Source organism: uncultured Methanobrevibacter sp. (assembly GCF_902769175.1).
In the GTDB taxonomy this organism is placed as follows: Archaea; Methanobacteriota; Methanobacteria; order Methanobacteriales; family Methanobacteriaceae; genus Methanobrevibacter.
Window position 1 is genome coordinate 1 of sequence record NZ_CACXNW010000024.1, and the last position, 57,671, is coordinate 57,671.

The following is a 57,671-nucleotide window of genomic DNA, read 5'->3' on the forward strand; positions in this document are numbered from 1 at the left end:
TCGTGTAATTTCATGATGTAAGCACCTAACTTACCGTCGAAGTTACCTGCACTAATTTCAAGTACACCATCAACAGTACAAGCTGCCATAATACCAGCTTTCATAGCTGCTTTTACAGATTCTTCATCTACACCGTCAATAACGATTTCAAATACACCATCTGCATCTGGTCTGATGTCAGAGTCTACTTGGTCTTTTAAGGTTACACACATTTTTTCGTTAGTGGATGCGTTTAAGAATTTGGAGTATTTGTTGGATCCTACTTTGGAACCGGAAGCAACCATACCACCAGGGAATGGAGTAATAGTACCAGGTACGTGGGAAATTGCTTTTACAGCTAATTGAGCTGCTTTTACTCCAGCCATTACATCTTTAGCTAAAATGAAGAAGTTTCCTCCAGCTACACCATCTTTGAAACCAAATTCGGATTCTACTAAGAAGTCACCAGACATGATTGGGATTGAGTGTACTTTTCTTCCGTCAATGCAGCATTCTTTTTCGAAACCGTCACCGAAGAATTTGAGTTTGTTACCTGTTTTTAAGGTTTCTTCAGATTCGAGTAAGTTGAATGCAGCTGCAGTAGGAGCGGTTAAAACACACATACCGATTCTTTCCATTAATTCATGGTCGAGTGCTTTTTTACCACCTTGACAGATCATGATTGCGTAACCATGTCTGCCATCAGGAGTACATTCAGCTGGTACAAAACAGTCAATACCTGCTTCAGCAGGACATCCAATTACAGAAGTTCCGTAACCAGTTGCTTCAGTTGCTGCAATTTTTGCGAGTCTTGGGGTTGCTGCAGTTACTAAAATTCTAGTTACTTTAATTCCGAAACCTTCTGCGTAAGTATCTTTAATTTCTACACCGTTAATTTCCATTTTTTCACCATTTAAATATTGAAATTAGAATAAATTAAAAATTTAAATTTTTATAATTATAAAAATTATCCAATTTTTGATAAATATCTAATTTATACTAATAATTAATTATATATTTATTCATTAAAATAAAGTTTCCTATTTAATCGTAAAAATTATTATTAAAATGATAATGATTAATCCAATAAAAATAAATAAAGATTAGTAAAACTATTATAAAATAATTAAAAAGTTAAATTTATTAAAATAGCATTATAAAATATTATTAAAGTTTTATTAAAGTAATTATTAAAGTTTTATAAAACTATTTATTATTAAGGTGTTTAAATGGAAAGAGAAAGCTATTATTTTTTACTTCTGCTAATTGGTCTTGCAGTTTGCATAGGAGTATTCTGGTTCCAATTCAACAATGATGTTACTACATTTATGATAGTTAATGCTACTGAAGTTGAAGGGGGAGGATCATTTAAAGGGCAATTGCTGGATGCTTATGGCCAAGGAGTTGCAAACAAGACAATCACATATCATAAGCCAGGATATCAAATGGGAACAATAGTGGATACCCAGACGGATGAAAACGGTGAATTCTTCATTGAAGATGCACAATATCTGCCAAATGCTGGCAAAGACAACTATTATGGTAATATTACTTATGCAGGTGATGGCAAATATAAAGGCTGTGTATATGAAGGAAACATTACTGTAGTGGCAAAATAAAAAAAATGATTAAATCATCAAAATAGTTTATTAAAAATCTAAGCATTCAAAAATGGAATACTAAATAGATTTAAAAAATAGATTATTTAATAGATTTAAAAAAAATGATTATTAAAATAAATTTATTAAAATTGATATAAAAAATAGACAAAATATAATTATAAGAGCCTATAAATTTAGCTCTTAAACACTTTTTTTAAAACTTAATTATTCTTAATTCTTAATCTCTTCGGTTAAGACTTCTTTTTCTTCTTAATCCAAGACTTCAACAACCAAGTCTTCAGAATCTTTGACAGCATCATCATTTTCAGGAATATCTTTAGCTAATTCCTCTTCTTTTTCTATTTGCTCCAAAGCCTTTTACCCTCATCGGAAAGCTCATTATCCTTATCCGACTCCGATTTAGCCATAGAAAATGACTTGTCCAATATAGAAGTTCCGTAAAAGGAAAGGCAAATCAAACCAATGAATGTTGTCATCCAAAATGAGATCAATCTTTCAACAACTGTTGCAGCTGCACTTATGGATGAGGTAATTCCTGCCCGTGAATAGAACAATATCATCATACCATCGATAGCTCCAAGACCTCCAGGAAGCAGTGGAACCATACCAACAAGTGATGCTAAAATAAACACTTCACCAATTAGTATTGGAGAGACTCTAGCTCCAAATGCTAAAAATACCACATATACCCTTAAAATTTCAATTACCCAAATTATAAATGATAAAGGCAATGCATAATAAAGAATGGTCTTATCTCTAAGCAATGAATTCATTCGGGATTGGAAAGTAATAACCGCATCAACAATCCTCTCATCTGTATTTTCATTGTAACCCTTATAGAATCTGCGAGCTAGCTTAATGATCCATGAAGATAATCTAACACCAAAAGATTCATTAATGCATAGATAAATCAATAGGCAAACCAAAGCACAGATTCCAACAACACAAATAATCAAGAAAGCTAACAAACCAGGGTTTAATGAAAAACTGAAGATTATTGCAATGATTGTCAAAATAGCAAGTATAATAAATGGGAATGTATCTAGAGCCCTATCTGCAATAACAGTAGCAAAAGTATCTTCAAATTTGAAATTACCTTCTTTTGCTAAAATATAAGCCCTTACAGGCTCTCCACCACCACGACCACTTGGAGTGATATTGTTTACAGCTAAACTTACCAATACCATTGGAAGGGATTTTCTTATCCCCATATCCAAGTTAGCGGTTTTGTTGATGATGTTCCATCTCCATGTGTATAAAATATAAGTAAAGGTTTGCATGACAATAGCTAATAAAACATACCATAAGTTAGATACTTTAAGGGCATCAATGACTTCATCTATACCAATGTAATATAGCATTACACCCATTATTGCCAAACCAACTATCAAAAAGAAAGCAACTTTTTTATCCATTTTATCAACTATTCCCTTATATATAATTTTAAAAAATGAAAAAATAATCTATGAAAATTTCCACTATTAAATATTTAATGAACCTTTTATATAAAAGTATATATTTTAGTAATAAGTTCGTATTACCACAAATAAAAATAAAAAAAATCATAAAAGCACATATTTCACCTAATCAGTTCGCAACACCACAAATAAAAATAAAAAAATTAATCATCCATGTGGTAAGTTTGTAAAACTAAAAACAAAACCATAATAAATTTTAAATATATAAAAAATCAATGGATATTTATATGAAAAGGAAATATATCACTAAAGCAGATTTGTTCGTAGTACTCCATTATATAGGATATATAATGCAAGGATTAGGAGTTGTTTTATTGGCACCTATCTTAATTGCATTAATCTATGGAGAGTACATCAACATTAGCGCTTTTTTAATTCCTTGTTTTACATCATTTGTTTTAGGAACCATATTCAGTAAAAAATTTAGCAAATATGACAAGCTTAGATTAAAGCATGGAATGCTGATATCATCCTTTGCATGGCTATGGGCTTCATTGATGGGAGCTGCAATCATGGCCATATCCTTAGATATCCACTTTATCGATGCACTTTTTGAAAATATGTCTGCATGGACGGGAAGTGGAATGACTTTTTTTGTAAATGTTGAAATCTTACCTAAATCCATCTTATTCCTTAGAAGCTTAGAGCAGTGGATAGGAGGATTAGGAATTGTAATCATATTTATTGGAATTTTAATTAGATCAGGTACCGCTGCCTCCAGATTATATAAGTCAGAAGCAAGGGAAGAAAAAATCAAGCCAAACATTGCAAATACCTTAAGAAAGGCTTTGGAAATTTATCTGATTTATACTGCAATTGGAGTGGCTCTTTTTATTCTTGTAGGACTGCCTATCTTTGATTCAGTGAACCTTACATTCACAAGCATTTCCACTGGAGGAATGTCCATTAAGAATGCAAATATAGGTTTCTATCAAAATAGCTTAGTCTATATAATTAGCATGTTCTTAATGATTGTAGGTGCAACAAGCTTCACTATTCATTATAGAATTGTCAAGACAAAAGGAAAATCCGTTTTGAAGGATGTCCAATTCCAATTCATGATAATCTTAATTTTAATAGCTAGCGCAATAATATTCATTACAAATACTGGAGTGCCTATAGAAGAGCTATACACCATCATTTCTGCAGTTACAACTACTGGTGCAAATGTAATTCCTCCTCAAGAGCTTGCAACATGGAAAGGATCATCATTAATCATTATAATGGTCTTGATGTTGATTGGAGGTTCATCAGGATCAACTGTAGGTGGTTTAAAGCTCATTAGGGTCATTACAGTTTTAAAAGGAATGAATTTAACTGTTACCAACTTGGTTTCACCTGAAGGAAGAGTGTTGAATACAAGAATTGGCGGTAAAAAAATCAATGAAAGAGAAATAAAAGAAGCATCAGCATATATAGTATTATTCATTTTGTTCCTGATTTTTGGCTGGATAGTAATGACATTATATGGATATGACCCATTTACTGCATTATTCGATGTTATTTCCTTACAAAGCAATAATGGATTAAGTACAGGAATCGTATGGGGAGGATTGCCAATACCTGCAAAACTTACATTGATTTTCTTAATGTGGATTGGAAGATTAGAGATTATTCCTATTCTAGTGGTATTCAGAACATTTGGTGCATTCGCTAATCCAAAAAGAATATACAAAAAAGGAAAAGCACCCATGTAAATGAATAAAAAAAGAGACTGAACATACCTACAAAAATAAGCAATATAAGTAAATCCTGAACAAAACTAGAAAAACAAACTCAAATATCAATAAATATTAAATAATGCACATTCCAAATCAGCAAAAAATTATTTTTTCTTATTGTTTTAATAAATAAAAACTAACTTTACGAAAGATTTATAAGTGTAAATTTAAATAATAAAACAATATAATAATTTTATATGGGATTTGACAAATTTCAAACTTAAAATTCAATAAGTTTTTAAGGAATGAAATGACTTTACTATACTTATAATTATATTTTATTTTAAAAGAATTATTAGGTGTTTGTTATGTATATTGTGATTATGGGAGGAGGTCGTGTAGGTCTTTCACTTGCAGACCGTTTAATTATTCATGGTTATGATGTAACAATTATTGAAAATGAGGAGGGATTATGCGATCATGCGACTGAAGAATTAGATGCGATGATTATTTGTGGAAGTGGAACTGATACAAAAACTTTAGAGGAAGCGAATATTGAAGAGGCAGATGTTTTTGTAGCAACCACTGGAAACGATGAATCCAACTTATTGTCCTGCATTTTAGTTAAGGAATATACTGATGGAAAGATTATTGCAAGAGTAAGTAATCCAGACCACGAAGAAGCCTTTAAAAAGGTTGGAATCGATAAGGTAATCAGCCCTGAAAGAACAGCTGCAGGATTCCTTGAAAAAGTCATTACAAGACCAAATGTAGCAGACTTAATGGCATTTGGTGCAGGAAACGCAGAAATTTTAGATATGACAATTAAAAACCCAAAGATATTTGGCAAAAAAGTATCTGAATTCTCACCAACAAAAGATTATATCATTATTTCTAAAAATAATGACAATCACGAATTGGAAATTCCTCAACCTGATGATATCTTAAGCAATGGCGATAAGATTTCAATCCTTGTAAAAAGGAATGCATTTGAAAAAGCTGAAAAGAAATTTATGGGTGCTGGAGGATTATTCGGATTTTAAATCCTTACATCCCAATTTTTAATTTTTTAATGCTTGAAAAAACTATTTTTAAGATAAATACCCTTATAATCTAACTTACTTTTTTTATAAATTAATTATTTTTTAACTTATTAAAATGCTATTTTAATATACGATTGAAAAAACTTTTTTTAAAATAAATATTAATAAAATTAAATTAAAAAAATCTATTTTTAAAAATATAAAAAATAATAATAAAATAATAAAATAAAAAAAATGAAAAAAATAATAATAAAATAATAATAAAAATATAATAAAATAATAATAAAATAATTTAATAATTATAAACTATTTTTAAAAAAAAAAAAAAATAAAAAAAGAAGGAATATTAAAAAAATTTATCTTATTCCCATCATCATACAAGACATTTTAATATGTTCATTTCCATTTTTTACCCATGGCCCATGTCCAGGAAGCAAATATTCAACATCCAAATCCTTTAAACGCATTAAGGATGCTTTCATGTCATTAGGGTCTCCACCTATATCCATACGACCTACACCGCCATTTGCAAAAATGGTATCTCCGCAGATAAGAACTTCACCATCATATAAGCAAATTCCACCATGTGTATGGCCAGGAGTGTTCAATACTTTTAATCCAGCAATTTCATCTCCTTCTTCAAGTTCAATATCTACATCACATCTTCTAATCTTAGAATCAAACAATGCAGAAACATTATATGCACTATCAGGATCCATCAATGATTTTGCATCATCCTTATGAACAGCTACCTTTGCATTAGGGAAAAAGTCATTTCCGCCAACATGGTCATAATGGCAATGGGTATTCACTACCAAATCTATATCATCTTTCTTGATTCCGATTTCTTCCAATTGGGCATACAAATATCCTTTTGATTCACCAGTTCCAGTATCCACTAAAATATAATTATATTCAGAATCAGAATCTGTGTTATCAATTAAATAAGAATTAGAGTCAGCCATAAGCCCTTCAATACAGTAAATATTCTTAATTTGTTCCATAATATCACTTGAATTTTATATATTAATAATATTCTTTAAAAAATAGTAAATAAATCTACCTAAAATATGCCAATTAAATAAATTAACGAACAAGTGAAATTGAAAAAATCAAAATAAAAGAAGATCAAACATAGTTAAAATAGGCTAATAAAATAAATTTACTAACAAGTGAAATTGAAAAAGTCAATAAAAATAGCAATAAACATACCTAAAATAGACTATAAACGAATGAAATTGATAAAAACATGATAAAAATAGTAAGTATAAAAAATGGGGTCACAGGGATTTGAACCCCGATCCTGGGATTTCTCTTGCCTCAGTACTCCAATTGGTCATCACATAACCAATTTATACTGATCATCAGACTACGCGTTTTTCTTCAAAGACAACTGGAGTCCCAGATGATGCCAGGTTACACCATAACCCCATACTTATTAAAGATTAACATATGCAATATGTTAACCTAAAGCCAAGAGAGAGATTTGAACTCCCGTGTAATTGGTCTGCAGCCAACCGCTTCGCCTCTAAGCTATCTTGGCATATAATAATAATACAGTACTATAAAATATGTTTTAATAATATATAAATCTATTGTTTAGAATAAGAAAATAAATTTGTATAGAAAATAGTTATTTTTAGTTATTTTAAGAATATGAAGATTAAAAAGAATTAATAAATAAAAATAATAAAAATTTAAAGGCAAAATAGATAATAAATATTAAAATTTGACTTGTTTATCAAAACCACAGATTTCATCAATTTCATATGCTTTTTCTAAACAGTAATCTTTTTCAACCTTATAATTCCCATTCCTTGTTTTTTCTATTAAATCTGGAGATAAGAAAAACCATTTAGTGTATTTGAATTTAACACCAAGATATGGATTTGCACCAAATGTGTCTGAGAACTCAACTAAATCATCAATTTGAGGATGATCAATATATATCTTATCTTTAGTAGTAGTCTTTACTTCAATAGCCAAGTAAATTTTGCCGTTTCCTGCGATAACATCAGGTAATGGTTTTTTAGTAGCCCCTCCAGACGCTGGAGATCTCATGGCAGCAAAATTCCTATCCCATAATTTATGAACTAAATCTCTTTCTTCCGCTGAACCTTTTTTAGCCATATTAAAACCCACTTAAATGTAACCTTAATACTTTTATTTTATTTTTTTATATATAAATAAAAGTAGTTAGAGCATTTGAAAAGTAATATCTAAAAGAAAATTGAAAAAATTGCACCAAAAATTCATTAAAAATCAATATCTAAAAAAATATTTGAAAAATAGGCACCGAAAATAATGCATAAAAAAACAATATCTAAAAAAATATTTGAAAAGAAATGCACCAAAAAATAAATGCATAAAAAAGCAATACCTAAAAAAATATTTGAAAAAAGCATGCATCACAAATAAATGCATAAAACCTAATGTTTGAAAGAAAACTCAAAAATCAACGATAAAATAGCCATTAATAAATGTTGAAATAATAAAAAAAAGTTTAAAAATGGGGCCGGGGCCGAGATTTGAACCCGAGTCACAGGATCCACAGTCCCGTAGGATGACCGCCTACCCTACCCCGGCAGTAAAATACCTTTAAAAGGATAAAAAACAAAAATAAAAGATTATGCGGGAGCAGGGATTCGAACCCTGGTAGACCTGCGTCAACAGGTCCTAAGCCTGTCTCCTTTGGCCGCTCGGACACCCCCGCTACTAGAGAGGAAAGGAGATTCCCAAAAAATCTTTCAAATATAAAAAATGCTCCGACCGGGATTCGAACCCGAGTCTTCGGCTCGAAAGGCCGAAATGATTGGCCGGACTACACCATCGGAGCAAAAAATGGGCCCAAAAGCGCCGTCGACAGGGCTCGAACCTGTGACCAATCGGTTAACAGCCGAACGCTCTACCTACTGAGCTACGACGGCATAACAACCCATGCTTGCAAATCAAGTTTTATAAAAAAAATTTTGCTGTAATTAATACAGTAATAATAGGTTGATTAACATAGTATATAAATGTTTCTATTATATCAGTATTTTTTAAGAATTTTTGGATTTTCCTAATCCAATATTAATTATGTCATACATCATTTATAAATCCTACTGAAAAATTTTCTTATGAAAAAAAACCAACCAACACTTCATATTGTTATAAATCATATTACAAATTCATAGTGCATATAGATTTATTACCTCTTCATAAATATTAGATTTATTTTTAGAAAAATAAAGGACCTAAGCAAAAAGATTGCAGAACATTTATTCATGGCCATTATCCCATATTTAAAAAATTTAATATATAAGAATATGATATACAATAATAAAGAAAAAGGAAAAAGGCAAAACCATGAACAATATAGACAGTATAGAAACACTTGAATTAATTGCAAAAGCCAACAGCCTTAGTTTAAAAAAGGGATACAATGAAATAAGCTTAGAAAGAGCTGTTTTTTTATCATGGTGGTGCGATAAGGGAGACTGCAAGTTCTGCTATATGAGCACTCAGAAAAACAAAATCAAAGATCCAACCAAAGCAAAACGTAGAGTAAACAATATATTGGCAGAAGCTGAGATGTGCAGCAGACTTGGATGGAATATAGAATTCCTCTCTGGAGGATACAAGTCATTCACAACACAGGAAATAAAGTCAATAGCTGAAAACATACACTCAATCACTGGAGATGGAGTTTGGCTAAATACAGGAATCACATCAGAACTTGAGGAATACGGCTCTGAAATAAAAGGAATTACAGGTGCTGTTGAAGCAGCTAATCCCGAGTTTCAAAAGATTGTCTGCCCATCAAAGCCATTGGACCAGATAAGTGATATGCTTGATACAGCTGGAGAATTAGGATTCAAAAAGGCTATCACAATAATCTTAGGCCTTGGAGAAAGCTTTGAAGATGTGGAATACTTAAAAGATTACATTAGAGATCATAAGATTGACAGAGTCATTTTCTATTCAGTGAATCCCCATCCAGAAACAGAATATGTAAACAGTTCCCAACCTGCTTCATTATATTATGCCAAAGTGGTTTCCACAATAAGATTGGAGTTTCCTGATTTGGAGATTATCTGTGGAACATGGACTGACAACTTAGCAAATATAGGAATACTTATTTTAAGCGGAGCCAATGGAATCACAAAATTTCCACTCTTTAAAATGTTTGGTACCAAATATGGTAAAAGAGTTGAAGAGGAAGTTAAATGGACTGGAAGAACTCTTAAAGGAACATTTACAGATAAAAGCAAATTAGGAGCGGAAAAAAGTGAAGTCAGTCCTGAATTAGACCAATACATCAAAAGATACATCAAAGACTCCTTGAAAAACAAATACAAATAATTATTTCAAAAAATCCATTCACCAAACATCACTATAAAAAAAATCCTATTAAAGATAATCTTTATAAATATAATAGTACATAAATTAACATAATATGAATTTATAGTTAATTACATTATCTATTATTTATAATGATTTCATTAATAATCCACATAATATTGAATTACATTGGATTATATATGAATGAATTATATATGATTGAATTGTATATGATTTATACCTCATAAAATTCTGAATTATAATAGCATTATAATAAAGAAGAATAAACAATATTTTTAAATTAACTACCTATTCTTATTTAATCTAAATAAATAAAAAATGATTTAAAATTCCTTGGAGGGATTAACATAGACGTAAATATGATGTGTGGACTTGAAATTCACGTACAACTTGAAACTGATTCAAAATTATTTTGTAACTGTCCTACAAACTATCAAGAAGCACCAGCAAACACAAATGTATGTCCAGTTTGCTTAAACCAACCAGGTGCTAAACCATTTCCTACAAATGAAAAGGCAATTGAAAACGCTTTAATGATTTCATTAATGCTTAACTGTAAAATCGATAAAAACTTTACTTATTTCATGAGAAAACACTATGATTATCCAGATTTACCTTGCGGATATCAGAAAACCTCTGTGCCAATAGGTTATGAAGGAGAATTGAATGGTGTAAGAATCAGAGAAATTCACATGGAAGAGGACCCTGGACAATACAAACCGGACAGAGGTATTGTAGACTTTAACCGTTCTGGAATCCCACTTATTGAGATTGTTACTGAACCTGATATGCACTCACCTGAAGAAGCACGTAACTTCTTGAAAGAACTTATCAGAGTATTGGAATACAGTGGAGGAGCTCGTGGAGAAGGTACCATGAGAGCAGATGTAAACGTTTCCATCAATGGTGGAAACAGAGTGGAAATGAAAAACATCAACTCCATCAAAGGTGCATACAAAGCATTGAACTTTGAAGTAATCAGACAAAAAAATCTCTTGAAAAGAGGACATGAAGTCAAACAAGAAACCAGAGCTTACTTAGAATCACAAATGATCACCGTTTCAATGAGGGATAAGGAAAATGCAGATGACTACAGATTCATCCCAGATCCTGACTTGCCTCCAATGAAAATCAGCGATGACCAAATCAATAATGTTCTTGAAGTTATGCCTGAAGCGCCACACAACAAGGTTAAAAGATTTGTTGATGACTATGGCATAGATGAGGAATCTGCAAAAGTCCTCACCTCTGAACTTGACTTAGCTCAATGCTATGAAGAAGTTGCTAAAGAAGTAGACCCTAAATTTGCAGCAAAATGGATGAGAGATGAACTTAAAAGGGTATTGACCTACAATAAGCTTGACTTTGCAGACAGTGGAATTGTAGCAGAAGACTTGATTGAACTCTTCACTATGCTTGAAAATAAGGAAATCACCACTAAAGCAGGTCAAAGAATCATTGAACAAATGCCAAACAACAAGCAAACTCCAAAGCAAATTGCTGAAGAGCTTGGCTTAATTGGTGTTGTTAAAGATGATGAAGTTAAAGCTGCAGCAAAACAAGCAGTTGAAGAAAACCCTAAAGCTGTAGAAGATTATCACAATGGTGAAAAGGCTTCATTAAACTTCTTAATGGGTCAAGTAATGAGATTGACTAAAGAAAAAGCTGATCCAAGAGAAACTGTAAAAATATTAAAAGAATTGCTTGAAGAATAATCAATTCATCTTCAAAAGCAAAAAGATTAGAAAACTTAAGAATAATTGAATATTAAATATTCGATTATTCAAATTACTTTTAAACTTATTATTTTAAAATCATTGTATGGGAGGAATAATATGGAAGAGGCAAAAGCAACTGTAAGAGATTACATGACTAAAAATGTATTCACTGTACAGTATTATACTCTCAACAAAGATGTTATCGCTTTAATGAAAAAAACAAAGCACGACGGTTATCCTGTAGTAGATGAAGAAGGAAAAATTGTTGGGATTGTTACTGCTTACGACTTATTGCTAAAGGAATGGGAAACTGAAATTGTAAGCGGAATAATGTCAAAAGATGTAATCGTTGCAAGAGAAGACATGCACATTAGCGATGCTGCAAGAGTAATGTTTAGACATGGAATTTCAAGACTTCCAGTTGTAAATAAGGAAAAGCATGTAAAAGGAATTATGACCAATACTGATATTGTTCGTTCACACATAGAAAGGTCAACCCCAACTAAAGTCAATGCATTTAAGGAAACTATGGAAAAACTCTATGACGTTAAAACCACTTTAACAAGGGAAGAAGTTCCTGTAGAAAAAATCAGACCTACACAAGACAGAGTTTATGCTGATGAATTGCAAGGAAGAACTTACGAACTTGAAAAAGGATTGGCAGAACCTACCATCGTTGTTAAAACTGGAGAAAGATATATTTTAGTAGATGGACATCATAGAGCAGTCGCTTCTGTAAAATTAGGATTGGAAAAAATTGATTCCTATGTTGTCGACTTCAATAAGGACATTAAATTAGGTATGGAAAAAACCGCTGAAAGACAAGGATTAAAATCATTTAATGACATTACCATTATTGATGATGATCAACATCCTTTAATCGCCATCACTGAAACCATTAAAAATGCACAGCGAAACAATCATTAAATCCAATTATCCTAATTGAATGAAAGAAATATTTAAGCAAAACTGATGGAAGTGAACTAATGGCAAATGATAATATTATAAGAGAGGTTTATGAAGTATTAGAAAGCCGTAGAGACTCACCAATAGACTCATACACTTCTAAAATCATGCAAGACAGCGATAAAAAAGCAGAGGATAAAATCCTTGAAAAAATAGCTGAAGAATGTGGAGAAACCCTTATCGCTTCTAAGAATGATGAAAACTTAGTATATGAATCTGTTGATTTAATATTTCATACATTGCTCCTTTTAGTATATAAAGGAGTTGAATTCGATGAAATCCTCGAAGAATTTGAAAGAAGAAGAAAATAGCTTCTTCTTTTTTTTATTGAATGAATAATTAGTTTTATTAGTTACGAATAAAATTTTAAAATGAAATCCATGAATAAGAAATGAAAAAATAAGAAAAGATATAGGAATAAAAATTTAAAAAATAATAAAAAATAATTAAAATAAATAATCTAATTAAAATAATTAATATTTATAAAAATAATTAAAATAAATAATCTAATTAAAATAATTAATATTTATAAAAATAATTAAAATTTATAAAAATAATTAAAATTTATTAAAATAATTAAAATAATAAAAAAATAGAAATTAAAAAATTAAAAGAATACTACTATTTTAACAGCAATTCCATATTGCGCATTCCTCTTTTCTTACCTGGAAGACCAAAGGCCTTTTTATTAAAGACTTTAAATCCTTTAGAACTGTACAACCTATATGCACCATCATTTCTAAAGTCAGCATCCAAAACCACTCTTTTACAATCCAACTCCCTTGCTAATTGAATTAATTGATCTAAAGCCTCATTTCCATACCCTTTTCCTCTTTGATTAGAGTAAATAGCCAGTTCAGCGATGTAAAAATCATCCTCTTGAACATCCACCAATACAAAATTATCCATAAAGGAAACTTTTGAAAGCCCTAAGGCATCAGAGAACTTGAGATTTCTAAACTGTTTTTTAATATCTTCAAAATTGGAATGGCGCACTCCTTTCCCACCATTGAACATTCCAATTATTTCTTTTTCATCTTTATCTTCATCATCAAAGAAAACATAGAACAATTCATTTTCATGCACTTCATTATCCTCATCGAAGTCAATTAAGACTAATCTATTTTTAATAGCTTCAACACCCTCTTTCTTTGATTTAAAAACATGCTTAAATGTCCTAAAATCAACATCATAAATCAGTTCAGCTACCTTATAGACATCATGAATTTCCGGATTGAAATCTCTAAAAATCAATATAAACACCAAAATATAACTAAAAATCAATTAAAAAAAAAGTTATTCCTTAGAAAGTCTTACTCTCTTTGCAATGTTTTTAGCAATGGTTAAGGCATAGACACCTGCACCAAATCCATTATCAATATTGACTACAGACAATCCAGGAGCACAAGACTGTAACATTGAATACAATGCTACCTTGCCATCTGCACCAACGCCATAACCTACAGATGTTGGAACCGCAATCACAGGAACATCCACCAAACCTGCTACAACAGAAGGCAATGCCCCTTCCATTCCTGCACATACAATAAATGCACAAACATCCTCTTCAACCATATATGCAATTTGTGGGAATAATCTATGAATTCCAGCAACGCCGATATCATAGGAAGTGATGGCTTCACAACCTCCCTGTTCAACAATGATTTTTGCCTCTTCAGCAATTGCAATATCTGAAGTGCCTGCAGTTAAAATCCCCACTTTAGCATATTCCTGATTATAATCAACTAAAGAATCCTTATAGATTATTAAGATCTTAGCCCTTTTATTGTAATCAAATTTAATTCCATCATCCTTTAAATAAGCCAAATCTTTTTCTAATAATTCATGCCTTTCTTTAGACAGCCTTGTAATTATAATATTGTTTTTCAATTCAATAGAACCATTAGATTCTGCCTTTTCAAAAAATCTTTTTAAAATTGTCAATAAATCATCATAGTCCTTGCTGTCTGCCAAAATAGCTTCTGGAAATCCAGTCCTATCCTTTCGAGAAGTGTCAATTTGAGCCACATCATCTAACTTGCGAATATTTTCAGCTTTTAAAAGAGTTTCACATTCATCAATTGAAATTTTGCCTTCAGCAAGACATTTAAGAATTTCCTTCATTTTATCACAAACATTATAAAATTTAATTGGAATCCAATAATAATTTTTTATCACATAAAACAAAACATTATATTATAAAAGATTTATATTTACTATAATATATAATTATTATATTGATTATGAAATATTAATTATTGCTTATTTAAAAGAGATATCAACAAATAAAAGCAATGATATAAAAGAGCATAACAAATTACAATCAATGATTAAATAAGAGCATAATAAATTATAAGCAATGATTAAATAAGCATAACAAATTACAATCAATGATTAAATAAAAAAATATTATTTATTTTAGATGGTGGCACTGTGGAAACAAAAAAAGTATTGGTAGAAGGGATTGTACAAGGAGTAGGATTCAGACCCTTCGTGTATAGAATAGCTACTGAATTGGAATTGGTAGGTTATGTCAGAAACTTGGGAAATGTAGTTGAAATTATAATCCAAGGTTCATCTGACCAGATAAGCAATTTCATAAATAAACTCCAAAATGAGCTTCCCCCAATAGCTAAAATAAACAATTTGGAAACTGAAGAACTTGAAGATGAAGAAAAATATGTTGATTTTACAATTAAGGAAAGTTCAGACAGCTTCTCTGGAACTTCAGTAATTCCACCAGACCTTGCCATCTGTGATAAGTGCTTGGAAGAGATAAACGATCCAAACAATAGAAGATACAACTATCCATTCAATGCATGTACAGATTGTGGACCACGTTTTACAGTTATTGAAAATGTTCCATATGACAGAGACAAAACCACTATGGATGACTTTCCATTATGCCCAGAATGTGAAATAGAATATAAAAATCCATTGGATAGACGTTATCATGCAGAAGCAAGCTGTTGTGAAGTCTGCGGACCATCCTTGGAATTATATAGAAATGACAATAAAACTCCTGTGAAAATAGACTCTGAAGACCCATTGGCAGATACTGCAAAGCTTATTGATGAAGGAAAGATATTTGCAATAAAGGGAATCGGAGGAACACACCTTGTTGCCAATGTTATGCTTGAAGATAGTGTAAATCTCCTAAGAGAACGTTTAGGTAGAAAAAATCAGGCATTTGCTGTAATGAGCCCAGACATTGAAACAGTGAAGGAATATGCAATGGTTTCAGAAATGGAGGAGAAAACACTATTATCAAAAGAAAGACCTATTGTCATCTTAAAAAAGAGTGAAAGCTATGATTTTGCAAAATCAGTTTCACCAGGACTTCATAATATTGGAGTGATGTTGCCATATGCTCCATTGCATCATCTATTATTCAATCATACAGAGACTCCTGCCTACATCATGACTTCTGCTAACGTTCCAGGAGAGCCTATGATGATTACAAATGAGGAAATACTCAAGAACCTCGATACAATAGCTGACTATTACCTTATCCACAACAGAAGAATATTGAACAGGTGTGATGATTCTGTAGCAAGATTCAGAAACAACGAACTTGCATTCATAAGAAGGTCAAGAGGATACACTCCAGAGCCTTATGACTTGAAAGGAAAATATACCCACCTAAATCCTGAATTTGACAATCTCAATATTCTTGCACTTGGACCTGAACTTGATGTTACATTTACAATCCTAAAGAACTCTAAGGCATATGTATCACAGCATATTGGAAATACAAACAAGTATAGAACATATGAATTCCTGCAGGAAGCAATCGAGCTTATGATGAGGATTACAAAAACAGAGGATTTCGATGCAATTGCATGCGATTTGCACCCACAGTTCTTTACTACAAAGCTTGCAAAGGAATATGCTGAAAAATATGACTGTCCACTAATTCCAGTTCAACATCATCATGCCCATGGAATTTCCCTTTTGAATGACCATATTGAAAATAATGAAAACAATGAAATGATCATTATAGCAACTGATGGAGTTGGATACGGCGGTGACGGCAACTCTTGGGGCGGAGAAATATTATTCACAGACATTAAGGATTATGAAAGAATAGCCTCATTAATGCCTCAAAAAATGCCTGGAGGAGACTTATGCACAAAATTCCCCGTTAGAATGATGGCATCCATACTTGCTAATCCAAACAGCGAATATGAACAAGAAAAATACAGCGAAGACTACATAAAGGAACTGCTTAATAATGGTTACATCGATTCATTCCAACATGTTGAAATTGAAATAAGAAGCCTATTTAAGCAAATGGAAACCAATCTCAATGTTGGCATAAACACCAGTACTGGAAGAGTTCTTGATTCTGTTTCAACAGCTTTGCACATCTGTGATAAAAGGACTTATGAAGGAGAAGCATCCATGAAATTGGAATCCTATGCCTTTGATTATAAGGGAGATGACAGCTTAGATGATTTCCCAATAATCATTAAGGAATATGAAGACGAAAAGGGAATAAGGAAGGTCCTTGATACAACAGCAATACTAAGATACATCGTTGATAAGATTCAAGAGGGAGAAGACCTTCATAAGATTGCAGTTGCAGGGCAAAAGGCAGTTAGCATTGGACTTGCAAAGCTTGCAGTGGAATCTGCAAAGGAAAAGGGAATCAAAACCATTGGTGCAACTGGCGGAGTGTTCTATAACGAAGCAATAACATCACATATTAAAGAATATGTGGAAAAAGAAGGATTTGAATTTGTACAACATATCAACTCATGTCCAGGAGATGGATCAGTATCCTTAGGACAGGCTATTGTTGCTGGAATCAATTTAAAAAATTTATAAAATCCTCCTATAATATTAAATAAAACTTCTAATATTGGTAAAAAACAAAGAACAAAAACAATTTCTAAAAAGAAAAAAAAACAAAGAACAAAAACAAATCCTAAAAAAGATAAAAAATAAGAATACAAACACTAAAAAAAAGAAAAAAGTCAAAAAGGAAAGAACAAAAAAATTTCAAAAAAAGAAAAAATTATAGAAAAATTAAAAATTATTTTTAAAGCTCTTTAACAAAATGTTCAATAGGATATTTCCTTGAATGAAGAGGGGCAGGCCTTGCTTTTTCTGAAAGGTATCCTATAGGAAGAAGAGCTACTGATTCTAAATTGGAAGGCAAATCAAATACCTCATCTAATACTCTTTTATCATAGCCCCTTACCCATACAGAGCCAATACCTAATCCCATGCTTCAAGCATCATTTGAGTTGTAGCTATGCTTGCATCAACTATACCAGAATCATGTCCGTCAACTGCTTTCCATGAAACATCCTTATCATAGCAAATAAGTAAAACTACAGGTGCATTGAAGCAATATGGAGTGACTGATTTAGCTTTTTCCAATACTTCATCACTTTTCAAGACAAAAATCCTTTGAGGTTGGAAATTAGCAGCAGTTGGTGCAATTTGAGCAGCTCTCAATATCTTATCTAGTTTTTCACTTTCAATTTCCTTTGAAGAGAAATGTCTGACTGAATATCTCTCTTCTGCCAATTGTAAAAAATCTTCCATAATTACCTACTCCGAAAAAATATATAAAAAAATAATTGCTTTTAAAAAATGATAAGTAAAAATTAAAAAAAATAATAAAAAAAGAAAAGAGAACATAATAAAAAATATTTAATATATTATATAATATATACTAATAATTTTATCTAAGAATTTTATCTAAGAATTAATAGATATAAATTAATTAAATTAATTCATAGAAATATTAAATGTTTAATATTTATTATAAGTTCTTTCCAAAATATATTCTGCTCTTTCCTTTAAGTTGTCATATAAACGTATTTGAGCCTTTAATTCTTCAATAGCTTCTGTATGTCCTTGATCTATTCTCTTTTCAATAACCAATAACTTAGACCATTCATCACCAGAAGGCAATTGCAAAATATCATTTTGCGGATTTAGCATATCTTTAGAAATAGCCACATTAAATGATTGTTTGGTAATTGTAATATGCACATTCACATCATTAGGCATATCATAATACTTACGTGGACGGCCTCTAACCACTTTTTTTGTTGAAGATTTTAAAATTCCTACATCTTCCATAGCTCTTAAATGTTCAATGATAGCTTTTTGGCCGATTTGGAGCTCTTGAGATATTTCACTGACAAACCTTGGCTCTTCTCTTAAAAGATCCATGATGTCACGTCTTGTCTTGCATCCCATCACATCAAGGATTGCTTCCATATCAACACCATCATGCTGATTTTGGTTTTGTTCCATATTTTTGACCTCCATAATTTTTGTAAATAGAATATAATTATAATAATATAAATGTTTATTATTATTGTTTTTATTATTATTTTGTTACTAATTCAGTATTTTATTGCAATTTTTCATCATGAAAATGAAAAATTTCATAAAATTCTCTACAATAGAATATAAGTCATAAGTATTATATTAACTTTTTGTTACTAAAAACCGAAATCTTTATATAACATTTTGTTACTATAATAATTATAGAGAAAGATAACATTTTGTTACTTTAATAAAATTGACAAAATAAAATCTCAATCCCAAGGTTATTTATTTAAAAAAGACTTGAAACAAATCAAAAAATCAAATCAATCTTAATAAATGACCTAAATCAAAAAGTTATTGATGGAAACCTATAAAATTCTAAAACAATAACTAATTGGATAAACACAATCAAAGAAATTCAAATCCTCTTTAAAAATCACACTATAAACAAAATTTTTAGATTTAATAATGCCCTAATCTAAAAAAACATAAAACACTGTTTTCTATTAACCCATATAATAGAATTCCTAAAATCTAAACTTCTTTGATTAAAGTCAATACATTAAAGAGCTTATCGCTCTCTTTCTCTTTCATTATAATACTTTATGATAATTCATAAAAGGTGAATAGATGGCTAAGAAAGATAAAAAAGAAAAAGGAGAAGACTTGGATATCAAAGAAGAAGATCAATCCAAAGTCGAAGAAAATGAAAATCCTTCTGAATCTGAAGAAGAGACTTCACAGGAAGAAGAATCTGAAGATGATGAATTAGCTAAATTAAACAAAGACCTTGAGAGGAAAGATGAAGAAATCATAGAGCTTAAATCACATATCCAAAGACTTCAAGCAGACTTTGATAATTTCAGAAAACAAAACGACAAGCAAAAGCAAGACTTGATAAAATTTGCAAATGAAGGTCTTATCGTTAAATTCTTAGATGTTTACGAGGATATGGAAAGGGCTCTTGAAAACTCTACCAATGAAGAAGAACTTAGAGAAGGTTTAGAACTAATTTATCAAAAGATGAAAAACACTTTAGAAAAAGAAGGTGTGGAAGAAATTCCTGCAGTTGGGGAAAAGTTCGACCCATTCAAGCATGAAGCTTTGCTTACTGTAGACAGTCCGGATCATGAAAACAACGAAATCGTTGATGAACTCATGAAAGGATACACATTAAAGGATAAAGTTATCAAATACTCTAAAGTTAGAGTTTGCAAAAAAGCTAAAAAAGAATAAATCATATTCATAAAATTATTAAAATTAAATTATTGAATAAAATAATTTTTTAAAATATCTTTTCAAATATTTAAAAAAAAAAACAAATGTTTGAAAATAATAAAAAAATCAAAATAAATTTTATAAATAAAAAAAACTTGTAAAGGTGAAAATTATGTCTGATACTAAAAAAGAAAAAATTATTGGAATTGACTTAGGTACTAGTAACTCTGCAGCATCTGTACTTGTCGGTGGTAAACCTACCGTAATCCCTAGTGCAGAAGGTGCAAGCCAATATGGTAAAGCATTTCCAAGTTATGTAGCATTTACTGAAGATGGTCAACAATTAGTCGGTGAACCAGCAAGAAGACAAGCTGTAACAAACCCTGAAAACACCATTAGTGCAATCAAAAGAAAAATGGGTACTGATTACAAAGTAACTATCCAAGGAAAACAATACACTCCACAAGAGATCTCTGCAAAAATCTTGCAAAAAATTAAAAAAGATGCAGAATCATTTTTAGGAGAACCTATTGAAAAAGCAGTTATTACTGTACCTGCTTACTTTGACGACAACCAAAGAACTGCAACCAAAGATGCAGGAACCATTGCTGGTCTTGATGTAGTAAGACTTGTAAACGAACCTACTGCAGCAAGTTTAGCTTACGGTATCGACAAACAAGATGACGAAGATGACGTAAACATTTTAGTATTCGATTTAGGTGGAGGTACATTAGACGTAACCATTATGGAATTTGGTGGAGGAGTATTTGAAGTACAATCCACCAGCGGTGACACCCAACTTGGTGGTACCGACATGGACAATGCAATCATGAATTACTTAGCATCTGAATTCAAAGCTGAAACCGGCATTGACTTAATGAATGATGACCAAGCAGTTCAAAGATTAAGAGAAGCTGCTGAAAAGGCAAAAATCGAATTATCCACCACCTTAACAAGTGAAGTAAACTTACCATTCATTTGCATGGGTTCAGATGGCAAACCTCACAACCTCATTAACAACTTAACCAGAGCAAAATTAGAGGAATTAGTAGATCCTATCGTAAACAAATGTGGTCAACCTATTAAACAAGCATTAGACGATGCAAAAATGACCAAAAATGACATTAACAAAATCATCCTTGTTGGTGGACCTACCAGAATGCCAATCGTACAAAAATTCGTAGAAAACTTCATTGGAAAACCTGTAGAAAGAGGAATTGACCCAATGGAATGTGTAGCAATGGGTGCAGCTATCCAAGGAGGAGTACTCGCTGGAGAAATCAAAGACTTAGTTCTCTTAGACGTTACCCCATTATCCTTAGGTATTGAAACATTAGGTGGAGTATCCACTACCCTTATTGAAAGAAACACTACAATTCCAGCTAAAAAATCTCAAATCTTCTCAACTGCAGCTGACAACCAACCTTCCGTAGACATTCACGTAGTTCAAGGTGAAAGAAAAATGGCAGCAGACAACACCACTCTTGGAAGATTCCAATTAGTGGGAATACCTCCTGCACCAAGAGGAATGCCTCAAATTGAAGTAACCTTCGATATTGACGCAAATGGTATTATCAACGTAACTGCACAAGACAAAGGAACCGGCAAAGAACAATCAATCACTATCACTTCTTCAACCAAATTAACTGATGAAGAAATTGAAAAAGCTGTTAAGGAAGCAGAAATGAATGCTGAAGCAGACAAGAAGAAACAAGAAGAGATTGAAGTAAGAAACAATGCAGATTCCATGATCTACACTGCAGAAAAAACCATCAATGAAGATGAAATCAAAGACAAAGTCTCTGATGACGAAAGAGCTAACATTGAAAAATTAGTGGCTGAACTCCGTGAATTAATCAGCGGTGAAGACATTCCAGCAATCAAGGAAAAGACCGATGAACTTACTAAAGTGGTTCAAGACATCGGTGCTAGAATCTACCAAGAAGCTGCAGCAGCTCAACAAGCAGCACAAGGTGCAGCTGGAGGAGCAGGTGCTGACCCTAATGCTGGAGCAGGCCAACAAGATGACGATGACGGCACCATTGATGCTGAATTCGAAGAGAAAAAATAAATTTAGATTAAAAATAGATTAATTATTTTAATCTATTTTATACTTTTATTATTTTCTATCGAATATAATAAAAATTATAAAAAACAAATAAAATTCAAATCACGGTTATTTAGAAGATATAAATAATCAAAATCTTGATTATATTTATTTGATAACCTCTCAAAAATAATAAATTGAATTCTTTTAGACATTCCTCCTTAAATATTCTTAGCCACTTAAAACCATTTCAATGTCTAAAGGATTCAGTTTATTATATAAAATTTAATAAAAATAAAAATAAAGATTCAGTTTATTATATAAAATTTAATAAAAATAAAAATAAAAATAAAAATTAAAAATTGAAATTAATAGCAATAAATAAATTAACTATAAATACTAATAAAAACTAATAATAAGTTTAGTAACAACTAATTTATTTAATGATTATTGGCTAAAATTTAATTAAATTATTTTTTATCAAGAAAATTTGGATAATTTGATTAAATTTTAATTAATAGTTAAAAAAACTATTTTTAAAATTTAATATTTAAATTAAATATGTAATTCATTTAAAAATTCCAAAAAATATTTGAAAAAAAAACTGGAATTATTTAAAAAATCAATTTAAAGAAAATCATACTAAATAATATTAAATAATCAATTATCAATTAATTTTTATAGGTGACAAAATGGCAGAGAAGCGTGACTATTATGAAGTTCTCGGAGTGGACAAAACCGCTGATGAGAAAGAAATCAAAAAGGCTTATCGTAAATTAGCTAGAAAATACCATCCTGACGTAGTGGAAGAGGATAAAAAGGAAGAAGCTACTGAAAAATTCAAGGAAATCAGTGAAGCTTATGCTGTTTTATCTGATGAAGAGAAAAGGCAAAGATATGATCAATTTGGTCATGCAGGTATGGAAGGCTTCTCTAACGAAGACATCTTTAGAAATGTAAACTTTGAAGACATCTTCCAAGGATTCGGCGGAGGCGGAATAGAAGACATCTTCGACTTGTTTGGATTTGGAAGCGGAAGAACCAGATCCAGAGGAGGTCCAAGAAGAGGCAGCGACATTTACACCGAAGTTCAAATCACTTTAGAGGAAGCTGCAAATGGTGCTGACAAGGAAATTACAATTAGACACGATGTATTCTGCCCAGTCTGTAACGGTTCTAAAGCAGAACCTGGAAGTGATGTGGAAACCTGTCCAGTTTGTGGCGGTACCGGTCAAAGAAAGCAAATCAGACAAAGCCTATTTGGACAAGTCATGAATGTTGTCCAATGTGGAGAATGTAATGGTACCGGTAAAATCATCAAAGAGTCATGTCACAACTGTAGAGGCAGAGGAACAGTTAAGGAAAGCAAAACCCTTAACATTAAAATCCCCGCAGGTGTTGAAAGCGGAAACCGTTTAAGAGTATCTGGCGAAGGAAACGTTGGAGATGTTGGCGGAGGAACTGGAGACATCTATGTAGAAGTCCACATCAAAAGACACGATTACTTTGAAAGAGATGGGGCTAACCTCTACTACGAAAAGCAAATAAGCTTTGTCCAAGCAAGTTTAGGAGATACTGTAGACATTCCAACCATCAATGGAGAAGTTGAACTTAAAATCCCTGCAGGAACTCAAAGCGGAACCACATTCAGATTAAGAGACCAAGGTATGCCATATATGAGACGTGCAGGAAAAGGAAACCTTTATGTAAACGTTACAGTTGTTGTTCCACAAAAACTCTCTAAAGAACAGAAAAAACTCTTGATCCAATTTGGAGAAATAAGTGGAGACGAAATAAAAGTCTACAAAAAGGGAATATTTGACAAGGTAAAAGATGCTATAAACAATCCTTAGTCAATAATATTTAACTATACATTTTAGATGTTTATTGCTTAAACATCTTATTCTATTTTTTTACTTTTTAATTCAATTTTATTTATTCCAATTTCTTAATTAAAATTTCTTAATTCATCTTATCCTATTTTTTTAATTTTTAATTCAATTTTATATTTTCCAATTTATTTAATAAAAATTTCTTAATTCAATTTTTTCAAATTTTTAAACTTTTAAATGAAAAACTATTTTTATAAAATTTCACTAAAATTATAAATTTATATCTTCCTATGTAGATACTGTTGGTTTAAAAGACATAAGTTAAAAATTAATTCTATTTAATAATAGTTATATATAATTAAAATATAGTTTACTAAGGAAAACATCATTTTAAATATATCTTAAATCAATTAAGTTAAACGAAAATTTTTAGTGAAAAATCATCTTGACAAAATTGAAAATTTCCATGTCAGATTTCAATAATTATAAAATTGAAAATTCCCGAAAAATACCAATAATTATCAAATTGAAATTTCCATGTCAAATATTAATAATTATAAAAAACAAATAAAGTATAGTAAAAATTAAATAGGCAAGATTATATGATGTACAGTATAAAAATGCGATGTTCAAAAGGAGGACCTCATGAAGAAGGAGGAAAACATATCTCAGGAGCAGAACGTATTTTAAGGGAAGATGAAATTGAAGAGGAATTGATAAATGTCTATAGAAGGGCAATCACTCATGAGCGAGGAAAGCCAGACTTTCTAAACTTTAAGATAGAGAAAATAGATGAAGATGACATCATCTACAGAAAAAGATTAAACATAAAACAGCATCAAGTCAATTCAAAAGAGGAAGGATTAGATCTTGCCAAAAAAATATTAGAGGAAAACTCAGTCAGTGAAAAATCTGCCAATAAGGCCATTCAAACCCTATTGGACCTTGATGACAGCATACATGGAGCAATGCTTTTTGACAAGGACAATGGAGAAAGAATCGACAAGAGAGGAATTAGAGGAGTCAGAGTCACTGGAATAGCTAGTGCAGACATTGCAAAATATAAGGAATCATTGAAAAAGGATGGAAGGGAAGGACTGCATCTTGAAGAGGCTTTGATTCTTGCATCAAAAATAGCCAGCTGCAAGGGAATTGTAGCAGAACTATGCTGGTCAGATGATCCCAGTTATGTCATTGGATATGTAGGAACAAAAGATAATTATGAACGTATTCCAATCCTAAAGGATAAGGGAAATCCTATAGGAGGGAGAGTTTTCTTCGTTGACAGAAACCAATTGAATGATGATTACACATTAAATGATTTGATAGATTATTTAGAAAAGCAAATTGTGCTAATCGAATAGGGCAATAGAAACTAAAATCATAAAATAACAGAAAAGAAGAAATAAAAAAATAAGAAAATAAGAAACTAATAAAGTAAAAAAAGTTAATATCAAAGAGAGATAAAATGAACCTAAATCTTGAAAATAAGTTAAAAGAGGAACTAGAGGAACTTAAAAATAATAATCTAAACAGAACAATAGATGATTTAAGATTCATTAGCTCCACTAAAGCCATAGATAAGAATGGCAAAGAGTTTCTTGTTTTTGGAACCAATAACTATTTAGGACTTACTCACCACCCAGAGGTTATAAAAGCATCTAAAGAGGCTAATGATTTCGGAACAAGTTCAACAGGTTCAAGACTGACTACAGGTGCTTCTTTTGAAGCAAGAGAACTTGAAAATAATCTCTCTGAGTTTAAAAACACAGAATCAACACTTATTTTTAATACTGGATATATGGCTAACTTAGGAGTCATTTATGCTATTACAAAAGAAAATGATGTAATATTCTCAGACCAATTAAATCATGCAAGCATAATCGATGGAACTAAAATATCAAAAGCAAGTGTTAGAATCTATAAGCATAAAGACACTTCTGATTTAGAGAATCTTATAAAAAAAGAGCTTAAAGCAAATCCAGAATCCAATTTCTTCATAGTTACAGATGGAGTCTTCAGCATGGATGGGGATATTGCTCCACTTCCAGAACTTGTAGAAATAGCCAATAAATACAACTGTTGCCTCATAATTGATGATGCACATGCAACTGGAGTCATTGGAAAAACTGGAAAGGGAACAGTGGAATACTTTAAGGATAAAACCGGAAAAGACTTAAGTGAATTCGTAGATCTGCAAATAGGCACACTAAGCAAAGCACTTGCATCTGAAGGCGGTTTTGTATGTGGAAAGAAAGTCTATATAGATTACCTTATAAACAAATCCCGACCATTTATTTTCTCTACAGCACTTTCTCCAGCTACCATAGCTAGTGCAAATAAGGCTTTAATCCTATTAAAAGACAACAACGAAGAATATCTTAACAATTTAAATGAGAATACAAAACTTATGAGAAAGCTTCTTAGCAATGCAGGATTAAATATTGTGGAAGGGGAAACACCAATTATCCCTATAATCATAGGTTCAGCAGATTTAGCTAACAGATTTTCTAAGGAATTGGAAAAAGAAGGAATTTTAGTTTCAGCTATAAGACCACCATCAGTTCCAAAAGGCCAAAGCAGATTAAGACTAACAATAATGGCCACCCATACAAAAGAAGAAATAGAATACACTGCAGATAAGATAATTAACATTTGGAACAATTTGAATACTGAATAGACTTATCACACATGTCAAAAATTAGGCAAATGAGTATAATAAATAAAAAAATGAAAAAATAGCTCTAACAAAATTAGGTAAATGAGTATAATAAATAAAAAAATGAAAAAATAGCTCTAACAAAATTAGGTAAATGAGTATAATAAATAAAAAAATGAAAAAATAGCTCTAACTATTTAAAAAAAAAAATAATAAAAAAGGAGATAATTTAAAATAGTTTTTAAACCATTTTAAATTATAAATAGCTAAAGAGACCTTTAAAATCCCCATTAGCAAAATCTTTATTCTCTAATGTCGAACAAAAAGAACACAGCCATTTTGGACATGAATTGATTCAGAGGTATAGGAATTATTGAATTTAGAACTGTCAACAGTTAAATTTCCCCTAGTGTAAACTGAATCCCCTACTTCATTAGCGACATTTCCTAAAAAGTCAGTGCCATTAATTATTCTTAATATATTAAAGTATTTATTTCCATTGAAGTAAATACCTCGACCATATGCTGTAGCAGTATTATTATAAATATGGCTATTTTTGACCTTAGAAGTACCATTTAAATATAATGCTCCACCTACTACAGCATGATTATTTTCAAATGTACACTCATCGATTAAAGCATCATTAGCGGAATATACTGCTCCACCAGCATAACCGGAAATACAATCATCAAAGGTACAACCGCTAATCATTGCATTTTTAGCATTTATAGCTCCACCATCATCATTTGAAGTGGAATTTGAAAAATGACTACCGCTCACTATTGCAGTATCCATTACTCTTAATGAACCTCCAAACATTGCAGCCAAGTTATTTTCACAAATTATGTGATTTAATGTTGCATTATATTGAACATAAATTGCTCCACCAGAATTCACTGCCCTATTGTTGAGCAAAACACAAGAATCTATATCAGCATAATCTGAATCTATTGCACCGCCAAAAAATGCTTCATTATTAACTAACTGTGAATCAGACATTATTAAATCTTTAGCATAAACAGCGCCACCATGTTGAGAAGCATAGGAATTTTCAAAATGACAACCCCTAATAGTAGCGGTTTTGTTGATGGAAACTGATCCTCCCCAAGCTGTAGCGTTATTATCTGTGAAGTTACAGTTTTTGATTAAAGCATTTTGAGCAAAAACCGCTCCACCAAGTGCTCCAGTGTTATTCATAAATGTGCAATTTTCTAATATAATTTCTTTAGCTAAAATAGCTCCACCATTTGAAGTTGAAAATCCATTTTTAAAGACTATATTTTTTAAAATAGGTGTTTTTCCTTTAATATTAAATAATCTTGCTAAATTACATCCATCAATGGAATGACCAGCACCATCAATTACAAAAAAATCCTTAACAATTGGAACACCAGTTATATATATGAAATCAGAACTTGGACGGAACACATAATCCTTATCTAAAACTATAGGATTTTCATTGCATTCATTAATCAATTTATTTAAAGCAGCAAAATCATTTGGATTGTCGTAAAACGGAGTTTGAATAATAGTTAAAGTATCATTAGGATTTACCATAAAAATATCTGAATTATTGCACTCAAAATCACGAATAATATTGTTTTCGAAATGAGTATCTTCAACATATAAGTCTGAATGACTTAAAATAGTTCCCCCTAACATTGCATCGTTATTTTTAAATGTTGAACTATTAACAATTCCTCCTTTCTTAAATTCCAATATTCCCCTATAACATCCGAAAATACGGTTAAAAATACAAGCATCAACAATTCCAAATCCTTCAAAACATACTACAAGTCCACAATGATCAGCATTATTTGTGAAGTTACAGCTTTGCAATACACAACCAGAACCATTGAAATTTACTGTGCCGTTTTTTATTTTACCCGGACCATCAAGTGAAAGTCCATTAATGAAATTAATGTTTTTTAAGGTTACATTATCACCATTAATTTTGAAGAATGCTGAAAGACTAATCCCATTTAAAGTATGGCCTTGACCATCAATCAAAAAATTTGATTTATTGACTATAATCTCATCATTAAGTTCCCTATCATCATAGCCATAATCTCTTGTTAATTTAAACTCATTTTTTTTACAATCACTGATTTCCTTTTCTAAAGTAGAAAAGTTTCCAGGTCTAGAATCATCGACTTGAACAATATCATCAGTAGAAGATCTTAAATTATTCTTTGAAATGGAATCAGCTTTTACTGCTTGAGAATCAACATCGGAAATAGAATCAATTTTTTCAAGATCATTATCCAATGACATTGCATCTGTTTCTAAGTTACTACTACATAACACATCATCCATTTGATTATCTGCAGCATTTACAGTTGAAATGCTAAATAACAATAAAAGGATTAATGTGGACAAAAATAAGTTTTTAATAAATGAATCATTAGTAATTAAAGTTTTTCTCATTTTCTACCTCACAGGTAAATTATATTTTATCATCAGATTATTAATTTATTAAGGAGAACATATATAGATTTTCGCATGTAAGTGCTCACTTGCATCTTAAAATAAGAAAATGAGAAATATTCGAGAGTTTTTATAAAAAATAAACAAAATTAGCCCAATATATTAAATAAGCATTTTTTTTTAAGAGGATGAAATTATAAAAATTTATACTAAAATAGGATAATTTTTTAAAGAACATTTTAATTCGTAATAAATATATATAAAAAAAATATTAATAATATGTATGAGTGAAGAAAAAACAGACCAATACATGAAACCACATGGCGTGGAAGGAATTCAGGTTATTGAAAGCATGAATGAAGAACATCAAGAAATCTCTGAATTTGCATTTGAATGTGTTGATTTTAATGAAAATGCAAACATATTAGATATTGGCTGCGGCGGTGGCGTAAATATTGAGAAATTCTTGAAAGCAACTAAAGGAAATGTAGATGGGCTTGACTATTCTGATGTTTCCGTTAGAGAATCAATTAAAAGAAATCAAGATTCAGTTGATAGTGGAAGATGCAATGTCATTCAAGCAAATGTTGCCAATATGCCTATTGAAGATGAATCCTATGATTTGGCCACAGCATTTTCAACCATCTTTTTCTGGCCAGACTTAGGTGAAAGTTTCAAGGAAGTATTTAGAATCCTCAAACCAAATGGACAGTTCATGATGGCTAATGGGATAGATGGAACCAATCCTGCTGATGAAGAATTGGCAGATAATATTGAAGGAATAAATCTCCACACTCCTGATGAATTGGAAGAGTATTTGCTTGAAGCAGGTTTTAAAAGTGTTGAAATGTTTAAAAAGGACAATACTTTTATTTCAGTTATCATAGCTAAAAAATAATCTTCTTATTTTATTTAAATCTTATCTGACTCTAAAATGTCAAAAAAATGAGACTGAAAAATTTTATAGGCTTATTTTATTTTATTAGATTTTTTTATAAGTAAAAATTAATATTATGATTTTAAGCCTAATCTTTTTTTACAAAATCAAAAAAATAAGTATATTAAGGTCTTAATTTTAGGTTAACCCATAGTAATTGTAATGGTATGCCGAGAGTAACCCACATTCTGTTTTATACAGCATTCATCTTAGCGAACTACTCTGCTTCCCTTAGCGGTCATCAGCATATTTGTTCTTGCATCCTGTAGATTGGCCGTTTCACCGATTCCTTTAATGTCCATCAGTCAAGCATCATTGTCATCCATCAAAGGCCGTCTGCTCCAGAGTCATACTTCTCAGCATAAGTCTTTCAACTTTACAGTTCTATAATGATGTGCGGAGTTTCCCTAGTTATAAAACCAGCAGCTGTCTTCGGCTTACCATTACCAATAATTTATATTTTCTAATATAAATAATTAAAATTTAAAAGCTGTAAAAAATAAGAATCTGAAAATAAAATAATCATAAAAAGATAAAAAGATAAAAAAATAATAAAAAAGATTGTGATAATGAAAGGAAATTAAAGAATCAATCCTCTACCATTATCAGCTTACCTGTCGAGGAATCTCTATAAACCTTTCCCATCTCAGTATATCCTTTACCAGAACTATTGCTTACATCGGGAGTTTCATTCAATTCCTGACCTTGATCCAATTCAGTGACCTGTTGCATATCCTGCATCATTTGCTGCCTTTGCTCTTGAGTTAAATCATCATTAAAAACAATGCTTTGCATATTCCAAGAGATTACTAAGAATACAAGGAGCCCTACCGCAATGACCAACATTGCATCGACAAGATTTGCTGCACCTGCCATCGGATCTTCTTCTTCTCCTTTATCCAAACGTTTGCCAGACTTATGTCGTGCCAAATTCATCAACCCTTTATAAAAAATTTACTCATTTAACCTATCCAATACAGCTTTAGATAAAGCATCTAAATCAGATAGATACTGTTCATACCAACGTCTCCTAATTTTAGAAACAACATAAGCAACTGCTCCAGCACCGATACCAACAACTGTAGTATCAAAAGCTACAATAATCGCATTGGATAAGGTTGTAACATCCCCACTGCCTAATGCAGCAAGCCCTGGACCCATAGGAATCAAGGTACCCATTAAACCTAAAGTAGGTCCAATTTTTGTAACGATATCAGTTGTTTGAAGTTTTTTCTCAATTATATCCTCTTCATTTTCAATTAACTTTTCTGCCAAAGCCTCTCTTGAATCTTTTTTCAATTCACTGGACCTTGCAATATTCACTAAAACTCTCTTTTGGTTTTTAGGAATTTGGGCATTTTTAATTATGCCTTCAATTTCACTAATCTCCTTAGTGCGAGAAATTGAAAATATCAAATCCTTAATCAATCTGACAGACACTTTCTTACGAGAACTATACTCTGATATAAGGCCTCCGACAGTAATTACAGCATACAATGCAAATAATAATAAGAATACTATTACTGGTATCTGTAAACTTTGAGAAACAACATTCAATGCTGAAGTTAATAAATCACTACCTGGAATCACTGTTACCATCTACAATCACCAAACAAATTAAAAATAAAATGAATCATATAAAACTTTAAATTAAGATAACTATCAATAAATAAAAGATTAACTTAAAATATTCCTCTTTCTTGAAAAGACTATACCAATAGCAATTAAAATAATCAATGCTATTATGGAACCCATTAGACTATCCATTGAAACTATGCTTATTGAGCCCATTGACTTGTTCATTATTGCAGCAATGTTCGGAATGACCAATGCAGACAATAGGAAATATATTCCTAGGAAAAACATGAAGTTTCCTAAAACAATCGGATAAGGCTTATCCACATATCTTACAAATACATTGGAAGCAAAGTAAGTAACTACAATTGTCAAGACCAATGCCAATGCAACATATTTGCTTAAGTCCACGGCCCCTAAACCTACAGTTGGAGCAACCAATAATATACTTACAACAATTGATCCAAAACAGCAAGGGCAAGGAGCAATAACCGCTGCACAGGTAGCGGCTGTGGTATTCTTTTCAAAGACTTTCCATTCCCTTATGGTAAAGATACCTGCTAAAATCATTATTACCGCCATAATAATAAAGAAAAGGGAATTATAAGTGTAAATCAAATCAGTAATCTCATTTGCATAGTGGGATGAAATTTCAGCAAGTATCAATACTCCCGCACCATATCCTACACAAACGGTAGCCAAATACTTTTTTGACAGATTAGCCAAGCCAACAGCAAGCCCTAGCTTTATGCCAAAAACAAGCACTGCAGCTAAAATTCCAAATTGCCACAACATACTAATTGTATCCATAAATCTCACCACAAAACCATATAATTATCAAATTTTCATTCTTTTTAATCAATTTTTTTTTAAATATAAATAATCATTATTTGACTTATGCTTATTATAAGCAAAATAATCATTATTTAAGCATTTATAGAAACTAAAAATAAAATAAAAAAATAAAAATAAAAAAATTTTATTTTTAAGGGATAATTAAGACTACGAATCGATATTGGGAGATGATTGAAGATTATTTGTATTCGAAATCATCATCCATATCATCATAATAGTCATCATCATCTTTGTTTCTGAAATAACCAAATCCTATTAATATCACCAAGCATATTACACAAGCAATAATTGCTATAGGCATGCTGACATCTTTTGGTGCTACAGGAGTGCTTGAATGTTGAGTAACTTCCATAGCTTTGCCTTCACCATTAGCGTCGGGAGTTCCTGCATTTGAATCACTGCTTGAATCTGCTTGCCCTTCATAATCCATACCAACACTAGCTCCGGAACTGGAACCCAGAACATTTGTGTTTCCTCTAGCACTTTGAGCTTCAGCATTGGAACTGCTGTTTGTCTGAATGGTTTCAGTGCTGTTAGACTTAGTGCTATTGCTAGTTTGACTATCAATATTTGAGGAATTTGAAGGCAAGTCTGTTGCATTCATCAAAAATTTAGGATTTAATGTTGCATTGTATAATGTAGGCAATAATTTGGCAAGTAAATCTGCATTAACATACTTAATTGCCCATTCCATCATAGCTACATTACCGCAGCTACAATCACAACATGCCACTCCATTTGCAACAGTTGCTTGAGCCCAAGTATTTGCTATATCCCTAATGGTTGCATCATCTGCATCCCAATATCCTTCATAAGCAGAGTTCAACATTGTTCCACTCATGGATATCAAGGAATAAGCATTATTTCCAGATTTTAACCATTCCTTAACACCTAAACCATATTTATCCTGATAATAGGTTTTATAGACATCATCCCAAACAGTCTGAGAAACTGAAGAAGGTCTTGTCACTTGCCATCCCCATAAATTAGAAATAAATTTATTGGACATGTATCTTGAACCGCTGTAGCCCTCTTTCATCATTCCTTCAATCCACTTAGGGTTTAAGTATCTGGCATTAAGCTCATTATAGAAAACCTGTTCAAAGGAAGCAACATATGCGCTCTCCTTGTTTGCATACATCAATAAATTCATTGTAGGTGTTTTGTTGGATAAGTATTCTACAGTCATAGAGAGACCTCCCAGTAATCGAAGAAGTCATCATTGTCTAAAACACCATACTGGTTGGTATTACGACTAACGATAATGTGATCTGTATCAGATAATGCTCTCATAAATACTACTGGGTTTGTATCTCCCCAATAATATTTGGAATACATATTACCCATCCTACCGATATAAAACTCGGATAACTCATCAGTATCATTCCAAGTCCAGGACATAGAGACCAATTTAGATATTCCTGCACCATAATCCCCATTTGGAGGTGCAAAAATACGAGTAATTGCATATTCCCCAGCAGTTGTGGAATTATAGCCTAAGCTCAAGTAATATATGCAATCTTCAAGCCAATGCTTAGCAACATAATTATCATCTAATGACTCATTGGAAAGGCCTTTGAAACTGATGCTTCTCATTATTGATCTAATGGATTCATTTATTTGAGAACCATATGGGCCATTCATAAGGGTTTGATTTTTTACAATGGTATTATATGAACGAGCTAAAGTCAATCTAAATGCATTATCGATTAGGCGAGCTTGAGAACTGTATAAGTCTCTAAATAAACCGCTTGTAATAACGGTTACATCTATTCTTTTTTTAGCCCAACCTTCAGGACGGGTTAAATCCTCCAACGCAATGACATTTGGAATATCCTCAACTTTCTTACCGGTTGGAATTCCTTCCTCATCATATCCTGCACTGGAAGAGTCATGCCAAACCGGTTTCATGCCTAATAAATAAAGAACTGTAGAAACCAAAGCACCATCATCCCTTGCAGTTTCAACACACCAAATACCAATGATTATCTTTTCGGTTGTATCATTTAAATCCGCTAAAGTCAATAAGGTAAGTGTTTTAGCATAATTCCAAGCATCTTGAGTTGGAAGTTCAGATGATTGGTCCTGGAACATATTGGAACCAGTAGGAAGAACTTGAGGTACAGTTACACTTTCACCACCAATATTAACATGAATATACCTTCCATTCAATGCAGAAATCATGGAATCCAATTCATCATCCACACATACATTATACAAATCAATGTAATTCTTTGAAATGGTCAATGACGCTAAAAACTCAGGACTATCAATGCCTAATGTGGCAGAAACAGTCTCAACATCCCAATAAATCAAGGCTTTGCAGATATCTGCAGATTTATTCAAAATAAACTCCCTTTTTAAAGGGGATATGTTGGAATAATTATAACCATAATAATATTGAGACAATTGGTTTAGAAGATTGGTCTTTTCTCCATTGAATTCAAAATCATGTGAAGAAATAATTGAAACAGTGTTTGCCAAATCATCATCTGTCCATTTTTGACCGATTGCATGAAGTCCTAATGGATATAATGTATTTTGTGTATCCTTTAAGAATGCTGTTAATTTAGGACTTAAAACACTCATATCTGAATCGTTTATTTCCTTTTCGCTCATGCATAGAGTGAGATGATAATTATTGTCAATGATTAATTTTTTAATCTCCTTAGATAAGTTTGAATCTAAATTAGCATCAAAATTATCACTATTCCTGTTATTATCATATCTCTCCAATAAGTTAGCCAACTCAGTTAAGTTTCCATATAAATGGGTGAAGGATTTTGGAGAATCAAGATGTGAAATCAATACTGCAAATCCTCTCCTTTTAGCTTGGATAGCTTCACCTAAACCATCAGTAATATAGAAATACACTTGAGGAACCTTTCCTACAACAATAGATCCATAATCATTATAGGATAAAAGAACCTCTTTTCCAGGCAGCCACTCATGAGTTGCATGTCTTCCAACAAAAACCATAGCATTGGAATGTCTTGTTTGCATATAATAATATGCCGCCAGATATTGGTGTGTTGGAGCAACAGCAGTACAGTGATAAAGGTTTTCAATATCTGCTTCCCAACCACGTTGAGGTTCAGGACCAATGAACACATTTCCAAAGGTCAACCCAGGTATTACAAAGTAATCGACACCATCACGATTGACAAGCATTATATTTCCCGGCGCTTCTCCCCAACCATTTAATCCTGAAACATTTAAGCTTTTAAATTCTGCGTAATAAGCTAAAAATTCATCATAATAACTGGATGAAGAGGTGTTTCCATACATTTTTAAGGCATTTACAATTTTATCAAGGACTTGAGTTGCAGCATAGGATTGGTTTTCCGGAAGCAATGCCTTAATCTCACTATACCATTGACTTAACATGGAATCCACTTCAAGGGTAAAGTTAATCAAAACTGCTTTCTTAACCATTTCCCCAATGTAAGCAACAGGCCCTTCAGAAACCTGCAATTTAACTATATCATCTAAAGAATTAAACCAAACCATATATTCATCTACTGGAAGAAGAGCGACACCTGAATGGTTTGCCAATTTTTCTACCTCACCGGGAGCCCAATTAGCAACATTTATACCGCAAGTGATCATCATATCTTCAAGTTCAGAAACATTGTTTGGCAAATCGGTTAGATTATAACCCTCTTCCTTCAATGTTAAAAGCATATTGTAAACACTGGTTATGGCATCCAAATAACTTGCACCGATATTCTGTTTTCCAGGAGGGTAATTGTAATACACTATGGAAATCATCTTATCGATATTTGGAGTGTACTGTAAATCCACCCATGCATCCACTCTATCAACAAGCAAATTAATATTTTCAATTTGTGGAACGAAAGTGTTTATATTGGCACCAGTTTTATTGGAAATGTAAGAATCGGCCCCTCCAATGAATGTAGCATCAAAAATACCCTGAGACTCGGCTATTGTTACATGCCACCATTTATCGCTTTTGGTAGTGCTTAATCCAATAGGGCTAAGTTCCCACTGTGAATTGGTAATGTATTCAGAGTGAACCGCTCTGAAAACAGGAACATCCGCATCTTCGAAGAAGTGAGTGGCATTGGTAAAGTTCTCTCCACCTACTCCATAAGCAACCATTGAAATGATTGCATCCACATTAATGTCGAATTTTTCCGGATTGTCCAAAAAGCCGGTTATGTTAGAGCCTGCACTGGTCCAATATCTTATCATGATATTCAATTGTTCCGCATTACCTGCAGGACAATAGATAGGAATTACATTGTACCCCTTTGCTTCTAAGGAATCAGTGATCTTATTCACCAAATCCAATTGCTGTGATTGAATATACATATTACTTTCCAAAATACCAATAGTTCGGTTATTGGATTGGTTGAAGAAAGTTTCAATATATTCATCTAATGAATACCACCTATCCCTAAAGATACCTGATGCCTGCACTCCAGTGAAATTAGGCTCCTCATATTGACAATCATGCCCTAAAAAGTTAAGAATATATAAAAGCTCATTTTTTAGATTGCCTTTGTCATTAATATCCTTATACAACACTAAATTATTAAAGACATCTCCAAAAGAACTGCCATGATTTTCGATATAATCAAAAACCTCTTCAAAATTAGTTCCTCTTTTTGTGTTTTGATAATAGTCCACTAAAACATCATTAGAGAAACTTGAAAATATCTTTTCATAATTAATTGTACAATTCCTAATTAGATTTAATGAGCTGGAACCAGAGTTAATGTTTCCAGTAGGAGATTCCAGCAAGAGGAATAGTTTTTTATCTGATAATGTAGGATATTTTCCAATTATGCTTGTTAATACAGCATCAACATTGGAACTAACCCATTGCCCGATAAATGCATCACAAGATGCTAAAAGATCATAAATTTCCTCTTCAGACATGGCATTTATCTGATTTCCACTTCTAATGCTTATCTTAACATTAGAAAAACTGGAATTATCCAATATTTCACATGAAACAGCATCAAAAAGGTTGTTACCAGTATTATCGCTTATTATAAAAATATTGAAAGTGTTTTCGTCCTTTAGAACATTTGAAGACTCAATGAGATTCAAATCAGCATTGACCACAGTATCATCGATAGATCCCAAATCAATAGAATTCAAAACACTATCACTGCCAGACCCTCTCTCTATTGAGTTTAAACCATCATTACTTAATTCATCATTAGATAATCGATTATCTATATTTTCAGAAACTAAATATGGATTGTTTTCAGAAATATCCTCATTATTTCTATCTGAACCTATATCTTCCACAAAATAATTAGAATCACTGATATGATCATCAATAGAAAAGTCTATAGAATTATATATAGAACCATCTGAAGAACCATCACTAATGGACCTAACAGTATCCTGATGATAACTACCAATAGTCAAATCATTACCGTCATCCAACATAGCATCACTGCTAGCTGAGACACCTTGAGGAACAATTAGAATCAGCAATAGAAATACTAAAAATATTTTTTATTAAATTTCATATAAAGTCTCCAAACATGAATAAGAAAAATTATTTAAAACTAGTATTTAACTAAATATTATACTAATTTCAATAATTACTTAGACATTATTTTAATATGTAAAATATAAGTAATATATATTTGCATTAAGTATTACTTTTTTTAGTAAAACTCGTTAAAAAGTAATAACTTTTAAAAAAAATTAGTTATATTGCATGATTAGAAGAAAAAAGATAGCAAATATGAACAAGTAGATACTGGACTAAAAATTAAAATTAATAAAAAAAGAACAAATCACACCATAAAAACGATGAACTTAAAAAAAAAAAATAAAAAATAAAGAATAGGTTAAATGGATTTGAACCCACTTAACTATCCTTGTCTAAAATTTCTATTTAATTACAACTTTTCCTTTTTTAGTGATCTTATTAAAGGTGCTGTCTCCTGCGAATTTTACGGTAACTTTGTAAGTTTTCTTTTTAGATAACTTAACTTTTACTTTTGCAATTCCTTTTGCATTGGTTTTTGCAGTGTATTTTTTACCGTTTACAGTAAAGACTAACTTTTTACCTTTAATCGCTTTCTTGTTTGTTGCCTTAAGTGTAGCATACAAGTATTTGGTTTTTTTGCTTGCCTTATATGTTTTCTTGGTTACAGTCAATTTGACTTTTTGTGGATTGACTTTAACTTTTGTTACTACAAAGCTTCCGTTGTATTTATCATCACCGAGGAATGAAATCACAACAGGGTAAGTTCCTTTTTTGCTGAATGCAATTTTTACGGTTGCGACACCGTTAGCATTGGTTGTGCGTTTATATATATTGCCGTTTAAGGAAATCATCCCTTGTTTATTTGCTAAAACATTACCCTTACTGTCTTTTAAAGTAATGGAGAAGTTTTTACCTGCATTCTTACCATTGATTTTAGTGTTGACAGTTGTGGTTGTCATAGCTTTAGCTACAATATTTGTTGCTACTTTAACGACAGAAGAGCTTCCATTGGTATTAATGGATCCTCCTTGTGGAATGTTTATTCCAGAACCATCATTCAATCCTGCAATTTCAAAGTCAAATGTTTTTGCACCGTCCACTACATTATTGTCATTGATGTCAATTGGGTTGGAAGGAGCAAGAACTCCTCTTTCTGATTCAAGCTCGAATAATGTAATGGAACTAGCGACTACATTGTCATTTGCTTTAGCAACAGTGTTGTTTGCAATTTCAATAGCAGGGTTAACGATGGAGAGATCATCAGTGCCATTGGTTGCAATTGCCTTAATGAGCACATCACCATTGTTTGCTACAAAGTTAATTCCGCTGATACTTACATTATTTACACCAGCAGCAATGCTGAATACAGGGTTTCCATCACCAGCAGTGAAAATGAATGCATTATCACCTACAATGCTAATGTCTTTGTTGATATTTATACCTGAAACATTCGCATATACACTATTTAAGTTTAATACTCCACCAATAGGAGTTTCATCTATAAGTTTTTGAAGATCACTTGCTTTTGGAATTGGAGCTTCAACTACAATGAATTGTTGTAATGCTAAAATAGTGGAACCGGTTGCAACAAATGAAACAGCGTTAGAACCTTTAAGTGAATCTTTCAAATCAATCACATAATCGCTTACTGAATTAGATGATCCGGACCATACATTTTCATAAATCTTATCGTTTACAATAAGGTTACCTTCACCAGCTTGAGCACTAGCAGCAAATACATGCAAATCAGCACCAAGAATATCCTCAACCAAAACAGCACCAAGAACATTATTGCTTGCAACAATTCTTCCTAAGAAATTATTAGCATTAGACAACAAGTCAGCACCATTATACATATAAACGGTTTTAATTGTGTCTGATTCAGGCACATTGTAAAGTGTAACTAAAGTACTTGGATAAACAGCAGTCTTGTTAATCTCTTTTACCAATACGAAAGTGTTTTCACCTTTTTGCAATAAGCTGGAAACATCATAGACTACAAGACCATAACCATACTTACCATAAGTACCCATATTAGACTGATCCCTATAGGAAGCAACAGGACTAATCTCTACACCATTAAAGGTAGTTGTCCAAACAGGAATGGTGCCATTTGTCTTGTCCCAATTATAAGCAACATAAACAAAACCATTTACGAAGCTAGCATCACCCGGAACATCAAGAGTCCAAACATCAGTACGGCCACTGGAACCGGCAGCACAATATGTGGAATCATCCTTAGTATCAATTATCACATCCCCATTAACAGTGATATTATCAAATGAAACAATAGACTCAGCAGGATAAGCCAAATCCTTACCCAAATTACCATTATACCACAAAGTAGGAGTGAGGGTAGATTCAGAAATGACCTTTCCATTACCATCAGAAATGACAATGGTGTAATTGACTTTAGTAGTGCTTATGCCATTGACAGTGTCAGCAGTGACAGGCCTAATGGTCTCATCACGTAAATAGAAAGTGCCACTTGCACCAACATCAAGCTCAATTTCAGTGCTATTCACTTTAACGCCATCAGCATACAAGTCAATGACATAAGTGGATCTAATTACACCATCATTGGTAACATTAACTTGAATAACATTGTCAGTACCAGCAAATACCGCACCATTATATTCGGAACCGATTTTAGCACTTGCAGAAGGAACATTATACTCAACTACAATGAATTGCTCTAACGCTAAAATAGTGGAACCGGTTGCAACAAATGAAACTGGAATAGTAGTTTCAGGACCTAAGCCAAAGCCAACCTTGTTAACACTATTAGAACTGCCAGACCATACATTCTCATAACTGCCTCCCTTTACAATAACATTACCTTCACCAGCTTGAGCACTAGCAGCAAAGACATACAAGGTAGCATCAATAACATTCTCAAATGAATCAATAGTTAAAACATTGTTGCTCGCAACAACTCTACCAAGGAAATTGTTAGCATTAGACAACAAGTCAGCGCCATTGTACATGTAAATTGTCTTTTCAGTAGAGAATTTGCTTACATTGTAAAACGCTACAAGAGTGCTTGGATAAACAGCAGTCTTGTTAAACTCTTTTTCCAATACAAAAGTGTTTTCACCTTTTTTCAATAAGCCGGAAACATCATAAAGGATAAGTCCATATCCATACTTACCGTAAGTACCCATATTGGATTGATCCCTATAGGTAGCTACAGGAGTAACCGCAACACCATTAAAGGTAGAGGTGAAAGGAGGGACAGTCTGACCAGTCTTATCCCAATTGTAACATACGTAAATAAATCCGTTAACAAACTGAGCATCATCAGGGACATCAAGAGTCCAAACATCAGTACGATTAGTAGCAGTAGCACCCATATAAGTAGAATCACCCTGAGTATCAATTATCACATCACCATTAACAGTGATATTATCAAATGAAACAATAGACTCAGCAGGTTAAGCCAAATCCTTACCCAAATTACCATTATACCACAAAGTAGGAGTGATAGTGGATTGATTTAAAATTTCTCCAGTATCCTTATCTGATACAATTACAGTATAATTTACTTTAGTAGTGCTTACGCCATTTACAGTGTCAGCAGTGACAGGTCTAATGAGATCATCAATTAAATAAGTGCTGGAACTTAAACCTTCATCCAATTGAATTTCAGTGCTATCCACTTTAACGCCGTCAACATAGAAATCTACTATATAGACTGTATCAGATTCTCCCTTATTGGTTAAATTAAGCTGTAAAACATTATTGGTACCAGCAAATACAGCACCATCATATTCAGAACCTAATTTAACGCTTACTGCAGGGGTATGTTTAGTAACGGTCAATACTGATAATGTGTTTCTAAATGAAAATGCCCCTTCACCTGGAGCATACACCAAAGTATTGGTAGCATTGGTGAATTTATCTAAAACATCCCATTGATGATATTTGAAGTAATAGACTCCTTCATCATAAGCAGTAGATTCCTCTAATTCCTTACCATTAAAAGAATAAAGACCATCAATGCTTGAAAGTGCGAAATTATCCAATGTAGCTTTAGAAATTTCACAGCTTATTGTTCCGACATCAAAAGTAGCCTTGGATGTGTCTGTAGAATCACCTTTAATCCAAGATGAGCCAGAGTTAACCCAATAGCAAATCTTATCACTATCACCATCATTATATGCAAATACCAAACCAATCAATTTGATTTTGTTGTAGTATTCATTTCCTTCAAGAGCTCCAGTGTTAACATTGAATGTAACTTTGCCGCTAACACCTTGAAACTTTTCAGTAAGATTATAAGTCATATAATAATCAGCATAACATTTAGTGGTATGGTTGTTGATAGTGTATACAGTACCATCTTGGCTGCCTTGAGTGGAAACAAGCATTTCATTTGCAATTTGTTCTGTCTCTCCATTGGAGGTCACACTAACGTTGGCTTCAGATCCATATACTGTATTTGAAGACCCCGCAGTATAGCAATCGACAAACAGCCCTGCATACTGCACATTTTGGACATCCTCTGGAATATCATAACTTAATTCTCCATTTTCAGCTCCTGGATTAGAGTAGGCTACATCCACTCCTCCTGAAACTTCACCTTCTTGAACTGTATCTAAATCATCTGCAGAAGCAGCCCCCATAGACACTACAAGACACAGAAGAATTAAACTCGCAAATATAAATTTATATTCACTTCTCATAATTCAACCTTCCTTTTTCTAAAAATAATTTTAATAATCTAAAAAATAGACCGAATTAAATGGAATAAACAAAATTCAAAATAATGAATAAATCATAAATCATTTACTAAAAAAATCATTGATTTTTAGAGCAATGATAAATAATTTACAAAAAAGATTTAAATCAGCCTATTATCAATTATCATATATAATATAGTAGTAATACTTATTTAAAGATTATTTTATTACTAAAATTGAAAAATAAAGCCAAAAAGTAATAATTTTTTAAAAAAATAATACTATTTTACTTATTTTTGGAAAAAAGTAATAAAAATAGCTTAAAAAGTTTTAAAAAATTGTAAAAAAGTATTATTAATTACAAAATGTAATAATAATTAATAAAAGTAATTTTAAAATTTTATAAAAAAAATAAAAAAAGAAGAAAGATTAATTAGTCTTATTCTGAACCATAATCAGCTTACCCGTAGATGGATCCTTATAGACCTTTCCCATCTCGGTATAGCCTTGACCGGTTTGATTACTTGTATCAGGAGTTTCATTTAATATTTGTCCTTCCTGAACTTCAGTCACTTCCTGATTCATAGCATCCATAACCTGTTCCTTCTGTTCAGGAGTTAAGTTTTCATTAAATAAAACGCTTTGCATATTCCAAGCAAGCACTAGAAATACAAGCAAACCTACAGCTATAACCAACATTGCATCTACAAGGTTGGTAGTTCCTGCCATAGGGTCTTCTTCCTCGCTTTCAAAACGTTTATTGCATCTGCGACGAGCCATAAATAATCACCAAAATGAATAGTTACATTAACTTTTTAACCATATGAATTCTAATCTATTGTAAATTTTTTCATGTATACAGTATACAATGAAAAATCTAATTTTTCAAATATGCCCAATTAAATAAGCATTTTGAAAATTTCCAATATAATTTTTTTAAGAAATTTTTTATGAAAATTTAAATTTATTGTATACTTTTTCCATCACCTTAAGTGACTATTTCAATCTTTGATCTCTTCTGTCAATATTGTCTAAAATTGCATCCATCAATGCATCAAGGTTTGCTAAATATTCACCAAACCATCTACGTCTCAACTTGGAGGCAACATAGGTTGCTGCACCAGATCCAATACCTAAAATGGTAGTGTTGAACGCAACGGTAATCGCACTTGCAAGAGCGGTGACATCACCGGTACCTAATGCTGCAAGACCAGGACCCATAGGAATCAATGTACCCATAAGCCCAAGGGTAGGACCAATTTTAGTAACAATGTCTGTCTTTTGAAGTTTTTGAGTTACCTTATCCTCTTCATTATCAATCAATCTACGTGCCAAGGTTTCTCTAGATTTTTTGCTTAGATGTTCAGAGTCAGCAAGCTCTAACAAAACACTCTTTTGAGATGTTTGAATATCTGCATTATTGACAATATTTTTAATATCGTCAGAAGACTCTGCATCATAAATGTCGTAAATCATTTCCTTGATTAATTTAACTGGTACTTTCTTACGAGAGAAGTATTCTGATAATAGCTTCCCTAAAGTAAATACAGCGTACACTAAAATTACCAATAAAATAATGATTACAGGTATCTGTAAACCTTGAGTAATGGCAGACATTGAAGTATCCAGAAATTGGCTAGTCCAATTCATACCTGAAGATACTGACAATCCTCCACCAGATTGATACATAGCTTCATTAGCAAAAATTATAATAGTATTTATAGCCATTAAATCACCGAATAAAATAAAATGATTAAATAATAATTTAAAAATCTAATAAGAATCTAATAAAGATCCAATAAAGATTTAATAAATATTTAATAAAAATTTAAAAAAATTTATTTGAAATTTACTAAAAATTTACTAAAACTTTATTTAAAATACAACAAATCTATTAAATCAAATAAATTCAATAAATCTATTAAATACAATGAATACAATAAATCTATTAAATCCAAATTCAATAAATTCAATAAATCTAAAAAGATTTATAATGTAATAAAAATTTTGAATATAAATAAAAAATAATTAATCAATTGAAAAGATCAATTGATTAAATCTAATTAAACAAACTATTTTTTCCAAATGTAGATATCAAACAAACCTATTTGATTCTAACCTTACCAACTCTGGAGACTGCAAGATATTTGGAATCTCCTGCAAATCTTACTGTGTATTTGTAAAGTTTTTTCTTGGATAATTTGACTTTTACAGTTGCTACACCTTTGCTGTTGGTTTTTGCAACATATTTTTTACCATTTACAGTAAATACAATCTTTTTGGACTTGACAACTTTTCCAGCAGAATCCTTTAAGGTTGCAGTTAACTTTTTGACTTTAACTGCTCTCTTATAGGTTCTGTTAGGTACAGCCAATTTGGTTTTGGTCTTGATGACCTTAACTGTAATGGTTCTGGAGCTAGCAGCATAAGTTGCATCTCCTGCAAACTTGAGACTTACCTTAAATGTTTTAACTGCATTTAATGTCAACTTGATTTTAGCTTGACCTTTTGCATTGGTATTGGCACTGAAGGTTTTGCCGTTTACAGTTGCAGTAATCTTTTTGCTTGCAAGCAATTTTTTAGCTCCGTCCCTAATAGTTACATAAATGTATTTTGCAGTGTTTGTAACTGTGAAAGACTTGTTTGGAGAAGTCAAGCTTGTAGACTGCTTGGTTAAAGTAAGCTTGCCTGTGCCTGCTTTTGCTTGATATTCCTTATCTCCAGCAAAGCTTGCTGAAATGGTGTAAGAACCACCAGATGTCAAAGCAATTTTAACGCTTGCCACTCCATTGGCATTGGTTAGAGCAGTGTAAGTTTTGCCATTTACAGTGAAAGTAATGGTTTTATTGCTTAATGCTACGCCATTTTCATCCTTAAGAGTTGCAGTTAAGGTTTTTGTTGCATCAGTTGTCTTATATGAAACATTGCTTACAGTCACTACTGTGCCTATCTTGCGGACAGTTACAGTTCCAGTAGCTGAAGAAGGAATGTATTTGTCATCTCCAGCAAATTTCATTTGGATATCATAGGTTCCAGCTTCCTTAATGTTAAGCTCTAAGATAGCTGAACCATCACCATCTGTAGTCAAGTTATATTCTGTATTGTTGAAGATTAGACAGATAGGTTTCTCTGCTAATGTTTTTCCTTCTTTGTCCTTTAAGACTACTTTAAAGAATATTGCGTTTTCATAAGCTTCGAAAATTGTGACTTCAACATTTTCAAATGAGAACTCGGTTTTCAAGTTCTTGTTAAATACATTATTTTCAATTGTATTATCTGCACTTGCATTGTAATTGACAACATCAGGGATTTCCTTACCTGATACGATTGTGAAATTATTGTATTCAATATCAGAGCCAAATACCTTGTTTCCAAGTAAAATGCATGCAGTAAGGTAAGATCCGTTAACAGTTACATTATTATAAGTGAATGTGTTGTTTGCAGATCCAATAGCTGTACTGTTTAAAGGTGCTCCAATAATACCAATTCCATAAACAACCGGGTCATTGGAAGAGACAATAATGGAATTGTTTGAAATGACATTATCAAATCCGCCATAGTGGATGAACACACCAGCGATTGTATTGAATGATTCATTTAAGTCATAATCGCCAAGATTGGAGCTGACATTAACAGTGTTGTGTGTGAAAGTAATGTTAGATGAATGAACCATTAGGAAACCATAAGTTCTGTAAAGGCCTGATACCATGTGGGAACCAGGAACAACACCATCTAAAATAGTGCTTGAGCCAGAGCCGTCAGCACAGATAGTAGTTCCATCAGCACAAATGATGGTACCGTCAGCGCAAATGGTGGTTCCATCTGGACAGACGATGTCTCCATTTTCATTTGTTGTATATTCTCCAGGAGCATAAACGCTTCCATCTGGACAGACAACAGAGCCATCAGGGCAAACCACAGTTCCATCTGCACAAATCACATTTCCATCAGGACAGATAGTAGTTCCATCTGCACAAATGATGTTTCCGTCAGCACAAATGGTAGATCCATCTGTACAGATTACATTTCCATCAGGGCATAAGGTAGTTCCGTCAGCACAGATAATGGATCCATCTGGACAGACTTCACAATTTTCAGAGCTGATGGTTGAACCGTCAGGACAGACAACAGAGCCATCAGGGCAGAGGACATATCCTCCTGCATATATTTTGTCTCCATTAGGCATGAGTATTGTACCATCAAGACAATAGGTAATTCCATCTACACATAAAGAGCCATCAGGACAAATGTTAGAATCATCATATGAACTAGTGGAACCGTCTGGGAAGATAATGCGTCCATCAAGACATACAATGATGCCACCAGCACATAATCTGTAATCTTCTGAACTGATAGTTGTAACTCCATCAGGACAAAGCAAAGATCCGTCAGGACAGATTGTGTAACCGTCTGGACATACGAATGCACCATCTACACAAGTGTTGGCATAAACATTAAGGTATCCGTCTAAACAGCTTTTATTGTTTACAAGATAAGTTTCACCGGTTCCAATTGTCTTAAGGCTGTTTCCATCAAGGAAAACATTATGGGAATTAAAGGAAAGCACTGCTACTGTGAAGTAGTTTCCTCTTGCCTCTAATGAGTTGTTTAATATTGTACAATTGGAAGCATCTAAAATATAAATTGCAAATGCAGAGTAGGAATCATAAATGGAAATATCACAGTTTTGGACTGTTACATTGTTTACGCCATTTATTTGAATACCCCACATGCGGTCCATATTGTTTAGGTTTGGATTGCTGATTGTGATGTTTTCAAAAAGAACATCATTTTCATTTATAAGGAATGTAGTATCGTTAAACACTGCATTTTGACCAGTGATGGTGACCTTGTTGTTGATGTTTAACTTTCCTTTGCTGGAGAATGAACCTACAACTATTAAAGTGTCATTTTCCTTAATCAAATTAGTGAAAGCTCCAGTAAGGTCAAAGTATTTGTTGAAATTAGCTTCATTGATATAATGGGTTGTGTTCTCATCTTCTGGACTTGGACCTTCTCCACCACCGATAACTATATTGTTGATTTCGGTGATATTGACACATTCTGCATCCAATTCTATTGCTTGGCTTGCATTTGTATAGAATATGTTGTTTTGAATGAGAATGTCATGAGGAGCCTTGGTTCTTGATTGGTTTTGCAATCTCACTGCAGCAACATCACTTGAATTTATGACATTTGAGTCAATAACAATATTGGAGTAATCACCTTGGGTGTATATACCGTATTGGGTAACATCCAAAATGTTATTGATTACTGTAACATTATTTGCATTGATTTCCATACCTTTACCATCATTTTGAATGGTGTTATCGGTTACTACAGAATTTTTAGCAGCATAGATACTTGCATTAACATGGGAATTGGAAATTGAATTGCCTTGCACCAAGGAATTTGTGGTTACATATATTGCATAATCTCCACCTTCGTCATTGGTGTTTCCGCTGTACCAGGTTCCATGAATATTGCTGATGTTATTTCCTATAACCTTATTTCCAGATTGGGTTGCACCAATACCTCTGTATACATTGTAGACAGTATTGTTGATTATTTCATTGTTTGCACCCATGACTTGAATACCATAACAGAATGATGAAGGCAATGGAACTTTACCATTTTCGTCAAGAGCCCATTCAATACCCCTTAAACTGTGAACAGTATTGTTGAAAATGTAATTGTTACCATTAACACCACCAGATTGACCCATATCTCCTCCATTCAAATAGCCTGTTAAGTAGATAGCATTTGAGTCATTTACAGTTACATTGTTGTTTGAAATGTTGTTGTAAAATGATCCGCTTAAGACAATACCTGAAGGATGGCCCCATCCCACTACATAACATGTGGTCTTGATTGTATTGTTGATAATGTTTGAGTTATTCACTGTGTTGAATAAAATCGGATATGATTTACTTGCATTAGCGAATAGATTACAGTTTTCCACTGTAATTTTACTTACATTGAAAACATCAATGATAGGAGTTTCCAATTTATCCATAGTCATGTTCAAATTGGAAATTTTGGTTCCTTGAGCTCCTTGAATGATTTTTAAATTACAATTGATGAATTTAGCAGTTCCATCGGTGGATTTGAAAGTCAATGGAATGTTAATTACAAAGCTTAATCCACTGAATGTTCCAGAACAATCCAAAATATCTCCAGATGCTAATTTGCCAGATTTTATATTACCATTTGAATCAAAATAAGTGCTGTAGTCACTATTTTTGAACTTATATGTAGATGCAAGGTTTGATGTCTTTAATGTATTTTTCACACCTACAGATTTTTCTTCAACTTCATCGCTAACAGCATCATCTATGTTTGAAATAGCATCTTCATCAGAAGCCTGAAGACTGTTAGGATTCACATCATTAACCATATTAGAATCATCGATTGCATTAACAGATTGCCCCTCATCTGTTAAGTCAATATTGGCTAAGGCATCATCCAAATCATCAGCATCAGCTGCACTGATGGATCCAATAGCCAATATCAATAAAAGCAATAATCCCAATAATGGCAAAATCTTATTAGAATTCATATGTTCACCTCATAAATCCTTTCATTAGTACTAGATTAAAAGATTAATTTAAATTTTTCAAGTTCATATATTCTTTATAATTTAGATATTTACTAAAATAGAATTTATAAAAAATTCCATTATACTTTATAAATTATAAAGTAATATTAATACATTTATATTTTTAGTTTTATAATAATATAAATTTAACTAATATATAAATAGAGTTTATAAAAATTGTAAAATTTTTATTGAAATTAACAAAAAAATCAAGAAAAATTTTATAAAAAAATAAGGAAATAATCATAGAAAAGAAGGAGAAAAAAGGTAAAAATCTAAGAAAAACAAGAAAAAACCAAATAAGACCAAACAAAAATAACTAAAAAACTAAGAAAAAAACCAAATAAGACCCAAAAAAAATAACTAAAAAACTAAGAAAAAAACCAATTAATACCAAACTAAAAATTCTAAGAAAAACAAGAAAAAAAACTAAGAAAAATAGCATGAAAAAAAAACTTTAAAAATAGAATATGAGGGGATAAAAAAAGTTGATCAAAGCTTTCTAAAGCTATAGAAAAATTTGATCAAACTTTTTTTAAAAAGTTTGTTGACTGGTATTTTCTAAAAAAATTAAAAATGAAAATAAAGAATGAATGAAAAATGAATAAATCATTTTTTCTCCTTTATCATCATCTTTATAATATAAAATATTCGAATTTATTCTACTTTATCATCATCGTCTCTTGAGTTTAAGAAACTGAAACAGAAAATCAATATAAGCACTAATGCTGCTACAGGAACATAAGCACTGTTTGAAATTGATTTAGAAGCAACTTCCTCCAATTCACTAGCAACAAGGTCTTCACCTATGCCACCAGATCCAGCATCTCCGGCACCATCATTTGCAGCAGACAAAGCATTTGCAAGCAAATTAGATACCATGTTACCAAAGGAACTTGCTCCACTTGATGCATCATTACCTGAACGAGCAGAACTACCTTTATTAGGGTTGTCTCCGCCTTTGACATTTCCTCCGGAATTTTCATTTGAATTTTCATTTGAATTTTCAAATGGGCCCTTGAATTTGGAACCAGTGTTTCCAAAGATATTATTTCTTCCAGTATTGTCATCCACTGCAGCGTTTCCACCACCGTTTTTAGAATACAGTTTATTATGGGAAACGGTATTTCCATAAGAGTTTCTTATGGTAATAGCTGCATTACCATTGGTACGGATTCTGTTGTTGGAAATAATGTTTCCATTGGAACCTTTTTCAAGCAATATTCCTGTTGGAATCAATGAAACGGAATCCGGATGCTCAGGTCCTATGAAAGGATCATATTTCTGGCTGCTTAAAATGTAAATGTCATTGTCAGAAATATTGTTTCCAGAAGATGCATAAAGACCTATTTCACTGAAACTGCCGTTTACAAAATACTTGTTCTTACTGATTTTGTTATTCCAAGTGGAATAACCTTCAGTAGCATAAATACCTGCTCTACCAGTAAGGTTAAAGGTATTCTCTTCAATGTCAGCTCCACCGGAAATCTCTAAAGTCAAACCATAGGTATAGTTTAGAGAATTAAGGTCTAAAGTGTTGTTTCTAATCTTTGTATTCATAGAGTTATGTCTTAAGATAATACCTGTAGCAAAATAATCTGCCGTTACATTGATGTAATTGTTTTTGATAGTATTGTTCCATGCTTGGGTTACAGATTTACTTGTGTCATCCCCTGAAATACCCATTCCATAAAGGAAAGGATCATGTCCTTTTACATAGATCTTATTGCCATCAATTAGGTTTCTATTAGATTCATAATAGATATAGAGACCTATAAGGATGTTTACAGAAGGATTATAAGCCTTTTGATAAGTCTTGATATTAGAGGTAACATTTATAGTATTCTTAAGGAACTTATTGTCAGATGAGAAATCAAAGATTACACCATAAGTCTTTGTAAGCTCCCCAATACTGCGTTGTCCATCTATACAGATGCTGTCAAAGTATTGGTATATTTCATCAGTACCTACAACATTGATTGTATTGTTCCTAAAGGTTGATTTATAGACTTCGTAGTTAAGCAATCCGAATACTAAGTTCTTACCTTCACAAGTTATCTTATTATTTGTTACAGTATCATTAAATGAATCGCATAAGTAAATACCGTAAGAGGCATTCTTATCCCAAATCTTGATGTTATTTCCAGTTATGATTGCATTATCTGCTTCAAATACATAAATACCCCAAAGGTTGCAATTGTCATCACTTCTGCCGTTATTGTCAATTGTGAAATTTTCCACTTTACAGTTAGGAGCATTGATAACTACAGTTGTATTGTATAATATTGCCTTATCAGCAATAATGCTTACTGTTTTGTCTAATACCAATTTTCCTTTAGGAGTGAAGTTTCCTGTGAAAATCAATACATCTCCATCATGTACAATGTCTTTTAATCCATTTGAATCGAAATAGGTATCATAATTGCTTTCAGTGACTTCATAAATGTTTCCATCACCATAGGAAGGGTCATAAGATGAAGACATTGGGAATATAATACTTTTTCCAAAGATTTCATTGTTTTCACATAAATAAAGCACAGGAGACAATTGTGCAATGTTTATTGCATAATTGTTTGAAGTGTAAATAGTGTTGCCGTATATGGAAAAATTATATGGCCTTTTAGATCTTGATTGATAAACAGAATAAATACCTAAACCTAATCCAGTACCTTGGGAGGCACCAATATTGGTTAGGGAATTGATTATGTTCTCATAAATCTCAACATCTACAGGGTCACCATATATGGAGATTCCAGCACCCTCAAGATAATCTATTGTATTGTTATGGACTTTAGAACTGTTTCCCTTTTCAGGATTTCCAATCCTAATTCCATCACCGGATGCATTGATTTGTATATAATTGCCATATACGTCACAATTTGAAGCTACAAGTATACCTGCTTGATTAATATCTGCATTGTAAATAGAGTTATTGGCTATTAAACAACCTTCTGAACTTTTAATAGCAAAATCTCCACCATAACCTAAACTTTCATCATAACCAGTAATGTTATAGATTTCATTTCCAACGATAATGTTGTTTCCACGTCCTCCAGCATCTATACCTCTATAAAGCCCTATGATAGTGTTATCAAGAACCTTATTTCCAGAACCTGTCAAATATACACCTCCAGCCCAGAAGGAAGGAAGTTCAGAGGTTGCTCGAATAGTATTGTTTGCTAAAGTGTTGTTGTCAGAGACACCATCTCCATAACAAAGGTAGATTCCGTAGGAATTTTCAACTGTAATGTCATTATTGACAATTGAATTCCTATGTGCATCCCTTAAGCTAATACCGGAATGTTGCCAACTGTTATTATCTGTGGAATTCTCATCAGAAACATTATTGTTTTGGCTAATTGATGATGGATCAATTGGAATAACGGTTTTAATCCTATTATTGTTGACAATTGAATCTGTCGTAAATTGGTCTAATGAGATTGGATAGCCATTGTGTCCAGTGGTAAAAATATCGTTGTTCAATATTTTCACATGGTCTGAGCCGATAATCCATACAGCAGAAATATCTACAAGGTTTGATTCAATATTCAAGTTTGAAATAACTGCATCATATTTGAAGTCCTTGTTTGAAACATTCACAAAGTAGATAGGTGAATTTTTCAAAAATGCCTCATTTTCTGTACTTGTAATTGTAATCGGAATATTAATTATAAAATTATTTCTAGAAAAATTACCAGACAAATTAAGGGTATCATTAGCCTTTACTAATGATTTATTTAAATTTCCTTTTGAATCAAAATATTTAGAATAATTCTCAGGAGTTACAGTGTGAACTTTATTGTTCCCGGAATCGGATTTAGGTTCTTCTACAATATCTGTCTCTTCAATGACGTCATCTTCTGAAATCTCTGCAGATTGAGCTTCAGGACTTGCATCCTCAGAAGAGATAACTTCAGTTACACTTTCTTGAGAATTGGAAACAGTTGGTTCATAACTATCTGTTAAGTTAGATAAGGAATTATCATCTGCTGCAGAAACTGCATTTAATCCAACTAAAAGAAAGATCAAGACAAATAAAATGCCAAATCCTTTTATTCTTTTATTTATCATCACCACCTCCAGCAATTTTTTTATTTCAACATTGCCTCACATAAGATAATTAAACTTTTTCAAATTTAATTAAATGTAAGTCAAAATTATTTTATTTCTTAAAGTATCTTTAATAAAAATAAAATAAAATTGATACATTATTAATATATAATTCTTTATATTAATAAAGGTTGGTATTACTTATAAATATGTAAGTAAAAATTAGTCAAAAATGATGATTTTTTTATAAGATTTAAAATATCAAAATGTCAAATCTGTTGAAGTATATTAAAATAAGATGAGAAAATCTAAAAAAAAACTATAAAAAAAATATGAAAAAAAATCTTTAATAGCTAAAAAATAACTAAAAAAAACTATAAGAAAAAATATAAAAAAATCTTAAATAACTAAAAAAATACTAAAAAAAAACTATAAGAAAAAATATGAAAAAATTCTTAAATAGCTAAAAAATAACTAAAAAAAAACTATAAGAAAAAATATAAAAAAATCTTAAATAACTAAAAAAATACTAAAAAAAACTATAAGAAAAAATATGAAAAAATATCATTAAAATCTATAAAAAAAACAATATATAAAACTAGTAAAATTATAAAAATAAAAAAAAAGATAAAAGAATAAAAGAATAAGAAATTATTCTTTTGCTTCCTCTGCAACTTCAGTTTCTTCTATAACTTCTGCTTCCTCTAACTCTTTTTCTGCTTCTTCAAGAGCCTTAAGACGTTTATCAAGATCTTCGATTTTAGCATCAGTTGTGTTTGTGTACTCACTGAATCTTTTCTCTAAAGAGTCAATGCTGTCAGCTGCAGCAGTGTATCTTTCTTCTAAACTGGATAAATCATCAGTAGTGACTAATGACCAGCTTTCAATCAATTCCTCACTTCTTTCATCTAAAAAGGCATCTAATCTTCTTGAGAATGCATCAGTAGTGTTTGCATAAGATTTGTCTATGTCCTTAAAGGTATACTTGATCTTATCACCCATAGATTTCTTTTCTTGAATTTCATCATCTACAAGAGAACTTGCATTATTCTCCTTAGGTGAAAACTTAAGAACCTCTTTAACGTTTATGTTGCCATCATTAGCTGTTTGTATGTAATAATAAATTAAGAATACTATTGCAGCAATTAAGATAATGATAGCTATCAATTCAATATAATCCATAATAAAACCTCTGTTTATAAATAAATAATCTGATTATATCTGTAAAAATAAAATAATCTACAATATCAAATAAGCGATTAACAGTAAAAGTTTAAGTAATCTAAATCAATTCGATTAATTAAAACTTAAAAATTGAAAAAATCATCTATTTTTTGCTATTAAGCTTTTTCTCTTTAGCCTCAATTTCCTTAAGCATTTTTTCTAATTTTTTAAGTTCAGTTTGGGCTTCAAGACGAGCTAAACGTTCATTAATTTCACTGTGTAAATATCCTACATTGCCCATAACTTCAGCAGTAGAATCTCTGATTTGAGTAAGTTGCTCTTGCTGTTCCTTAGGCAATTGAATTGGATTTTCCATTAAGCGCTTATTTTCCAAATCCTTTTCGACCATGGATATTTTCTTAAGCTCAATTTCTTTTTCCATTAATTTTAAAGTGTTGTTAGATTGACTAACCTTTTTCCATTGGCTTGCAATAATTATTACGACAATAGCCAAAATAACCACTAAAATAAGGATAAAAATTTGAGATGGAATAACTTCACTAGCCATAATTAACCTCCATGAAAATCATGAATTAAAATTTTATATAGAATCCTATAATTCAATGAATATTAAACTTTATTCAAATATACATTAAAGATATTTAAATAAGAATAAGTATATTATATAATTAAGAGTATATAAAAATTTTTATAAAAATTCTTGAAAATTCTTAAAGATTAATGAAGATTATAGAAGATTCTTGAAAATTCAAAATATACTATAAATAAAAAAATAATATTTTTAATGCATTTAAAATTTGAAATATTAATTTAACCCAAGTGATAATATGGTTGATGAAATTAAATCTTATGAAGAAGCAGGAAAAATCGTTTCCAAAGTCAGATCAGATGCTTCAAAAATGATTCAAAACGGTCTTCCAATTCTTGACCTTGTTGAATTTGTAGAAAGTGAAATACTAAAGACAGGTGCAGGGATTGCATTTCCATGCAATGTTTCAATAAATGAAATCACCGCTCACTACACCTCTCCTGCAGGAGACACCAACAAAATGGTTACAGGAGATTTGGTAAAGCTTGACCTTGGAGCGGAAGTCAATGGATACATTGCAGATTCTGCTGTTACAATCATGGTTCCAGGAGACAATCTTGAAGAAGTCTTTGATGAAGATACCCTTGAACTCAATCAAAGAATAATCGATGCTTCAGCAGCAGGACTTGAAGCTGCAATAAGCACTGTAAGGGCAGGAGTCAAAGTATGTGAAGTTGGAAGAGCAGTTGAAGAGGCAATAGCTGAATACAATCTAAACCCAGTAAGAAACCTTACAGGACATAGCCTCGAACATTGGAATTTGCATGCAGGTATTTCAGTCCCTAACTATGACAATAATGATCCAACAATTCTTGAAGAGGGACAAGCTGTAGCAATCGAACCTTTTGCAACAAATGGCGAAGGTATTGTAAATGACTGTCCATATGCATATATCTTTTCATTTTTACAATCAAAACTATTCCGTATGAAAAATACTCAAAGGATGCTATCATATATTGAAAAGAATTATCGTTACTTGCCATTTAGTGGACGCTGGCTTACAGAAAACTTCAACGAACATAGAGTGAATTCAGGCCTTAAACAATTGGGGGACGCTATGGCAATATATACATATGCTGCACTTAAGGAAAGAACAGGTGCATGGGTATCACAAAAGGAACATACCTTGATTGTTGAAAGTGATGGATGTCATATTACAACACTCTGAACCCAAGTTTTCAACCCAATCTTTCGACCCAAGCTTTTTGAGCCTACGGCTCAAAAACCTTGACCAAAAACAATTTTCATTGCTTGTATAAAAACAATCTTTCCACCCAAGCTTTTTGAGCCTACGGCTCAAAAACCTTGACCAAAAACAATTTTCATTGCTTGTATAAACACAAGTTTCCACTTTTACTTTTTTTAATGAAAACAATAATTTCTAGCTGAACTACTTTTTAAGAATTAAACAAAACAAGAAATATAAAAATAAAAACAAATAATATCAACTGAACTACTTTTTTTAAAAATTTATCAAAACAAGAAAAATGAAAATGAAATAACTGAAAAAAAAAAAATAAAAATAGAATATAACAGTGTTATATTGATGTTGTATAAAAAATAGCAGGGCCTAGATTTGAACTAGGGCTCTCGGGGTTATGAGCCCCGCGGGATCACCAGACTACCCCACCCTGCTAAACGAATGAAAAGGTAGAAACACCTTCAACATTATAATATAGGTTAACATAATATATAAATCTTTGTATAAAAATAGCTATTTTTAAAAAATATTTTGTAGAAGTTGATTTTCAATGAAAACGGAAAATATTCAAAAACAAACCCAATCAAAAGAATAAAAAAACAACTAAAAATAAAAAAAAATATTCAAAAATAGAATAATACACAAAAAATAGATAAAAATCAAAAATAGCTAAAATCTAAGATTTAAAAAAAATAAAAAGGTAAAAGAATAGTTAAAACTATTCTTTTTAACTAAACTAATTTTTCTATTTTATAGTTAACTTTGCGGTTTTGTTAATTGCAGTGTAGGTACTGTCTCCAGCAAACTTAGCAACAAAGTTGTAAGTTCCTTTTTTGTTTAAGCTTACGTTAACACTTGCAACACCCTTAGCATTGGTTTTTGCCTTGTAGGTTTTACCATTAACTGTGAAAGTTACCCATTTATCTGCAATTGGGTTTCCTTTTGCAGACTTGAAGGTTGCAGTTAAGGTTTTTGTTTTTGCAGTTGCTGCGTAAGATTTGTTAGGAACGGTTAAAGTACCTTTTTGTGTGTCCACGGTAATCTTAGCTACAACGAATGAAGCGTTGTATTGATCGTTTCCGAGGAAACAGATAGCAAAGGTGTATACACCTTTATAACCTAAGTTGATTTGCAATTTAGCATAACCGTCGTCATCAGTAATGATTCCGTCTTTTTCGTAAGTGTAGACAACACCGTTGAAACCGATTTCCATAGGAGTGTTTGCTAATGGT

37 protein-coding genes, 7 tRNA genes, 1 other RNA gene and 1 pseudogene (1 of these 46 running past the window's edge) are annotated in these 57,671 nt (G+C 31.8%); 15 read left to right on the plus strand and 31 right to left on the minus strand.

What is annotated here, in order from left to right; genetic code table 11:
- On the minus strand, positions 1-881 hold an 881-nt coding region (gene fhcD / locus QZV12_RS09310; RefSeq protein ID WP_295620747.1), incomplete at its 3' end, for a formylmethanofuran--tetrahydromethanopterin N-formyltransferase.
- 327 nt (positions 882-1,208) lie between these two features.
- Here fhcD and QZV12_RS09315 point away from each other — a divergent pair.
- A complete protein-coding gene (locus QZV12_RS09315) occupies positions 1,209-1,598 on the plus strand; it encodes a hypothetical protein (RefSeq protein ID WP_295620750.1) in 390 nt (129 codons plus the stop codon).
- Between the two features lie 341 nt (positions 1,599-1,939).
- Here QZV12_RS09315 and QZV12_RS09320 read toward each other — a convergent pair whose 3' ends face one another.
- Complete coding sequence (locus QZV12_RS09320) at positions 1,940-3,016, minus strand: UPF0104 family protein (protein ID WP_295620753.1); 1,077 nt, start codon at positions 3,014-3,016, stop codon at positions 1,940-1,942.
- Between the two features lie 290 nt (positions 3,017-3,306).
- On the opposite strand from QZV12_RS09320, the gene QZV12_RS09325 reads away from it, so the two are divergent.
- Positions 3,307-4,776 carry a TrkH family potassium uptake protein gene (locus QZV12_RS09325; protein WP_295620756.1) on the plus strand — a complete coding sequence of 490 codons (1,470 nt, stop codon included), beginning with the start codon at positions 3,307-3,309 and terminating at the stop codon, positions 4,774-4,776.
- Between the two features lie 332 nt (positions 4,777-5,108).
- Positions 5,109-5,783 (plus strand): TrkA family potassium uptake protein, encoded by a 675-nt coding sequence (locus tag QZV12_RS09330; protein WP_295620759.1) that lies wholly within the window; start codon positions 5,109-5,111, stop codon positions 5,781-5,783.
- 356 nt (positions 5,784-6,139) lie between these two features.
- Here QZV12_RS09330 and QZV12_RS09335 read toward each other — a convergent pair whose 3' ends face one another.
- The 8 genes from QZV12_RS09335 to QZV12_RS09370 all read right to left on the minus strand — a co-directional run bounded on the left by QZV12_RS09335 (position 6,140) and on the right by QZV12_RS09370 (position 8,710).
- Positions 6,140-6,787 (minus strand): MBL fold metallo-hydrolase, encoded by a 648-nt coding sequence (locus tag QZV12_RS09335; protein ID WP_295620762.1) that lies wholly within the window; start codon positions 6,785-6,787, stop codon positions 6,140-6,142.
- 271 nt (positions 6,788-7,058) lie between these two features.
- Positions 7,059-7,214 (minus strand) — tRNA-Trp (locus QZV12_RS09340).
- A 40-nt stretch (positions 7,215-7,254) separates the two neighbouring features.
- A tRNA-Cys gene (locus tag QZV12_RS09345) sits at positions 7,255-7,326 on the minus strand.
- Between the two features lie 179 nt (positions 7,327-7,505).
- Complete coding sequence (gene hjc / locus QZV12_RS09350) at positions 7,506-7,913, minus strand: Holliday junction resolvase Hjc (RefSeq protein WP_295620766.1); 408 nt, start codon at positions 7,911-7,913, stop codon at positions 7,506-7,508.
- Positions 7,914-8,293: 380 nt separating this feature from the next.
- A tRNA-His gene (locus QZV12_RS09355) sits at positions 8,294-8,369 on the minus strand.
- A 44-nt stretch (positions 8,370-8,413) separates the two neighbouring features.
- Positions 8,414-8,496 (minus strand) — tRNA-Leu (locus tag QZV12_RS09360).
- Between the two features lie 48 nt (positions 8,497-8,544).
- Positions 8,545-8,619, minus strand: a tRNA-Glu gene (locus QZV12_RS09365).
- Positions 8,620-8,637: 18 nt separating this feature from the next.
- A tRNA-Asn gene (locus QZV12_RS09370) sits at positions 8,638-8,710 on the minus strand.
- A 421-nt stretch (positions 8,711-9,131) separates the two neighbouring features.
- Here QZV12_RS09370 and QZV12_RS09375 point away from each other — a divergent pair.
- The 4 genes from QZV12_RS09375 to hisE all read left to right on the plus strand — a co-directional run bounded on the left by QZV12_RS09375 (position 9,132) and on the right by hisE (position 13,122).
- Entirely contained in the window at positions 9,132-10,127 is a 996-nt protein-coding gene (locus QZV12_RS09375; RefSeq protein WP_295620769.1) for a radical SAM protein, read from the plus strand.
- A gap of 359 nt (positions 10,128-10,486) precedes the next feature.
- Positions 10,487-11,842: an Asp-tRNA(Asn)/Glu-tRNA(Gln) amidotransferase subunit GatB gene (gene gatB / locus QZV12_RS09380; RefSeq protein ID WP_295620772.1), complete on the plus strand. Its 1,356-nt coding sequence runs from the start codon at positions 10,487-10,489 to the stop codon at positions 11,840-11,842.
- A 120-nt stretch (positions 11,843-11,962) separates the two neighbouring features.
- Positions 11,963-12,772, plus strand: coding sequence for a CBS domain-containing protein (locus QZV12_RS09385; RefSeq protein WP_295620774.1), 810 nt, complete (start codon positions 11,963-11,965; stop codon positions 12,770-12,772).
- Positions 12,773-12,831: 59 nt separating this feature from the next.
- On the plus strand, positions 12,832-13,122 hold the full coding sequence (gene hisE, locus QZV12_RS09390) for a phosphoribosyl-ATP diphosphatase (RefSeq protein ID WP_295620777.1): 291 nt from the start codon (positions 12,832-12,834) through the stop codon (positions 13,120-13,122).
- 310 nt (positions 13,123-13,432) lie between these two features.
- Here the strand turns inward: hisE and QZV12_RS09395 are convergent, their stop codons facing one another.
- Both QZV12_RS09395 and larB read right to left on the minus strand, forming a co-directional pair.
- Complete coding sequence (locus tag QZV12_RS09395) at positions 13,433-14,065, minus strand: GNAT family N-acetyltransferase (protein WP_295620780.1); 633 nt, start codon at positions 14,063-14,065, stop codon at positions 13,433-13,435.
- A 42-nt stretch (positions 14,066-14,107) separates the two neighbouring features.
- Positions 14,108-14,935, minus strand: a complete 828-nt coding sequence (gene larB, locus QZV12_RS09400; protein ID WP_295620783.1) for a nickel pincer cofactor biosynthesis protein LarB — start codon at positions 14,933-14,935, stop codon at positions 14,108-14,110.
- 309 nt (positions 14,936-15,244) lie between these two features.
- On the opposite strand from larB, the gene hypF reads away from it, so the two are divergent.
- Positions 15,245-17,641, plus strand: a complete 2,397-nt coding sequence (gene hypF, locus QZV12_RS09405) for a carbamoyltransferase HypF (RefSeq protein ID WP_295620786.1) — start codon at positions 15,245-15,247, stop codon at positions 17,639-17,641.
- Positions 17,642-17,855: 214 nt separating this feature from the next.
- Here the strand turns inward: hypF and QZV12_RS09410 are convergent, their stop codons facing one another.
- The 3 genes from QZV12_RS09410 to QZV12_RS09420 all read right to left on the minus strand — a co-directional run bounded on the left by QZV12_RS09410 (position 17,856) and on the right by QZV12_RS09420 (position 19,102).
- Positions 17,856-18,044 carry a hypothetical protein gene (locus tag QZV12_RS09410; protein ID WP_295620789.1) on the minus strand — a complete coding sequence of 63 codons (189 nt, stop codon included), beginning with the start codon at positions 18,042-18,044 and terminating at the stop codon, positions 17,856-17,858.
- Positions 18,035-18,367, minus strand: coding sequence for a nitroreductase family protein (locus QZV12_RS09415; protein WP_295620793.1), 333 nt, complete (start codon positions 18,365-18,367; stop codon positions 18,035-18,037). Before QZV12_RS09415 ends, QZV12_RS09410 begins: the two co-directional genes overlap by 10 nt.
- 210 nt (positions 18,368-18,577) lie before the next feature.
- Positions 18,578-19,102 (minus strand): ArsR/SmtB family transcription factor, encoded by a 525-nt coding sequence (locus QZV12_RS09420; protein ID WP_394350733.1) that lies wholly within the window; start codon positions 19,100-19,102, stop codon positions 18,578-18,580.
- 633 nt (positions 19,103-19,735) lie between these two features.
- Between QZV12_RS09420 and QZV12_RS09425 the strand changes: the two genes are divergently transcribed.
- The 5 genes from QZV12_RS09425 to bioF all read left to right on the plus strand — a co-directional run bounded on the left by QZV12_RS09425 (position 19,736) and on the right by bioF (position 26,882).
- On the plus strand, positions 19,736-20,341 hold the full coding sequence (locus QZV12_RS09425; RefSeq protein ID WP_295620799.1) for a nucleotide exchange factor GrpE: 606 nt from the start codon (positions 19,736-19,738) through the stop codon (positions 20,339-20,341).
- 154 nt (positions 20,342-20,495) lie between these two features.
- The gene (gene dnaK / locus QZV12_RS09430; RefSeq protein WP_295620802.1) at positions 20,496-22,394 is read left to right on the plus strand and encodes a molecular chaperone DnaK; all 1,899 of its coding nucleotides are present in this window, start codon (positions 20,496-20,498) and stop codon (positions 22,392-22,394) included.
- Positions 22,395-23,062: 668 nt separating this feature from the next.
- A complete protein-coding gene (dnaJ, locus tag QZV12_RS09435; RefSeq protein ID WP_295620806.1) occupies positions 23,063-24,223 on the plus strand; it encodes a molecular chaperone DnaJ in 1,161 nt (386 codons plus the stop codon).
- Between the two features lie 581 nt (positions 24,224-24,804).
- A complete protein-coding gene (locus QZV12_RS09440) occupies positions 24,805-25,566 on the plus strand; it encodes a 6-carboxyhexanoate--CoA ligase (RefSeq protein WP_295620809.1) in 762 nt (253 codons plus the stop codon).
- A gap of 104 nt (positions 25,567-25,670) precedes the next feature.
- On the plus strand, positions 25,671-26,882 hold the full coding sequence (gene bioF, locus QZV12_RS09445) for an 8-amino-7-oxononanoate synthase (RefSeq protein WP_295620811.1): 1,212 nt from the start codon (positions 25,671-25,673) through the stop codon (positions 26,880-26,882).
- A gap of 288 nt (positions 26,883-27,170) precedes the next feature.
- Here bioF and QZV12_RS09450 read toward each other — a convergent pair whose 3' ends face one another.
- Positions 27,171-29,288, minus strand: coding sequence for a hypothetical protein (locus QZV12_RS09450; protein WP_295620814.1), 2,118 nt, complete (start codon positions 29,286-29,288; stop codon positions 27,171-27,173).
- Positions 29,289-29,571: 283 nt separating this feature from the next.
- Between QZV12_RS09450 and QZV12_RS09455 the strand changes: the two genes are divergently transcribed.
- A complete protein-coding gene (locus QZV12_RS09455; RefSeq protein WP_295620817.1) occupies positions 29,572-30,186 on the plus strand; it encodes a class I SAM-dependent methyltransferase in 615 nt (204 codons plus the stop codon).
- A gap of 204 nt (positions 30,187-30,390) precedes the next feature.
- On the opposite strand, the gene rnpB is transcribed toward QZV12_RS09455, so the two are convergent.
- The 13 genes and pseudogenes from rnpB to QZV12_RS09525 all read right to left on the minus strand — a co-directional run bounded on the left by rnpB (position 30,391) and on the right by QZV12_RS09525 (position 55,196).
- An RNA gene (gene rnpB / locus QZV12_RS09460) (RNase P RNA component) lies at positions 30,391-30,666 on the minus strand.
- Between the two features lie 147 nt (positions 30,667-30,813).
- Entirely contained in the window at positions 30,814-31,155 is a 342-nt protein-coding gene (locus QZV12_RS09465; RefSeq protein ID WP_394350734.1) for a DUF2149 domain-containing protein, read from the minus strand.
- A 24-nt stretch (positions 31,156-31,179) separates the two neighbouring features.
- On the minus strand, positions 31,180-31,824 hold the full coding sequence (locus QZV12_RS09470; protein WP_295620820.1) for a MotA/TolQ/ExbB proton channel family protein: 645 nt from the start codon (positions 31,822-31,824) through the stop codon (positions 31,180-31,182).
- A gap of 78 nt (positions 31,825-31,902) precedes the next feature.
- Positions 31,903-32,610, minus strand: a complete 708-nt coding sequence (locus QZV12_RS09475) for a DUF2162 domain-containing protein (RefSeq protein WP_295620823.1) — start codon at positions 32,608-32,610, stop codon at positions 31,903-31,905.
- Between the two features lie 223 nt (positions 32,611-32,833).
- Positions 32,834-38,082, minus strand: a pseudogene (locus QZV12_RS09485) (cobaltochelatase subunit CobN).
- 453 nt (positions 38,083-38,535) lie between these two features.
- Positions 38,536-41,556: a DUF3344 domain-containing protein gene (locus QZV12_RS09490; RefSeq protein WP_366925557.1), complete on the minus strand. Its 3,021-nt coding sequence runs from the start codon at positions 41,554-41,556 to the stop codon at positions 38,536-38,538.
- Between the two features lie 12 nt (positions 41,557-41,568).
- Positions 41,569-42,819, minus strand: a complete 1,251-nt coding sequence (locus QZV12_RS09495; RefSeq protein ID WP_295620831.1) for a DUF3344 domain-containing protein — start codon at positions 42,817-42,819, stop codon at positions 41,569-41,571.
- 426 nt (positions 42,820-43,245) lie between these two features.
- Positions 43,246-43,596: a DUF2149 domain-containing protein gene (locus tag QZV12_RS09500; protein WP_295620834.1), complete on the minus strand. Its 351-nt coding sequence runs from the start codon at positions 43,594-43,596 to the stop codon at positions 43,246-43,248.
- A gap of 216 nt (positions 43,597-43,812) precedes the next feature.
- Positions 43,813-44,505: a MotA/TolQ/ExbB proton channel family protein gene (locus QZV12_RS09505; RefSeq protein ID WP_295620864.1), complete on the minus strand. Its 693-nt coding sequence runs from the start codon at positions 44,503-44,505 to the stop codon at positions 43,813-43,815.
- 415 nt (positions 44,506-44,920) lie between these two features.
- Positions 44,921-49,375, minus strand: a complete 4,455-nt coding sequence (locus QZV12_RS09510; protein ID WP_295620837.1) for an Ig-like domain-containing protein — start codon at positions 49,373-49,375, stop codon at positions 44,921-44,923.
- A gap of 696 nt (positions 49,376-50,071) precedes the next feature.
- Entirely contained in the window at positions 50,072-53,485 is a 3,414-nt protein-coding gene (locus QZV12_RS09515) for a right-handed parallel beta-helix repeat-containing protein (RefSeq protein ID WP_295620840.1), read from the minus strand.
- Positions 53,486-54,115: 630 nt separating this feature from the next.
- Positions 54,116-54,646: a hypothetical protein gene (locus tag QZV12_RS09520; protein WP_295620844.1), complete on the minus strand. Its 531-nt coding sequence runs from the start codon at positions 54,644-54,646 to the stop codon at positions 54,116-54,118.
- A gap of 145 nt (positions 54,647-54,791) precedes the next feature.
- On the minus strand, positions 54,792-55,196 hold the full coding sequence (locus QZV12_RS09525) for a hypothetical protein (RefSeq protein ID WP_295620847.1): 405 nt from the start codon (positions 55,194-55,196) through the stop codon (positions 54,792-54,794).
- A gap of 280 nt (positions 55,197-55,476) precedes the next feature.
- On the opposite strand from QZV12_RS09525, the gene map reads away from it, so the two are divergent.
- Positions 55,477-56,406, plus strand: a complete 930-nt coding sequence (gene map / locus QZV12_RS09530) for a type II methionyl aminopeptidase (protein ID WP_295620850.1) — start codon at positions 55,477-55,479, stop codon at positions 56,404-56,406.
- A 393-nt stretch (positions 56,407-56,799) separates the two neighbouring features.
- On the opposite strand, the gene QZV12_RS09535 is transcribed toward map, so the two are convergent.
- Together QZV12_RS09535 and QZV12_RS09540 are read right to left on the minus strand one after the other, a co-directional pair.
- A tRNA-Met gene (locus QZV12_RS09535) sits at positions 56,800-56,874 on the minus strand.
- A gap of 310 nt (positions 56,875-57,184) precedes the next feature.
- A protein-coding gene (locus QZV12_RS09540; RefSeq protein WP_295620853.1) for an Ig-like domain-containing protein crosses the window boundary here: on the minus strand, positions 57,185-57,671 show its end. Its footprint extends 7,385 nt past the window's final position; 487 of the gene's 7,872 nt are visible here — the last part of the coding sequence; its start codon lies off the right edge, out of view; its stop codon occupies positions 57,185-57,187.

Excerpts from the sequence above, each read along its gene's own strand:
- map (WP_295620850.1), top strand. The coding sequence starts at position 55,477 with ATGGTTGATGAAATTAAATCTTATGAAGAAGCAGGAAAAATCGTTTCC.
- dnaJ (WP_295620806.1), top strand. The coding sequence starts at position 23,063 with ATGGCAGAGAAGCGTGACTATTATGAAGTTCTCGGAGTGGACAAAACC.
- bioF (WP_295620811.1), top strand. The coding sequence starts at position 25,671 with ATGAACCTAAATCTTGAAAATAAGTTAAAAGAGGAACTAGAGGAACTT.
- QZV12_RS09500 (WP_295620834.1), bottom strand. The coding sequence starts at position 43,596 with ATGGCTCGTCGCAGATGCAATAAACGTTTTGAAAGCGAGGAAGAAGAC.
- QZV12_RS09505 (WP_295620864.1), bottom strand. The coding sequence starts at position 44,505 with ATGTATCAATCTGGTGGAGGATTGTCAGTATCTTCAGGTATGAATTGG.
- QZV12_RS09420 (WP_394350733.1), bottom strand. The coding sequence starts at position 19,102 with ATGGAGGTCAAAAATATGGAACAAAACCAAAATCAGCATGATGGTGTT.
- QZV12_RS09335 (WP_295620762.1), bottom strand. The coding sequence starts at position 6,787 with ATGGAACAAATTAAGAATATTTACTGTATTGAAGGGCTTATGGCTGAC.
- QZV12_RS09510 (WP_295620837.1), bottom strand. The coding sequence starts at position 49,375 with ATGAATTCTAATAAGATTTTGCCATTATTGGGATTATTGCTTTTATTG.
- QZV12_RS09415 (WP_295620793.1), bottom strand. The coding sequence starts at position 18,367 with ATGGAAGATTTTTTACAATTGGCAGAAGAGAGATATTCAGTCAGACAT.
- QZV12_RS09320 (WP_295620753.1), bottom strand. The coding sequence starts at position 3,016 with ATGGATAAAAAAGTTGCTTTCTTTTTGATAGTTGGTTTGGCAATAATG.
- QZV12_RS09495 (WP_295620831.1), bottom strand. The coding sequence starts at position 42,819 with ATGAGAAGTGAATATAAATTTATATTTGCGAGTTTAATTCTTCTGTGT.
- QZV12_RS09525 (WP_295620847.1), bottom strand. The coding sequence starts at position 55,196 with ATGGCTAGTGAAGTTATTCCATCTCAAATTTTTATCCTTATTTTAGTG.
- QZV12_RS09325 (WP_295620756.1), top strand. The coding sequence starts at position 3,307 with ATGAAAAGGAAATATATCACTAAAGCAGATTTGTTCGTAGTACTCCAT.
- QZV12_RS09375 (WP_295620769.1), top strand. The coding sequence starts at position 9,132 with ATGAACAATATAGACAGTATAGAAACACTTGAATTAATTGCAAAAGCC.
- dnaK (WP_295620802.1), top strand. The coding sequence starts at position 20,496 with ATGTCTGATACTAAAAAAGAAAAAATTATTGGAATTGACTTAGGTACT.
- QZV12_RS09410 (WP_295620789.1), bottom strand. The coding sequence starts at position 18,044 with ATGGGATTAGGTATTGGCTCTGTATGGGTAAGGGGCTATGATAAAAGA.
- QZV12_RS09385 (WP_295620774.1), top strand. The coding sequence starts at position 11,963 with ATGGAAGAGGCAAAAGCAACTGTAAGAGATTACATGACTAAAAATGTA.
- larB (WP_295620783.1), bottom strand. The coding sequence starts at position 14,935 with ATGAAGGAAATTCTTAAATGTCTTGCTGAAGGCAAAATTTCAATTGAT.
- QZV12_RS09455 (WP_295620817.1), top strand. The coding sequence starts at position 29,572 with ATGAGTGAAGAAAAAACAGACCAATACATGAAACCACATGGCGTGGAA.
- QZV12_RS09470 (WP_295620820.1), bottom strand. The coding sequence starts at position 31,824 with ATGGTAACAGTGATTCCAGGTAGTGATTTATTAACTTCAGCATTGAAT.
- QZV12_RS09440 (WP_295620809.1), top strand. The coding sequence starts at position 24,805 with ATGATGTACAGTATAAAAATGCGATGTTCAAAAGGAGGACCTCATGAA.
- QZV12_RS09330 (WP_295620759.1), top strand. The coding sequence starts at position 5,109 with ATGTATATTGTGATTATGGGAGGAGGTCGTGTAGGTCTTTCACTTGCA.
- gatB (WP_295620772.1), top strand. The coding sequence starts at position 10,487 with ATGATGTGTGGACTTGAAATTCACGTACAACTTGAAACTGATTCAAAA.
- QZV12_RS09515 (WP_295620840.1), bottom strand. The coding sequence starts at position 53,485 with ATGATAAATAAAAGAATAAAAGGATTTGGCATTTTATTTGTCTTGATC.
- hisE (WP_295620777.1), top strand. The coding sequence starts at position 12,832 with ATGGCAAATGATAATATTATAAGAGAGGTTTATGAAGTATTAGAAAGC.
- QZV12_RS09315 (WP_295620750.1), top strand. The coding sequence starts at position 1,209 with ATGGAAAGAGAAAGCTATTATTTTTTACTTCTGCTAATTGGTCTTGCA.
- QZV12_RS09520 (WP_295620844.1), bottom strand. The coding sequence starts at position 54,646 with ATGGATTATATTGAATTGATAGCTATCATTATCTTAATTGCTGCAATA.
- QZV12_RS09450 (WP_295620814.1), bottom strand. The coding sequence starts at position 29,288 with ATGAGAAAAACTTTAATTACTAATGATTCATTTATTAAAAACTTATTT.
- QZV12_RS09475 (WP_295620823.1), bottom strand. The coding sequence starts at position 32,610 with ATGGATACAATTAGTATGTTGTGGCAATTTGGAATTTTAGCTGCAGTG.
- QZV12_RS09425 (WP_295620799.1), top strand. The coding sequence starts at position 19,736 with ATGGCTAAGAAAGATAAAAAAGAAAAAGGAGAAGACTTGGATATCAAA.
- hjc (WP_295620766.1), bottom strand. The coding sequence starts at position 7,913 with ATGGCTAAAAAAGGTTCAGCGGAAGAAAGAGATTTAGTTCATAAATTA.